The following is a 57,092-nucleotide window of genomic DNA, read 5'->3' as shown; positions in this document are numbered from 1 at the left end:
TAACAACTGAGTTTATGAAAACTGCGGATAAATTGGCTAAAAGTAACGGATGAACTTTATTTTGGACACAATTTGCGTTAGTTTGTTTGACCTTAAGGTATTTATCGGGCTCTTAAGCTTCTGAAAAGTTTAATGTGTAATACTCTCTTATCAACATCAACATCAACATCATGAGGTTAGAATTCTTGTCAACGTTAAGCACAAATATTGAAGTTGCCCATTTCGTGTTTGAGACCGTCATGCGCGTGCGCAATACCGAAATTGGATTAGGACAACACTTAACGGTTGAAAATTTGGTAGCATTGCTTACCGAAGCCCGTTTTCGTTTTTTATATTCAAAAGGCATTAAAGAGGTTAATACTGAGTACCAAGGCTTGGTCATTAATCATATCGAGACCCAAATACTTGATCGGGCACGAGCGCGTGAAGAACTGTTATTTGAGGTTGGCGTGCAGCATTTAACCGATTTGGGTGGGGATTTTGTGTTTAAAGTCTCGCGGATGTTTGATGACTCCTTGGTGGCGTATGCCAAAATGGGCTTTGTGGCGTATGACTATCGTCAAAGCCAAGAAATCGCGTTATCAGCTACCATCAAAGAAGCCTTAGATGTGAAACCCTTTGAGATTTAGGGCTTGATGAATTATGATAAATGCCCGCATCGTTTGATGGGTGCTTTTTTTTGGCTAAGGCTTGCATAGTATGATACAGGGCGTGAATATGGATTGGCTAGATACACTAAAATTTGATGACAATGGGCTCATGCCTGCAGTCGCTCAAGATTTTCATACAGGGCGCATTTTGATGATGGCATGGATGAATCGCGAGTCATTACGTCTGACTGCTGAAAAAATGCAAGCGGTGTATTGGTCACGCTCTCGCGGTAAATTATGGCACAAAGGCGAAAGCTCTGGGCATTTTCAGCAAGTCCATGAAATCCGCTTAGACTGCGATGCTGATGTGATTGTGTTGTCAGTCACCCAAGTGGGAGGGATTGCTTGCCACACGGGTCGGCAGTCCTGTTTTTATCGTCTGCTTGCCGATGACCGCGGACAGCTACAATGGCAAACTACTGATGCGGTCATCAAAGACCCTGATGCGATTTATGGTGACAACGCCAAACCGACTCATGAACACTCGCCGCTTGCAAGCAATTCGACACAAACAAGTAATCCAACCCAAACAAGCAATGCGACACAAACGCCTACGACGTCAGCGGATATTTTGACCGCGTTAGATGAAGTATTGATTGGGCGTAAAAATGCCAATCCTGATAGCTCATACGTGGCAAGCTTGTACCATAAAGGTATCAACAAAATCTTAGAAAAAGTCGGTGAAGAAGCCACCGAAGCCATTATCGCTGCCAAAGATATCAACATTGCCAACGATACTCCCTATGAAGCCGTCGCCGATGATACCGCGGTGAAAGATTTGGTGTATGAAATTGCTGATGTTTGGTTTCACACAATGGTCACATTGGCATGGTTTAATATACCGTCTTGGGCTGTCACCAATGAATTGGCAAGACGTTTTGGCTTATCGGGTATCGACGAAAAAGCCGCACGTCAAATCTCTTAAGTAATAGCCCTTAAGTGAGCGCTACTAAGTAAACGCCACTAAACAGTCGATAATTCCTGAGTATTGCTCGCTAAAAGTGCGAAAAATTTGCCGTGTTTCACACAGTTTTTTGCACAGTTATGTCAACGCAATGGTTATGTGTTACACTGCAAATGCATATTGTCCTCACCCCTATTGTCAAGGTTAATCAAAGGATATTCTCATGGGTAGTTTCTCAATCACACATTGGTTAATTTTACTGGTTGTTGTTGTGGTCATTTTTGGCACCTCAAAACTAAAAAATGCCGGTAAAGATTTGGGTGGTGCCGTTAAAGGCTTTAAAGATGCGGTCAAAGATGAAAACGAACAGCATCTGAACAAAAACCGTGTCCTTGAACACGAAAAAGCTGAACTCAATACCACACAGACCCAACAAGATAAACATAACGTTTAAACCCTAGTCGTTACTTTTTCTTTGGTTTCAATCTCTAGCTGCCACGGTTGTTATGTTTGATATAGGTTTCTCCGAACTCCTGTTATTTGGGGCGATTGCACTGATTGTGCTGGGCCCTGAAAAACTCCCCCAAGCGGCGCGTACTGCAGGTCAGTGGTATGCCAAATTCCGCCGTACGGTTGCAACGTTGCAATCAGAAATTGAAGCTGAGCTTGACCTTGCCGAAACGCGCAAGCAAATGCAGCTTGAGCTGGAAAAAATCCGCCAAGCTGAAGTTGATATGAAGCGCGAGATGGAAGCACTGCGCAGCAGTGTGAGCGAACTACAGCAACATGGCAAAGTGCCTTCGATGCAAGCTCACAATACCCAGTCGGCTGATACAACCCCTAATCTTGGTCATGATACTAACGCAGTTAGTCTGCCTACTGAACCACTCAGCCATGAATCTCCCAGTCATGAACCAACTAATCATTTAGCTGAGCCAACAACGGATACTACCGCGCTTTTACTAGACAAACCATCTGACGAATCTTATCTAGCAGAAACCAAAGCAGACGATTATTTGCTGAGTCTAGAGGCTGATGTCGAAGCCGATGCAGTGGCTAAAGACTTACATGAAGCGCTATTTGCTGCCACTGAGCCAATGTATTATCGTTGGTTTTTGCTGAGTGATTATGACCGTGTCAGACGTCTTCCCAATCCACCGTTTTTACCCAATTATCAAGCCGATCCGCTACTGCACCAATTGCCAAGTTTGGGTGGAGTTGCCCAGTGACCAAGCTTATCAAAACCAAAAAAACGCCCGAACAATTAGCCATTGAACAAGCTAAAGATGATAAACCATCGCAAGACAATACTTTGGTAGATATGCCCATCACTGAGCATTTGATTGAACTGCGCCGTCATTTGATTCACGGTTTTGCGGCAGTGTTGGTGATTTTTTTGGCATTGGCGGGCTTTTCTCGAGAAATCTACGATATTTTTTCCGCCCCATTAACAGCATTGTTACCAGTCAATTCTTCTATGATTGCAACTGATATCACCTCGTCATTTTTGGCACCGATTAAATTGACGCTGTATCTGGCTGTTATCTTGGCGATGCCGTATATTTTGTACCAGATTTGGTCGTTTATCGCACCAGGGCTATATAAGCATGAAAAACGTATCGCCCTACCCGTGCTATTGTCATCGGTGATTTTGTTTTATCTGGGGATTGCGTTTGCTTATTATGTCGTGCTCAAAAGCGTGCTGGCTTTTTTTATCAAATTCTCGCCCGACAATGTGCTACCGATGACCGATATCGAAAGCTATCTAAATTTTGTACTCAAGCTGTTTTTGGTGTTTGGGGCAACCTTTGAGATTCCTGTGTTGACGCTGCTACTGGTATTGGCTGGGGTGGTAACGGTGGATAGCTTGGCGCAAAAACGCCGTTACATCATCGTGGGTTGTTTTGGTATTGCCGCATTGGTGACACCGCCAGATGGCTTATCGATGGTGATGCTGGCTATCCCGATGTGGTTATTATTTGAACTCGGTCTAGTTATGGCACGGGTATTGGTTAAAGAAAAAGCGTTATTACAGAACAACAGCTAATCTGGCTGGATAAAGCTAAAATCGAATCAACCTCTCATTCATCCCCAGAGAGCAAATAAAGGTTTAGTAAATATAGGTTGAGTAAATAAAGGAAACTGAGCAAAACTTGCCAAATTTTGCTAAAATAGCTCACTTTTCTGTTAGCAATGGCCTTATGTCAAACCCCAGCGTTATCCCCACCCAACCCCTTGTCAACAGCCCGACCCAACGCCCAACGGGTGAGCAGCAGCAGGCTGTCGATATGGCACTCACACGCCAGTCGTTTAAGGTGGTAGCGTATGCAGGCGCTGGCAAAACCACCACGCTTAACCTGATTGGCAATCAGCTACGTGGTCGCGGGATTTATTTGGCATTTAACAAAGCAATTGCTGCAGAAGCCCAGCGCAAATTCCCCAACCATGTCGACTGTCGCACTTTTCACTCATTGGCATTTCGTCATACCGCTCGCGATATCACCGCAAAGCTGCAACTACCGCGTTTTTCTCCCAGTCGCCTTGCCTCAGATTTGGGGTTGACACCTGTGCAAGTCAAACGCCAAATTGAAGGCAAAAGCCAGTTTGTGACCTTAACGCCAGAGCGACAAGCACGATTTGTGTCCGATGCGGTGAGCACGTTTTGTAGTACCCATGCCAGTTACCCTGCGCCGCGCCATTTGCAGTTTCCTGACTGGTTGGTTGCCAGTGAAGCTGAGCAGCTGCGCGATACCTTATACCCGTATGTAGAGCGGCGCTGGCAGCAGTCGATTGACCCGCGCCACCCTGCGGGGATTGGGCATGATATTTATCTTAAACTCTGGGCACTATCTAAACCGGTGATTCCTGCGGATTTTATCTTATTTGATGAAGCGCAAGATGCCGACCCCTTGATGATGGGGATTTTGTCCAATCAGCCCAACCAAGTTATCTATGTGGGTGACGCGCATCAGCAAATTTATGAATGGCGCGGCGCTGTCAATGCCATGAAGCGCCTGCCACTACCACAAACCTTGCTTACCCAATCGTTTCGATTTGGTGACCAAATTGCCGATGTGGCGAATGGGTTCTTAAAAGCGCTACAAGAAGAAGTACCACTGCGCGGCAATCCTGCGATGGCGTCTACCTTAGGCAAAAGTATGGTGCATGGTCAAAAAGATGCCATTCTTTGCCGTACCAACGCCAGTGCGATGGTCAATCTGTTATCTGGGCTTAAAATGGGACATAAAGTTGCGCTACAAGCCGATACAGAGCGTTTGCTCAAATTTAGCCAATCTGCCGAACGGCTAAAAAAAGGACAAGCGGCGTATGGTGTGCCTGAGCTTGCCTATTTTAATAATTGGCGCGACGTGCAGGATTATAGCGAGACGAGCGAGGGTAGCGATTTAAAAACCCTGGTCAAATTGGTCGATGAACATGGCACCGAAACGCTAAACCAAGCGATCAACAGCTTGACGACACTGGATAAAGCCGACTACATCATCTCTACCGCGCATAAAGCCAAAGGGTTGGAATGGGGACGGGTGCAGATTGATGATGATTTTTATTATGATGTGACTTCTCAGGCGGTAAAAATCTCCCCTGAAGAGTTGCGGCTGCTGTATGTTGCCTGTACGCGCGCCAAGGTAAATTTGGATATTTTTAATATTCAAGATTTGATTCACGGACTCAAAGATAAAAAGGTGATTTATGGCTAGTCACTTATCGCAGTTTAGCCCCGATTTTACCCAGCCGCAAATTGTCCTTGCGCCGATGGAAGGATTGACCGACCCATTGATGCGGGATATTTTGACCAGTATCGGACATTACGACTGGACGGTCAGTGAGTTTATTCGCGTCACGCAGCACGTCCTACCCGCGCATGTGTTTTATAAATTTGTACCCGAACTTTTGCATGAGGATGGTTTAAAAGGCAAAACCCTTCACGGCACGCCAGTACATGTACAGTTACTGGGCAGTGAGCCCGAATTGATGGCAGGTAATGCCATCAAAGCGGTAGAGCTTGGTGCGTTAGCCATTGATATTAACTTTGGTTGCCCTGCTAAAACTGTCAATAGTCACCGCGGTGGCTCGGTGTTGCTCACCGAACCTGAAACCCTGTATCAAATCATCCATGCAGTACGCCAAGCCGTGCCATCGGATACGCCTGTATCAGCAAAAATCCGACTCGGCTATGAAGATACTTCACTAACCGAAGAAATCGGCGATGCGGTGCAATCAGCCAATGCCAGTTGGCTGACCATCCATGCCCGTACCAAAACCCAAGGCTATAAACCCCCAGCTTATTGGGAGTTAATCGCACCCCTGACGCAGCGGCTGGGCTTACCGATTATTGCCAATGGCGAAATTTGGCAGACTGAGCAAGCCATGCGTTGCCGCCAACAAGCCAACACCCCACATATCATGCTCGGACGTGGTGCGGTCACTCGTCCTGACTTAGTCAATCAAATCAAAGCGATGGATAAAGGTGACAGGGTAAAAAACATGGCTTGGCAAGCGCTGCTCAAGCTACAAATTGCGTTTTTGCAAGGACATGCTCGTAGCGACAATATGCTGGTGGGACGTTACAAACAGTGGCTTGGCATGTTGACCCAAGGCTATGAAGAAGCCAGCGAGCTTTGGCAAACGGTCAAAAAACAAAAACAGCTTGAGACCATTGTTGCGATGTTGCAAGCACAATCCCAAGCTGGCGATTGCTAATAGCAAATTAGCTCAACCGTATCGCCAAATAAAACAACATCAGCGGACAGGCTAGGCTAAGCGACCAAATAATTGAGCGAAAAGTTGCCCAATTGGCAATATATGCCAACCCATAAATAATTCGTAATATCACATACAACCACGCCAACTGCGTCACCACTGACAGCGGTACAAAAAATAGCAACGCCACAATCACCGCTGCCAAAAATACCGGCAAGGTTTCATAGCTATTTTGCTGCGCGGCATTGGCACGCGCTGCCGCGCCCGTTTGTTTACCCAAAAACTCGCGCGGATTGGCATTGTCTTTGCTTTTAAATCCGCCAAAAACCTTTGCCAATATCGCAAACACCAAGGGCAATAAACTGGCAACCATCATTGCCAGCACCACGCTGCTATTGTTGGTAGGAACAGCACTTAGATAGGGAAACATGCCGTTATTCCCTACCCTTTAACCGTTTCATCAGTCATTTCACTAGGTGTTTCATCAATGATTTCATAGTCATGGGTGATTCTGACACCGCCATTTTCTAGCATACGACTGGCTGAGCAGTATTTTTCTGCCGATAATTCGATGGCTTTTTTAACCTGCGCTTCTCTGATGGCGCTACCTTTGACTACAAAATGCAAATGAATGTCAGTAAACACCGCAGGAATCGTGTCGGCACGCTTAGCCGATAGCTGACACTCAACATCGCTCACCGCCTGACGAGCTTTTTGCAGGATACTGACCACATCATAACTGGCACAGCCGCCAAGCCCCATCAAAACCATTTCCATGGGTTTGGCACCCAATTTTTCCGTTGAATCCATGATAATTTTATTGCCGTTTTCGGTCACGGCTTCAAAATTAATGTCTTCGTTTTTTAACCAATTTACTGTTGCTTTCATACTATCCCCAGATGCTTATAATTTTTAAAAAAATATTTTGTATAAAATCAAGCGATATTATGCGCTTTTTATGTCCGTGAAACAATTTATAGCAAATAAACATTACACTTTTGACATAAAAACTGGTTTAATAGTGGGTAATAAAGGCAGTGATTACATTGTCCATGTTTTTTAGCAATAATAATAAAATAAGCGTCTGTTGGTAGAAATGGGTTTATGCCCAATGATTTGATTGACCAAAACTTTAATAATGGTCTGCAAGGATGTGTGTAAACCTTGCGACCCAAAAAACTTGATAATGTGATTACCTGCCGATTTTAACCATTAAATTGAAGGTAATCGTCATGATTGATGCAGACGGCTTTCGAGCCAACGTAGGTATCATCTTGGCAAATACACACGGACAAGTACTGTGGGCAAAACGCGTGGGTCACGATGCTTGGCAGTTTCCACAAGGCGGTATTGATTTTGGTGAAACGCCGCTTGATGCGATGTATCGGGAATTGTGGGAAGAAGTCGGACTGTATCCTCAGCATGTCAAAGTGTTGTCACAAACCCAAAATTGGCTTCGTTATCGGTTGCCAAAACGTTTTGTACGACAAGGACAATATCCTTTGTGTATTGGACAAAAACAAAAATGGTTTTTGCTCCAGCTAGATGAGAACAATGTAGAACATATCCGTTTTGATACGGCAAAACCTGAATTTGACCGCTGGGAATGGGTCAGTTACTGGTATCCACTTAACCAGGTGGTGGCATTTAAACGTAATGTATATCGCCGCGCCTTGTTTGAGTTATCACCGCAGTTGCCACTCAAAAAAGAATTGTTACTACCCAAAAACGTAAAAATTCATTCCTATTAAACCTAAACAAATAAATCCAAAAAAAGCTCACTTCGGTGAGCTTTTTTACGGCGTATTGTTAGGGATTAGCCAGTATTGCCCCATTCCAGCCAATAAAAAACCCTTCGCAATCGCAAAGGGTTTTTGACAATAAGCGATTAAACTTATTTTTTGTTACGACCTGCAAATGCGCCGAAACGTTTGTTGAAGCTTGCCACACGACCTTCGTTTTGGGTTTTACGTTGTTCGCCGGTATAGAATGGGTGTGAGGCACTTGAAATATCGAGTGCGACGTATGGGTATTCTTTACCTTCGTATTCGCGAGTTACTTTTGATTTGATAGTAGAGCGAGTTAAAAAGTAAACGTCAGCGTTGGTGTCGTGGAATAAAACTTCTTGATAAGCTGGATGGATATCTGCGCGCATGGTTAGGTCTCTAGTCATTATCCTGCCCTTTGGTCTGCAGTTAGTATGCGTGGCGTGAATGTTTATTTTGCTAAAAATTCACCCAAACACCCAACCGATTAAAGCCAACACAGGATGGATTGATAAAATTGGAAGCCGAATTTTACTAGATTTGCTTTATTTTTGCAAGTTATTTCCACTGCAGCCATTTGGTGAGGCTTGTATTTTCACCCGCTAACAGCGTCCATATTAGCGGTTGTTTAACATGCGAGTCGCTCACGGGTGGCACTTCAAGCACCAGCAGCTCATCACGGCGAAATACATGACACACGGCAGGGTCTTCACTAATTGTTTGGGTTTTAGCCGTAGATTTTAGCCATTTTTCGCTCGCCTTTAACCCATCAATTGCCACGATGACGTCATTAGCAGAAATCCCTGCAGCGGCGGCTTGGCTATTTCGCACAACACGTTGCACTTTTAACCCAGTAGGCTCGCTCATATATTTCATGCCCCAAGTAATATCATCGTCTTTTTGCTCAATACTCACACCCTGTTCTGACAACAGTTCAAATAGCGGTAATTCTGTGGTGCCGTCGATATAATTGGCTCTAAAATCTTGCCAAACCTCTTTGGGTAAACATTCATTCATGACGTCATCTAGATTGGCGTCCGTCATACCAAAACGGCGATTATCTTGGGCTTTGGCTTTATCATAAAAAACTTTTATCACATCAAAAATACGTTTGCCATGGTTTATCAAAGTCAAGTCTAAACATAATGCCACTAGCGCGCCTTTATTGTAGTAGCTAATCCCGGCGTTGGCGGTGTTCTCATCGCTACGATATAGCTTTATCCACGCATCAAAGCTTGATTCTGCCACGCTTTGCAAGGCGCGTCCGTGGGTTTGATAGTAACGATTGATTTGTTCAGCAAGCAGCTTTAGATAGCTATCTTGCGAAATAACCCCGCTTTTTTGTAGCATAAAATCATCCACATAACTGGTAAAGCCTTCAAACACCCATAGCAAGGTGGTGTAAGTCTCTTGGTTAAAATTGGCGGTTAAAAAAACTTCGGGACGCACAGTTTTAACCCACCAGGCATGAAAATATTCATGGCTACACAAACCCAAGAAGCGTTGATAACTCTCGCTTGGCTCAGCTTGTTCAAAAAATGTGGGTAGGTCATCTCGCGGGGTAATCAAGCTGGTACTGGCAAGGTGCTCAAGCCCGCCATAGTCGCTTGAAGTTGCCATGGTCATAAACAGATAATCATCAAATGGCGTATCACCGAGCCAATCGACATAGCTTTGACAAATTTTGCTAAGGTCAGTTTCTAGCCGTTCAAGATCGCTGTGCTGCACGCCAGAAATCACAAATCGGTGTGAAATGGTGTTTTCGCCACTTTTTACATCGAACCAAAATTCATCTTGCTCAGCAATTTCAAACGGACTGTCAGTAAGTTGCTCGTAGTTGTCGGCAGTTAGCTGATAGATGGTTTGTTTGGCTTGTTGGTGCATTTTTTCCGCTAAGGCAGTAGCTAGGCTGACTTCCACACCGTTTACCTCATAAAAGTCTTGCGGGCAAATGAGTTCGGCTTTAATCGCTTGATTTTCTTGCCCTTGTACCGCTAATGCTAGGGAGGTGAAGTTGCCGTACAGGCGAGTTTCATCGACATATGCCCCACGCACCGATAAGTCATAAGCATAGACTTCATAAGTGACGCTAATGCGGTCGCCTTGTTTGGCGTGGATTTGCCAGTGGTTTTTATCCAGTTTTTTAAGGCGTTGATTGTTATTGGCGTTAGTGTCATGAATGGTAGCGGTGACAGCCGTAATGTGTTTGCTAAATTCTCGAATCATGTAACTACCCGCAATCCAAGCAGGTAGCCAAACGATTGGGTCGTCATTGTCGGCGGTAAAGGTCAATGTGACATCGACAAGGTGTTCACGAAATTTTTTAAAATCGAATTGGTAATGAATTTGGGACATTTTTTATCAGCTTTTTAGTGATTATATTTAAATATTGAAATAGGGTTACATTTTAGCAGATTGATTTTAGGAATTTGCAACTTTTACGGCTAACACAACCCTATCTCATAGCGAGATGAATTTTTTTGTGGCTTTGATAATTACAGCTCGAATCGTTACGGCTTGAATCGTTACCGCTTGAATAATTACAGCTCGCCAAATTTTAATTGCTGATGCCACAGTTGATAATCTGGCATGACTCGTGCCACCTGCGCCCAAAATCGTGCTGAATGATTGGGCTCAATCAGATGACAAAGCTCATGCACCAACACATAATCCGCGCAGTCTGGCGGGAATTGCGCCAGCCAAACGGACAAGCGAATAGTTTTGGCTTGGGTGCTACAACTGCCCCAGCGGGTCTTCATGGTGTAGGGCGTGATTCTGTTGGCAGATTTACCGACTTTGTCTTGCCAAAACGTTTGGCGGTTTTGGATAAATTGAGTGAGCCAAAATTTATAAATATGAAGTAAGGTTTTGGCAATATCCAATCGCGCCAGCTCGCTTGGTTTTATGTGGTGTTTTAACAACAACTCTCTGACTACAACCTGTTGCCCTTCAAAATAAATGTTGCTTTCAAGGGTCAAATTTGCCAAGTCTTTAACATCATTGATATAAGCAGGTTTTTTGGGTTTAAGTTGTTTAAGTTTTCGTTGTTTTTGCTGACAGTCGATTGCCCATGCAAGGCGATGTTCAAGCGATTGTATCAGCAGGTATTGTGGCATACGCATGGGATAAGACACGCTGAGCAAGCTGGTAAACGGCGCTTCATCAATCGATTTGATACGAAAGTTGATATGTTTGACCCGTTTGCTTTCAATCGCAAGTTTGATACCTTGCTCAGCGTAGGCGGTAAGTACAGTTTGCATAAATTTTAGCAATTATTGACGTAAGTAATGCTCAAAAATCGCGCCAAAGTCATAGTTACGAATGGTCTTTAAACGCTCGCCATAGGCATTTTCTACTTGTGCGACAGTTTGGTTGATGACATCCGGCAAGTTAAGCACCACGTTTTCTGACAGTTCGCGTAAGCTAAACATATTGGTGACGGTATTAAAGGATTTTTCTAGCACCGTTTCTTCATGGGCAATGCGTTTGCATTGCTCGCTAATCGCAGTCAGCGCCTTATAGATATCACGGATTTGCTCGATTTGATTTTTATCGATATCAATCGAAAACGCCATACCGCCCAAGCTAAATTTTAGCTCAGCATCCATATCCATCGTGCCTGCCGTCTCAATCATGATATTGGCGGGCTGAAAATTGCGGTACGGATAGCGTTTTAGCAAGCGTTTTTTACTGGTCGCCGACTGACCGTCAAGGTGGATAAAGGCGACATTGGTAAAGCAATATTCGTCCATTTTTGACTTAATCACAAAATAAATCCGCTCGTTATCTTCATGAAAAATATAGTCATCAATATCGGTTTGGTTAAACTGGCTTGGTGGGATGATTTTACCGATGTCACTTAAACCCAATGCATCTGAGGCAAGATTTTTAAACATAGTCACTTCCTGTTTTATCCATAAAAATTGTTAAAAACGCTGTCTGTGCGAAAAACTGTTTTCGATAACATAACACAAATATCACATTGGCAACATAGATGTCATGCTGATTACTGGCTATGATAACGACATAACACTGATAATAAACAATAAATGAAAATGAAGGAACAAAAATGAAAGCCAAACCAACATCTAGCAATTTGACCGATATTGATTCCGATAGTTTTACTGTGCAATTGGATGATGAATCCTTGTCATCAAGCCATATTGAAGCGGGTGAAAGTGGGTTGACCGCGATTCATCGCCAAAATATTGATGAGCAGCGGATTGATGAATTACTGGTTGAAGATAGCTTTAGCGAGGAGCACTATCCGACTATTGGTGATATCGCTGACCCTGATGCCGCAGATGAAAGTTATAAAGACTGATTTTCTGTACTAAAATTTTTTGTATTTAAACCTCAAAAATAAACATCAAAAAGGTTGGTAAGTTACCAACCTTTTTTATTGGTCATCTGTTAATAAGGCTCGCTATTAATGCGCTTAATAATCCGCTTTAAGCCCAAGCTTTATAATAAGTGTTAATAATAAGTATTAATACCATCCTTGCAGATTTTGTTGCCACGCTTGCACGTGTGGCAATGCCAGTGATTCAAATAAGTCAATATGCGCAGCATCCACATTGAGTGCAGGGATATAATGATAGTCCCCACCGCCATTGGACTGGAATGTCTGTCGATTTTCGACTGCCAACTCTTCTAGCGTCTCTAGGCAATCTGCCGAAAATGCCGGACTCAGCACTTGCACTGACTTGATGCCTTGCTTGCCCCACTCGGTTAAGGTGACATCCGTATAAGGTTTGACCCATTCTTGCTTGCCAAAGCGTGATTGAAAACTACATTCCCACTCATGACGCTCAAGCCCCAACACTTGCGCCAAATGCGCTGCCGTACAGCGACAACGTCTGGCATACGGATCGCCTTTTTGCTCATACGGCTCGGGAATCCCGTGAAAACTCAATAGCAATTTTTCAGGTTTGCCATGTTCAGCTTGGAAGCGTTTGACGCTCTCAGCCAAGGCTTGGATGTATTGCGGATGGGCAAAATAATCTTTGACAAAGCTAATACTGGGTAAATTACGCTGCTTAAGCCCCCATTTAGCGACGACGTCAAACACCGCGCCAGTGGTTGAACCGGAAAACTGTGGATAAGCCGGCAACATCACGATTTGCTCTACTTTTTTGGCAGTTAATGCCGATAGCACGTCCGTTAACGCAGGTTTGCCATAGGTCATGGCAGCATGGACGCTCACTTTGCAAGGCAGTTGCTGTTGGTCAAAACGCTGCTGCAACAAGCCCACTTGGGCAAGCGTAATTTTACGCAGCGGAGAGTCGCCATCCCACACGCTAGCATAGGCATGGGCAACCCGTTTGGGGCGACTGCGTAGCACAAACAAGTTTAAGATGATTTGCCAAATAAACTGCGGAATCTCAATCACGCGCGGATCGGACAAAAATTGTTTGAGATAGCGACGCACCGCTGCTTCAGTTGGTGCATCAGGTGTTCCCAAATTCACAAGGACAACGGCAATTTCAGGTGGATTGCTTGGCTTCATAATTTGTCTTTAATCCAAAAAATCATAAAAAAAGTGGGGTTAAGATTAGCATATTTACTAGGACACGCGTACTGGATAATCACCTGAAATTGCGCAATTATTGCATTTTTAAGCTATATTTGAATCAATGACAACCCATCCCACCCATGACCAATAGCGCATCCACTAGGCGAGAATTTTGTTTAGATGATACTGGGCTTTTAACAGGACTTTTAACAGGTCTTCCAAAGATTGCGTTTTGTGATGGACTGCTAGATGATTCACCGTCTGCTTGGTGGCTATGCTGCTTGGGCTGTTGGTGCTGTTGGTTTCGATAGTGGTTTTGGTGGCTGTTTGGATGGCTGAGGGAGTGATTGCTTTGATGATGGCTAATCGTCGTGTCGCTTGTGGCTGTACTAGCATTGGCAGCCAAAACCGATGTTGGCTGATGAAACGCCAAATACGTCAATGCCAAAAACCCCGTGAGCGCCAATCCTGTGAGCGTCAATCCTTTGAGCAATAGGAGTGTATAGTGGGGTGATGATGCTAAATTTGGCATTTGAATTCCAAGTTGTGATAACCCATATAAACCCTTACAATAGCTATACTTTTAATGCGTTATCAATCAAAAATTAGTGAGAAAGCGGGTGAGTACACAGCAACACAAACCACATACCAAGATTTTACCTGAAGCTGAATTGACTGTCCCAAAAAATTTTGACGACGATCATCCGATTAGTTTTGCCAAATCTGATGGCAAATCTGTGGGTATCGTCACACCGCAAAAAATTCATTTTGATACCCCACTGACGTTAGAATGTAATCGCACGCTGCCATTTTTTGATTTAATGGTGGAAACTTATGGCGAACTCAACGCCGATAAATCCAATGCGATATTGATTTGTCATGCGCTATCGGGCAGTCATCATGCGGCTGGCTATCATAGTAGCGATGATAAAAAGGCAGGCTGGTGGGATACTTTTATCGGTCCTGGCAAAGCGATTGATACCACGCGTTTTTTTGTGGTATGTCTTAATAACATTGGCAGCTGCTACGGCTCGACGGGTCCAACCAGTACCAATCCAGAAACCGGCAAGCCTTATGGTCCTGATTTTCCCTTAGTCACCATCAAAGACTGGGTAAAAACCCAAGTCATGCTCTCTGACTATCTCGGCATTGACATCTGGCATGCGATTGTTGGTGGCTCAATGGGTGGCATGCAAGCCATGCAATGGTCAATTGACTATCCGAGTCGGCTAAAAAAATGCGTGGTCATTGCCAGCACGCCGAAGCTGTCTGCGCAAAATATTGCCTTTAACGAAGTGGCACGCCAATCGATTTTATCCGATCCTGATTTTTGCGAAGGACGCTATATCGAGCAAGGCAAAATTCCCAAACGCGGCTTGATTTTGGCGCGCATGGTCGGTCATATCACTTATCTCACCGATGAAGCGATGCGGGTAAAATTTGGACGCGATTTGAAAGCCGGCAAGCTGATGTTCAACTACGATGTAGAATTTCAAGTGGAAAGTTATTTACGCTATCAAGGTGAGCAGTTTAGTGAACGTTTTGATGCCAATACCTATTTGCTGATGACCAAAGCCTTAGATTATTTTGACCCAGCGCGTGGCGCGATTGAGGATGACAGTATCAATGATAGTTTGAGTGATACCGATGCGCTACGATTGGCATTGGCAAACACCCAATGTAAGTTTTTAATCATATCCTTTACCACCGATTGGCGGTTTAGCCCAGAGCGCTCACAAGAAATTGTGGATGCGCTAATTGCCAATGGTAAGCCCGTAAGCTATATCAATATAGATGCCGCCTATGGGCATGATTCGTTTTTGTTTGATATCCCGACCTATCGTCAATCGGTATTTAATTTTTTAACCGCTTAATTTAGATTTAATTTTGGATTTAACTTTAGATTTAACGAGAATTGAATGAAAATCGACCATCAACTTGCTGAACGCTGGATCAAACCCAATGCCAAAGTCTTGGATTTAGGCTGTGGTAACGGTGATTTACTCGCGCATTTACAAAACAAATTGGGCGTGTTTGGCTATGGTATCGAAATCGACCAAACTAAAATCAATGACTGTGTTACCAAAGGCGTTAACGTCATTGAGCAAGACTTAAATGATGGGTTGGCGCGGTTTGCCGACGCAAGCTTTGACACGGTGGTGATGGCGCGCGCCCTACAAGCGGTCAAAGAGCCCGACCAACTACTTCTCGATATGGTACGTGTTGGCAAAGAAGTGATTGTCACTTTCCCTAATTTTGCACATTGGCAAAACCGTATTCACTTGGGTATCAAAGGCATGATGCCAATGTCTGAAGCCCTGCCGTTTGCTTGGTACAACACGCCGAATATTCACTTGTGTACCTTTAAAGACTTTGAAAAGCTGTGTGATGACAATGACATCCGCATCGTCAATCGTTTTGCGGTACAAGAAAGTGAAAAGCCCTACCCTTGGCTACTTGCACAAATTATCCGTAAAAACCCCAACTTACTTGCCGATGTGGCAATCTATCGTGTTACCAAAAACTAAGCTATTTTATCGCTGATTCTATGCCTATGAAGATTTGGTGAGCCGATAAATTATCGTCTAATCTAACAATATCTCACAAAAGTAAAGCCCTATACGACACCAAGTGTCGCAAGGCTTTGTTTCCCCTGTGAAATATTGTAACAACTGTTTACATTTTCACTTAAATATTTGAAACGCAAAGCAAACAGTGTTAACCTAAAACAATCAAAAGATTGCGTTATCCTATTAAAATATAACGAATGGCTAAATCATTGTAAAATTTAAGATTTTCTGTTAATTCGTTTACCTATTTATTAAGTTTATTTTATCTAAACCTAGGCAAGCTTGCGATGGCTGCAGCTTGATACTCGGAGTTGGTTATGAAATTATTAAAAGTCACCGTATTAACTGCATTTTTAAGCTTATCAGGCGTTGCAAGCGCTGAACTGGTTGCCAATATTCCACTCAATGGCTCACGCTATGACAGCATGGAACCGATGGCATTACTAAGCCAAGCTAAATCTGGCAACCAACAAGCCCAATTCTTCCTAGCCAAACGCTACCAAAAAGGTCTCGGCATTCAGCAAAACTTCCAACAAGCCATCCAGTGGTACACCACCGCCGCCAAACAAGACATCGCACCCGCACAATTAAATCTTGCCATGATGTATATCCGTGGCGAAGGCGTGCAGCCCAATGCTGGGCAAGCGCGTTATTGGTTAGAAAAAGCGGCAAAACTGGGTGATAACCGTGCCAGCTATACCCTAGCCATGCTAGATGAAAAAGAAAAGAAATTGGTCGATGCCTACAAATGGTATGACCTAGCGGCTCGAGACGGCATGCTATCAGACCAAGTACGCACCCGCGCGCAAAGCAAAATCGGTCAATTGGCATTAAACTTGTCATCACAAGATATTGCCACTGCACGTAGCCGTGCGGATTCTTGGTTCCAAAGCAAGTAAATTTAATACAACGAATGTTTGGTTAAGTGTTAACCTAACCATTAAAATCCCTGAGACCCTAGTATTTACTAGGGTTTTTTGTTTTTATGGGTTAAATTAATCAAGATTGCTCGGCGCACATTGATTGTATGAAATCGCGCATTCATGGATTTTTTTGAACAGTTTTATGCGTCAGATACTAGCGCGTTAGCCAAGTAGTTGCCACCCCAGTTTTTGCTACCTTTTTTTGGATATGCCCTATGCCAAACCCTGCCCTACCGTCAAAAAATCAGCTTTGGCTGTTAGTTGCCGCCGCTGCGGTTATTTTATTGATTACGTCTGGGATTCGGCTATCACTTGGGTTATTTATCAAACCGATTGATGCTAGCGCGCATATTGGCATTGTGCCAATCAGTTTTGCCTTAGCGGTGACACAGCTGATGTGGGGCGTGTCACAGCCTGTGACAGGGGCGCTAGCGGATAAGTTTGGCGCATGGCGGGTACTATTGTTCGGCACCTTGCTACTGGCGATTGGCTGTTTTAGTGTACCCTATTTTGTCAGTGCCGGTGGTTTGGTGGTCACGCTTGGGATTTTGGTCGCATTTGGGACAGGTGCGGGTAGTTTTTCAGTGCTGATGGGGCAAGTAGCGAATCAGACCCCACCCCATATGCGCGGCACTGCATCGGGTATTATTAATGCAGGTAGCTCGTTTGGGCAATTTTTATTTGCGCCGATTTTACAAGGGTTAATTGCCCTGCCAGTGGTAGGTTGGACAGGGGCAATGTATTTTATGGCAGGGACAAGTTTGCTGTGTTTGCCGTTGGCCTATTATCTCACGCAGGGTAACAATGTAGGTAAACATGCGCCTGCCGCTTCGTCGGCGGTTGCCAATAACCAAGCCCACGAAACGCTATCACAATGCATTCGACGCGCGCTTAGCGATCGTAACTACTGGCTGCTGCATATCGGTTTTTTTACCTGTGGTTTTCATATTGCGTTTTTGGTCACTCATTTGCCGATGGAAGTGACGTTGGCGGGTCTTGGTAGCAATGTTGCCTCTTGGTCGCTCGCGTTGATTGGCTTATCGAATGTGGTTGGTAGTTTGTTTGTCGGCTGGTGTGTGGGTCATTTTCGCAGCAAATATATTTTGTTTTGGATGTATTTGAGCCGTACTATCTTGATTGCGATTTTCTTGATGGCACCCAAGACGGCAACGACTTTTTTTATATTTGCGGTTAGCTTAGGTCTAACTTGGCTTGCTACAGTACCTCCGACTGCGGCAACCGTCGGCAAGTTGTATGGGGTCAAATATTTGGCAACCTTGTTTGGATTGGTGTTATTTAGTCACCAAGTTGGCGGGTTTTTGGGCGCCTACTTGGGGGGAATTGTGGTCGATAAATTTGGTAATTATCAGTATATGTGGTATGCCGATATGGCACTGGCTGCCTTAGCTGCTGTGCTCAATCTACCGATTCAAGAGCCGAAAATAATGAAAGCTACAAGCTAATCTGTTGCTTTACTCTCTCTTTAAAATATTGGCGTGATTTTTCATCCAACCCAAGATAGCGATTTTTGCTTAAGGTTAAAAAATTACTATCTTGGTCAACTCCGATAAATTTTCTACCAAATAAATTGGCAGCAATACCTGTTGTCGATGAGCCTGTAAATGGGTCAAGCACGAGATCATTGGCTTTGGTAGACGCCAAAACAATCCTTGACAACAATCCTAACGGTTTTTGCGTAGGATGTTTGCCAAATTGCTTTTCCCAGCTTGATACCGCAGGCAGACGCCAAACATCTTTCATTTGTTTGTCACCATTGAGCGACTTCATTAATTCATAATCAAAGTAATGCGGAATTTTTGGGTTTTTTCTTGCCCAGATTATCCATTCAGTTGAATAGGTGAAATAGCGACAAGAAAAATTTGGCGGTGGATTGGGTTTTTCCCAAGTTATCATGTTTAAGATTTTAAAATTGAGTTGTGATAATACTCGCCCTAGCGTAAAAATATTGTGGTGGGTTCCACTCATCCAAATCGTGCCATTATCTGCCAACATTCGCTTTGCTTGGCTTAGCCAATCATAAGTAAAAATATAGACTTCATTATCATCACTAAATTTATCCCATTCGCCCTTATTAACAGATTGCACCATGCCATTTTTTACCGTTAATCCGTCATTGGATAAAAAATAAGGCGGATCGGCAAAAATCATATTGATAGATTTATCATCGATTGTCGGCAAAATGTGTAAGCAATCACCTTGCAGCAGCGTGAAATCTTGTAGTTCTGATTGATAAAAAATCATTCCATCATATCCGCAATAAAGTGCAACATTGACGCGATATCATAACTCCCTTCTAAAAACCCCATTTCTTCACAACCATCAGGAATGAAAACCGTCTGGTTTTCTAACCGACTATCCAAGCTAAGCATTCGCAAGGTATTCACAATTTTGCCTTTGATGCCTTCATCCGCTAGCCATTCACAATCATCATTGAACTTGTAAGCAACATGCATGTCAATAATTCCAAAATAACACTTATTGTGTGTAGTTAATTTTAATCAATCAGTGAGAATAACGCAATGGAAAATGACATTTTAATCAAGTTTGGGCAAAAAATTCGCCAACTGCGCAAAGCTAAAAATCTCAGTCAAGAGCAGTTAGCAGAACTGACAGGGTTTCATCGTAACTATATTGGCATGGTCGAACGTGGCGAGCGAAATCCTGCACTAATCAATATTGAGATTTTTGCTAACGCGTTTGATTTGTCGTTAAGTGAATTATTTGATTTTTAGGATAAATAATGGCAAGACAGCCTAATAGTTTTGGCGGTGGGGCACAAACCAATATTAATGGTCTAACCTTTGAAAGAAACATGGATCTTTTGACAGTGATTGATGCTCTACCTAATTTTCATACGGTAAATAATAAAATTTATTTGAAAAATATTTTGGTCGCTGAACATTTTTCTAAGTATGGCTTGTACAAAAATTACTTATTGCTTAATCAAATAAATTGGCAAGATTTTATTAGCTCTCAATTATTGCCTGATGATGTATTAATTACCCAAAAGTCATGTTATATCATAGAGAAAAAGTTTCAAAATACAGGCGGGTCAGTTGATGAGAAACTGACAACTTTTCCTTTTAAAACCCAGCAATATCAGAAAATGTTTACCCCTTTAGGAAAACAAGTTCATTTTTATTACTTACTAAGCGAATGGTTTGATAAGCCTAAATATAAAGACCCATTACAATATATTCGAGATAATCAATCGGACTACTTTTTTAATGTTGCTGACTTACTTAATAAGATTGTTTGGGAATAAAATTTTACCCAAATAATCATCTTTTAACATTTCAATATTGAGCAAAATATTGTTGCGTTCAAAATAGTCTTTTAATGGATTTTTAGTTTTCAGCCAACCTTTCCCATCAGTCACCCAAATAAAAGTAACCTCTTGAGCCTGCCAAAAGCGGCTCATTTCGATATATTCAGTTGCGGTGGATTTTAACTTTGAGCCACCACCGCCATAAAAATTGCACTCGATAAAAAATAACTGCGCATCTTTTTTGATTACAAAATCGATGATTCTCGAAGATTTATCAACAGCAATATCGATGCCCCAAACTTCTTTAATCTTTTTGGCGTTGGCTTGAGCCAAATAAGCTAAATTATGTTCATGACAAAATATGGCGACAAAGGATTCAACGAGTTTTTCCATCGATGTACCACCACGATTTTTTCGACCGTTGGAATCAAGTCCAACTTCTACACCAATACAATAGTCAGGGATACTTTTAATTTGCTTGGTTTTGATCAATTCCGCAAAACCACTCTCAATCAAGAGATTTACCACATCGTGAATTTTTTCATCTGTGACTTCTTTTAAATTGAAGTCAAAATTTTTATAAATAAAAGCCGTGCTATCAATCAAAACTTCAATTGATTTGTCTCGAATTGCCAAAAGAGTGGGTACTGTCTTAATTGTCTTCGGATAAGTCTTAAGAATATCGAACAATGCCGCTTCGATATCTTCTTTACCAATGGCAGTGTTTAACAAATTCAGCTCTTTTTCGATTGGCGTAATATTTTTAAACACCTTTCCCCAGTTCACAAAATAATCAAACTGAGTGATACCTTTTAAATTTAGTGTCTCAATGAACTTCTCAAAATGTTTATCTGCAAACAATTGACTATCCATAATTAATAATTCCGAATTAGTAATTCATTCACGGCTTGGCGACTGGTTGATTTTGCCCCAATAGCACGATTAGCCGTTACTCGCTCGATATTAAAATCTTGATAGAGTGTGTCAAAGAAATCATCATACTTGCTGTGCGTCTTTGGGTCGGAATTACTTAATAAAAACTGATGCCCCAACTTATCAATTTTCTGGCAAAACTCATGCAGCCGACGTTGCTCACTGTCATCAAAAACTTGATGAGAATACGCAGTAAAACTTGCTGTTTCGCTAATCGGGCGATAAGGTGGATCAAGATAAAACCAGCAAGGTAAGTTGTTTGGTAGCGCTTTAAGCGTTTGCTCGTAGTCACCCTGTAAAATCACGACTTTTTGCAACGCGTCAGAGACTGCAAGTAATAATGCTTTATCCAAAAAAACGGGTCTTTTATAACTACCTATTGGCACATTAAACTGATTTTTTTTATTAACTCGATATAGCCCATTAAAACTGGCTTTATTCAAAAATATAAATAAACTGGCTTGCTTCACTGGATCAAGATTTCTTTGATTGAAACTTGCACGTTTAGCATAAAAATAAGGCGTTTTTGCATCTTTATCTAACAACTTATCATAATCTTTTTGCAAGTTATCTAACTCAATCATTAACTGTTGAACATCTGCCTTGATAACCTGATAGACATTTATTAGATCTTCATTAAAGTCATTAATAATAAGTTTTTTTAGATACTTTAAGTTAGATAATGCCCAAAAACTGACCGCACCCCCACCTAGAAATGGCTCAATCATACAGAAATCTTGATTGGCTGTATAATTTGGCAAACGTGCTTGTATATCACCGATGAGTTGTGATTTACCGCCAGCCCATTTTAGAAAAGGTTTAAGTTGAGACATTTTTTAAATTTGAACATCGAATCAAAAAGGAAAGGCATTATAGCACAGCCGATTTTTATCCTTTCAATGAACTTCAATGCAAATTGATATGTTAGAATTTTAAGCAAACCTGTCACTCATTATAAAAATATGCCGACCATTACCCAACAATCCCCTGCCAAAATCAATCTATTTTTACATATTACCGGTAAACGCCCCGACGGCTATCACAATCTACAAACCGTATTTCGGCTGATAGATTTATACGATACGCTCACTTTTAGTCATACGGATACAACCATTGGCGACAACTTGCCCGTCACCCTGACCAATTCCGAGCACGTCACCGACAACCCTGCCGACAATCTGATTATTAAAGCGGCCATTGCCTTATTAGCCTTTGCCAAAAATCATCAAATCTTGAGTGACTCGCAAATCGCCCAATTACCAATTGTTGATATTCACCTCGATAAACACATTCCGATGGGGGCAGGCTTGGGCGGGGGTTCGTCTAATTGTGCGACAGCCCTGATGACGCTCAATAGCTTATGGCAACTGGGATTGAGCAATGAGCAGCTACGCCTTATTGGCGCAAAACTGGGCGCAGATGTACCGATATTTATTTTTGGCAAAGATGCCATTGCTGAAGGCATTGGCGATATTTTAACGCCGATTGACTTGCCTGCGCAGCAATTTTTATTGTTAAAACCCGATGCCCATATCAGCACGGCTGAACTTTTCGCCCATCCGCTGCTAAAACGTGACTGTGCAAGCCTTTCTCATGACTATTTGCAAAACCATTGTCATGCCTTTACCAATGAGCTAACCGATGGCTTCACCAATGTTTTTGAACCTGTGGTATGTGCCTTATCTGCAAACGTCAACACCGCGATGAATGTTTTAATGACGCTTGCCGCCAACACCCACACCACACCACGCATGACGGGCTCAGGCAGCTGTGTGTTTTTGCCAATACCTAGCGATTTTGATAAAAACACCATCAAACACTGGCTACAATCCTCACCGTTTCACGCGTATTGGGTGCATACGCTGTAATAAATTTTTGATAAATCAACAATTGCAAAAATTTTGGTGTTTATGTCCAAAAAAAGCTTGCAATTTTATGTTTTTTGGTTAAAATATCGCTTCCAATATAGGGGTATCGCCAAGTTGGTAAGGCACCAGGTTTTGATCCTGGCATCCGTTGGTTCGAGTCCAGCTACCCCTGCCATATTCAAAGATGTACAGATTTTCTTGTGCATCACGTAGTAAAAATTTTGTCATAAAATCTGCGCTGTTCAAGACATTTTACATTGACAAAATCGCCTAAAATCGGTATAGTTCGCACCGTCACAGGGGTATCGCCAAGTTGGTAAGGCACCAGGTTTTGATCCTGGCATTCGTTGGTTCGAGTCCAGCTACCCCTGCCATTTTCTTTACTAACCCATTTTTAGTAGTTGACGTAATGACGTTTTTCTCATCCTAATTGTAAAAGTTAGTTGATGAGTTTTTTTGTTTGATGAAACCGTCGTTGGTCTAGAAAAATAGGACTCGCATATGCCTTATTTGGCGATTTTTACCGGAAATGCCCATCCAGAATTGGCAAAAAATGTCACCAATCACTTACATATTCCGTTAGGACGTGCCGATGTGACGCGTTTTTCGGATGGTGAGGTCGCGGTTGAAATCCAAGAAAATGTACGTGGTAAAGACGTCTTTATCCTACAATCAACTTGCTCACCGACCAATGACAATTTGATGGAAATCATGGTAATGGCAGATGCCTTGCGCCGTGCCAGTGCAGGTCGCATTACGGCAGTGATGCCCTATTTTGGTTATGCGCGTCAAGACCGTCGTCCTCGCTCAGCGCGTGTCCCTATCTCAGCAAAAGTGGTGGCTGATATGCTCAATATCGTGAGCATTGACCGTGTCGTTACCGTGGATTTGCACTCAGACCAGATTCAAGGTTTCTTTGATATCCCTGTAGACAATATTTACGGTACGCCGGTTTTATTTAAAGATTTGCGTGAGCAAAAATACGATAACTTGATGGTGGTATCTCCTGACGTGGGCGGTGTGGTGCGTGCCCGTGCAATGGCAAAACAGTTAGGCGATGCCGACATGGCCATTATCGATAAACGCCGCGCCAAAGCCAATGAATCAGAAGTGATGCATATCATCGGTGATGTTAAAGACCGTGATTGCGTGATTATCGATGATATGGTGGATACCGCAGGTACCCTGTGCAAAGCCGCCGCCGCATTAAAAGACCGAGGCGCGCGCCGGGTGGTGGGTTACATCACTCACCCTGTATTGTCAGGTAAAGCAATCCAAACAATTGCAGCGTCAGTGCTTGATGAACTTGTTGTAACCGATACTATCCCACTGTCAGATGCCGCAAAAAACACGGGCAAAATTCGCCAAGTGACCATTGCCCCTATGCTGGCTGAAGCGCTACGTCGTATCAACAATGAAGAATCATTAAGTGCGATGTTTGATATTATGTAGGTGATTTTAGGCAATACTAGCCAACATGTAAGATGCGAGCTTATTGGTTCCGTCCATGTTGCTATTCTTAACTTGCTATTTGCAAAATAATTGTTAAAGTTTTGCCATTTTTTAAAAAAGTGGCGCATAACGCATAAATTGGTCGCAAATTTATGCTTTTTTTCACTCGCTAGTCACTTGCCAATCTTTTTAACTAAAGCTTTGTAAGTAAATTCAAACAGCCAAGTCATACTGACAAGGCACCCATGACTAGCCTAACCCAAGGAAACTCCCATGAGTAACCAAACTTTTGAATTAAACGCTGTCGTACGTGGCGACGAGTTACAAGGTAAAGGTGCGAGCCGCCGCCTTCGTAAACAAAACCTAGTACCAGCAATCGTATACGGTGCAGACAAAGAGCCAGCCTCTATTGCTATTCGTTACAATGAATTGATTAAATCACTTGAAACAGAAAGTTTCTTCTCTCACATTTTGACCATCAACGTAGAAGGTCAAGGTACGGAAGAAGTGGTGATTAAAGCATTACAACGTCATCCAGCCAAAAACACCCCAATGCACGCTGACTTCCAACGTATCGTCCGTGGTCAAGCGATGCACATCACTGTTCCTGTACACTATGTAGGCGCTGAAGATGCACCAGGTCATAAAGCAGGCGGTATCTTTGTATCAAATGCCACTGAACTTGAAATCACTGCCATTCCTTCAAAAATCCCAGAATACTTGACAGTAGATGTATCTGGCATGAACGTCGGTGATTCGATTCACTTGTTAGATATCCAGTTACCTGAAGGCGTTGCCATTCGTGAGCTTGAAGTGACTGAACCGTTTAACCGTACTGTGGCTACTATGCAAGCGCCAACAGTAGAAGTTGAAGAGCCAATCGAGCCAGAAGCAAATGAAGAAGCTGCCGGTACTCGTGATCCTGAAGGTGACGAAGAAGCACGTAAGCTTCAAGCACAAGATGACACCCATGATGCCCCAAAATCTGATGATGAATAATCATTTGTCATTTGCCGCTTAAGTTGGAATAATCAGCGTGTCAAAACTTAAACTGATTGTCGGACTTGGCAACCCAGGTCAGCAGTATGCCCAAACACGGCATAATGCTGGCTTTTGGTTTGTGGAGCGTATGAGCGAGACGTTTAACATCACCATGACGTTGGATAAAAAATTTCATGGTTTGGTTGGACGTGGCGTAGTGTATGGCATGGATATACGCTTATTGTTACCGCATACTTTTATGAATAAATCAGGGGAAGCAGTGGTGCCGATGGTGAATTTTTATGGCATCCACAATGACGAACTGCTGATTGTTCATGATGAGCTTGACCTTGATGTGGGTCGTATGCGCTTAAAAACAGGCGGTGGTCATGGCGGTCATAATGGACTGCGTGATATCGTGCCACATATCGGCGCGGATTTTCACCGTTTACGTTTGGGGATTGGTCATCCAGGACATAAGTCCAAAGTATCGGGTTATGTGCTTGGCAAACCGACCGCTGATGAGCAAATCGCATTTAACAGTATGCTAGATGCTGCCATGCGTACCCTGCCCGATTTGGTGACAGGTGACTTATCCAAAGCCCAGCAAGCCATCAATAGTTTTAAACTACCTAATGCCTAACGTTAACCAAAGGACAAGATTGATAAATCTTAGGGTCTATCCTTGAACTTTTATTTTCCTTCCATATATTGATTGCAAGATGGATGAATTTCTCACCTGATATTTCAATCATGTTTAACTTTTATCGAGTTGGTTAACAGCCTCTCATGACTAGCCTGCTCACTTTTACCACAATGACGCGCATCGCGTTAACCTGACAAGGTAAGGAACGATCATGTTATTAACCCTATTAAAAGCCAAACTTCACCGCGCGCGTGTGACCCATTGTGAACTTCACTACGAAGGCTCATGTGGCATTGATAGCGAGTTACTCGACTTGGCGGGTATCCGTGAGAACGAATCAATCGACATTTACAATGTCAACAATGGTAAACGCTTTCGCACCTATGCGATTCGTGCAGAAGCAGGCTCAAAAATGATTTCGCTCAACGGGGCAGCCGCTCACATGGCAGATTTAGGCGATGTGGTGATTATCGCTGCTTACGCGCAAATGGATGAGAAAGAAGCCGACAACCATCATCCACGCTTGGTTTACCTTGATGAAGGTAATATCGTTAAAGACACTGCCAACGTGATTCCTGTGCAAGTTTCTTAACACAGCTTTATCGCCACCAAAAATTTGCGAATAAATTAGGCGAGGCATTGAATACTCGCCTTTTTGTTGTCTACATTTTTTATCTTTAGACAATGCGTTTGGCTGATAGGTAGATTGATGGGTTTAAGCGTAGATTTTACCTTACCCGTTTGCTTGCGATAGGTCAGGTAGCATCCGTGGCCAGGTAGCGGAAAGCCGAATAAAGAATTAACAAAATTTTACTTTTAGTGTCTGTTAATAAAAAAAAGCCGAAATTGATTCGGCTTTTTTTAAACGACTAAAGGGCTTAAAGAAGCCAAGATAGGCGATTATTTTTCTACGCCAGCTGGTTGACCTTTGTATTTGGCGTTTGCGTAATCCCAGTTGACAAGTTTATCTAGGAAGGTGTCAACGTAGTCTGGACGACGATTACGGTAGTCGATGTAGTAAGCATGCTCCCACACGTCACAAGTCAATACCGCAACTTGGTTATGGGCTAATGGGGTGTCTGCGTTTGCCGTTTTGGTGATTGATAATTGACCACCCACGCTGTCAGCCACTAACCATGCCCAACCTGAACCAAATTGGCTTACAGCCGCGTTTTTGAATTCTTCACGGAATTTTGCATACGAACCAAATGCTTCTTCGATTTTGGCTTTTAGGTCGCCTGTTGGCTCACCACCACCATTAGCAGTTAGGCAGTTCCAGTAGAAAGTATGATTCCAAACCTGCGCCGCTTGGTTAAAGATGGTCGCTTTGCTGCTATCACCTGCGGTGGCTTTGATGATTTCATCCAGCTCTTTACCTTCAAGACCTGAACCTGGTAGTAGCTCATTTAGTTTGTTGACATACGCTGCATGATGTTTGTCATGGTGAAATTCTAGGGTTTCTGCGCTGATATGTGGCTCAAGCGCGTTTTTGGCGTATGGTAAATCTGGTAATGTAATGTGTGACATGTTATTTTCCTTTTTCCTTCGCTATTGTTGTGATGACTTTATGATAAAAGTAACCACATGCCATTTGTGTGATAAAAGCTTTGTATTAAAAGCGCATATATCAAAACCATATCCAAAATGGCAAGTTGGCTGGGTTGATGTTATTTAGTTTATGTTATTTATCTATGCTTCATCAAGCTTTATCAAGGGTTAAAAACGCTCACCAATTTTACTATCGTTAGCTTTGTTTATTAACCTTGCTATCATTAGCCTTGATAATATCCTCATAACACATGGGTTATTTTGCCATAAAAATTGGCAGAATTTAACCGTTTCTATAGTGGGGATTTATTATCTTGTGGGGTAAAAATCAATGAGTGCATGCTAATAAGCTGATTTTTAACCCGTTACTTGCTATTTGATGATAGCAAATTATTCAAAAAAAACTGTAGTGGTTTGGTATAAGGCTTTTGCAATGTGAGTATTTGCAGCGCGAGCCACTGTTAACTATGCTATGATAAGGTCAAGTTTTTTATGCAAAATACACACAGTGGGTCTGTATGTCAGTTTCTATCCTTAATCAACTATTTCCTACCCGCCAGTTAGTCCTCGCCAGTAATAACCAAGGCAAACTCGCGGAATTCAAGCAATTATTTGAACAAGCCAATCTTGAAATAACAGTCATCCCACAAGGGCAATTGGGCATCGAGGACGCGGTCGAAGATGGACTTAGTTTTATTGAGAACGCGCTGATTAAAGCCCGCCATGCCAGCCATATTAGCGGACTGCCTGCGATTGCTGATGATTCGGGTTTATGTGTACCTATCTTGGGCGGTCAACCCGGAATTTATTCTGCGCGTTTTGCCCAAGATGAAGCCAGCTTTAGCCAGCATAAAGACTTAGCCAATAACCAAAAATTATTGCGGCTGCTTGAACCCCACAGACATACGAATGAGCCGATTATCGGGCAGTTTGTTTGCGTGTTGGCACTCGTGCACCATGCCGATGACCCGCTACCCATCATTGCCCAAGGGATTTGGCAAGGTGAAATCTTGCCCGCCCCGCAAGGTGAGCTTGGTTTTGGTTATGACCCGCTATTTTGGCTACCTAGCTTACAAAAAAGCGCTGCCGAGATGCACAAGGCCGATAAAAACCGCATCAGTCATCGCGGGCAAGCGATGCAGCAACTGCTAATGCAATTGATGAAGTAAAGGTTTTCAACTCACGCTCTTGCAGATAGACAGGGTGTGACTGCTAAGGTAGTCAATACAGAGATTTTACAGCAACAATTTTTTTACTTTACTAGATGATTAATTTATACTATACCACTTTCGGTTAATTTTTGCCTTTTAGCATGCGTTAACCAACAGATTTTGGATTGCGTATTTTATAGGCTTTTTTCAATCACCTTAAAAGCCTGATAACTTATCGCTATTTACCTTTATGAGTGGCACCCACGCTGCTCTTTTTTGATATTTTATGGAAGGTTTTGTTATGTCAAATTCAAATGTGTCAGATTCAACAGTTACTAACTTAGAAGTAACTACCAACAAAAAATCAAACCTTGAAACCCAACTCACGGTTAAAGTACCTGTGTCAACCATTCAAGGTCGTGTGGAAAAACGCATCAACCAAGTGGCAAAAACCGCTAAAATCGACGGTTTCCGTAAAGGTAAAGTGCCTGTATCACACATTCGCGCCCAATATGGCGCAGGTATCCAACAGGAAGTGATCAATGATGTGATTCGCGATACCGTATTTGATGCGATTCGTCAAGAAAACATCCGCGCCGTGGGTATGCCAAACATTGATGACGTGAAACTTGAAAACGACTTTTTGGTTTATCAAGCAACGGTTGAAGTATTCCCAGAAGTAGAAGTTCAAGGGTTATCAGACATTGAAGTTGAGCGTCAAGTTGCCAACGTGGGCGACGCAGATGTTGACACCATGATTGAAAACCTACAAAAACAACGCCAAACTTACGTTGCCAAAGACGATGCCGCAGATGAAGGCGACCAAGTCAAGTTTGACTTTGAAGGTTCAATCGACGGTGAAAAATTTGAAGGTGGTAGCGCACAAGACTTTAGCCTAGTCTTAGGTAGTGGTCGTATGATTCCAGGCTTTGAAGATGGTATCAAAGGCATGAAAGCAGGCGAAGAAAAAACCATCGACGTGACATTCCCAGAAGATTACCAAGCTGAAAACCTACAAGGCAAACAAGCACAGTTCAAAATCAACGTCAAATCAGTTGAGCAATCACAATTACCAGAATTAAACGATGAGTTCCTTGAAGCATTTGGGGTAACAGAAGGCGGCTTAGACAAACTTAAAGCAGACGTGCGTAAGAACATGGAGCGCGAAGTAAAAAGCGCTGCCCGTAACCAAGTGAAAGAAGCGGCATTTAACGCCCTACTTGAAAAAAATGAAATCGACGTACCTGCATCGATGCTTGAGCAAGAAATCGATCGCCAACGTAGTATGATGTTAAACCGTTTTGCCCAGCAATTTGGTGCCGATCCTAAAACTTTTAACAAAGACATGCTACCAAACGAATTATTTGAAGAGCAAGCCCTGCGCGCTGCCCGCCTTGGTATCATTGTATCGAGTCTGATTGAGTCAAATAAACTTGAAGTTGACCAAGAACGTGTGACCACATATATCAATGAAATGGCAGAAAACTACGAAGATCCAAACGAAGTTATCGACTATTACACCAACAATGCGCAGGAACGTGCCAACATCGAAGCGGTGGTGTTAGAAGATCAAGTGGTCGATCATATCTTGTCTCAAGGTAAAGTGACTGATACTGAAGTATCTTACCAAGACTTACTAGCTAGCCAACAACAAGCGATGATGTAATAATTGGCTTAATCCATTCTTAGGCATTTAAGCTTAGGCGTTTAAGAATGTATTTTTAGTCAGCTTAGTAACTTGTTTTTATGCCAATTGCCCTTATAAACGATAAGGGCTTTTGCATATTTAAAAAGGACAATAACATGTTAGAAAAATTCTTGGACTCGCCTTTCGCGACGAGTCAAATCCAAAATACCGTAACCCGTGACGTGTTGTCACCACAAAGTGCTTTAATACCTATGGTGGTCGAGCAATCGGCTCGCGGTGAGCGCTCATTTGACATCTATTCACGCCTATTACGTGAGCGTGTGGTGTTCTTAGCCGGTCAAGTTGAAGACCACATGGCGAATTTAATTGTCGCCCAGTTGTTGTTCCTAGAAGCGGAAAATCCAGAAAAAGACATTCACTTATACATCAATTCACCAGGTGGCTCTGTGAGCGCGGGTCTTGCCGTGTTTGACACCATGAACTTTATCCAGCCACAAGTGTCAACGATCTGTATGGGCGGTGCTTATAGCATGGGTTCATTCTTACTGGCAGCGGGTGAAAAAGGTAAACGCTACGCCTTAGCCAATGCGCGTGTGATGATTCACCAACCGTCAGGTGGGGCACAAGGTCAAGCGACTGATATTGAAATCAATGCGCGTGAAATCCTAAAAATCCGTGAACGCTTAAATAAAATCTTGGCAGAACGTACCGGTCAGCCACTTGAGAAAATCGCCCGTGATGTCGAGCGTGACTATTGGTTAGATGCCCAAGAAGCCAAAGAATACGGTCTGATTGATGAAGTATTAGAAAAACGTCCAAGCATTGCTTAATAGGTTACACACTTACAAAGCAATTAAGACAAGCATAATTTTAGGAGCGTTTTTTTATGTCAAAAAATGACATTGAGCCACACTGCTCGTTTTGTGGTAAAGCCAAACACGAAGTCAAAAAGCTAATTGCAGGTCAAGACGCCAATATCTGTAATGAGTGTATTGAACTGTGCGATGATTTAATCGCCGAATCCAAGTCTTTAGGCAGCGACGGTAGTGATACCAATGAGCGTGAAAACTGGGCAGCACGCAAATTGCCAACCCCCAAAGAAATTCGCAGCCACTTAGATGAGTATGTCATCGGTCAAGATAAAGCCAAAAAAACTTTGGCGGTAGCGGTTTATAACCACTATAAACGCTTAAAGGTCAGTGAAAAACTGAGTGAAGATAAAGCGTTGACGACACTTGGCGCCGATGATGCCATGGTTGAGCTATCAAAAAGCAATATTTTGCTGATTGGTCCAACTGGGTCTGGCAAAACCTTACTGGCGCAGACCCTGGCACGCCTACTTGATGTCCCATTTGCGCTCGCCGATGCCACTACCTTGACCGAAGCAGGTTATGTCGGTGAAGACGTGGAAAACATCGTACAAAAACTGTTACAAGCGGCAGAGTTTGATGTCGAGAGAGCGCAAAAAGGCATTATTTATATCGATGAAATTGATAAAATCAGCCGTAAAAGCGAAAACCCTTCGATTACCCGTGATGTGTCGGGTGAAGGCGTACAGCAAGCGCTGTTGAAACTGATTGAAGGTACGGTTGCCAATATTCCACCGCAAGGCGGTCGTAAGCACCCAAACCAAGAGATGATTCAAGTCGACACCAGTAATATCTTGGTGATTTGTGGCGGTGCTTTTGCCGGTCTCGACAATGTCATTCAACAGCGTACCGAAAAAACCGGTATCGGTTTTAACGCTGAGGTAAAAGCCAAAGACAGCGGTAAAAAAACCGGTGAATTGTTCAAGCAAGTGGAGCCAGAAGATTTGATTAAATTTGGTCTGATTCCAGAGTTAATTGGTCGTCTGCCTGTGGTCGCGACACTGGAAGAATTGGACGAAGAAGCATTGGTACAAATCTTAACCGAGCCAAAAAATGCGCTAGTCAAACAATACGAATACTTGTTTGAAATGGAAAATGCGACGTTATCGTTTACCGATGATGCGCTGGTGGCGATTGCCAAACAAGCGCTAAAGCGTCGTACCGGCGCGCGTGGTCTACGCTCCATTGTTGAAAACGCCCTGCTCGATACCATGTATGAACTGCCTTCAATGACACCCGGCAAAACCGTGACAGTCAATGAGGCAGTGATTGATAATAACCAATCGCCAGAGATTGTTTAACTGTTAGTGATTTTAAAAATAGTGAGTTAAAAAAACGTGCCTATGTCGCACGTTTTTTATTTGGCTTAATCGGTACGAAAATCATTGTGGTTGTAATGCGTGCAAATCTCGAAGGACTTATTCTCTAATTGTAAACACGCCAACCTGTCTGTCATTTGATTAGGCAATAATTGAGTATGATTGCCCCAAAATTCTTCCCAATTCATCACACGGTAATTTTTTAGCCAGCGGTTTTGACGAATTGCAGGTTGATTGTTAATGGTGGCAATGCTAATTTGGTCATCGCCCCTGTCTAGCTCTGAAGTAAAAGGCATCAAAATTTTATCGGTTTTGGACAGGTATTTACGCTGGGTGTCTTTTGCAAATGTTTTGATAGTTTTGCCATTGTTTAGCTTAAAATTTCGCTTCGTTCACCAAACTTTGCCCGTGGCAGCGGTGGCTGTCATATTGCAAGCAAGTTTTTGCTGTAATTTATCGTGCCTAAAAAGATAGCATTGGGTTGATTTTGGGTCTAGCTTGTAAACTTCTGCATGGGTAATACTCATAAGACCTAAAGCCAACCCTAAAGCAATCGCTAATTTTTTAATCATATGACCCCCTGCAGCATTTAATCTTCAATCAACCAACCCTGTTGTACCGCAATGGCAATTTGCTCGGTTATCCAGTCGTGAATCTCGGGAAAATCCTGTCTGATAAATGCTTGGGCGGCTTGGACTTGGGAGCGCTTGACCTGATGATCTGTCCACGCACCGCCATCTGTCACCATATTGAGCATAAAGGGCAATAGCCTATCCACTACTTTAAGCAGTTTGCTTTCAGCACTATGACCTGTTTCTTGCTCATCCCACAGTGTTAACAATTCTGAAACGGGGTTGCCCATCATCGCTGCCAATTTTTCAACGCCTATTCGCTCATCAATATGCGCCTGCGAGCGTTTATCAGCGTATAAGAACGTGTCACCCGCCTCAATTTCGCCCAAGTCATGAACCAGTGCCAGTTTGAGCAGTTTTTCATGATTGACCTCTAGGTTGAAATGCTGCGCGACTGCCCAACACGCCATCGCCAAATGCCATGAATGCTCGGCAGAATTTTCAAGACGTCGTGGCGTGTCTTCAGACAGTTGGGTGGTATAGTTGCGGCGGTTGACTGATTTTAAGGCATCCAATGCCAACAGATAATCAATAAGCGGTTGCATCAAATACCTCTTAATCCTGCATGGTCTGAGTTGTGTTCACTTGACTAGCGCTGAAATCGTTTTAAACGCGGGATCTTCTGAGCTACGACACAGCTCAAATAAAATTGCTTCAGTGGTGGTGACGACTGCACCGGCACGGCGCATACGACGAATCGCAATTTTACGGTCATACAGGTCTCGCGAGCCCACCGCATCGGTGATAATGATAGGCTGCATACCGTTGTCGAGTAAATCTAACGCCGTCTGCATGACACAGACATGGGTTTCTGTGCCAAATAAAATCACATTGTTGCGATTTTGCTGGGCGATATGATGCCAAGAAGTTGGCGTATCACAGGCGCTAAAGGTTGTTTTTTCAAAGACTGGCGTATTTTTTTCAGATAGTAACTGCGTCAACTCTGGCAAAGTATGCCCCAGTCCTTTGGGATATTGCTCATTAACCATAATGGGAATATTGAGCGTTTGTAGACCTTGAATCAAAATCGCTGTTTTCTTGAGTAATTTTTGATGGTCGGCAATATGGGGCGCAAGTTTTTCTTGTATATCAATCAGCATGGCTTGGCAGTCATTGCGCTCGATACGATAGGGTTTTGGGATAAATTTTGTTGTCATCTTCAGCTCCTTTGATGATGGTTCAACTTGGGTGGTTATAATCATTCGTATGTCACGAATGCTATACTATACTCTATTAAAAAAATGCCATTAAAAATTCATCGCATCATCTGCGGTGTCCACCACGGTTAACTGGTAGTCCAAATGTCCTAAATAACCATAATGTCCTTTTTCACTGAGTTCCGCAACAATAGTGACGTCATCACAATGCACCTGATCCATGAGCTTGGTTTGATGACTGGCTTGATTGTCAGTAGGTGTTTTATTGGACTGATACAGTGATTGGATACGCAATAATGGGTCATTGAGCGCATAGGTAGCGCCATCGGTGACAAAGGTTAAATACTCACCGACCTTGTGCACCTTACCTTTAAAATGCTGATTGGTGACAACCCCGCTAAATGCAGGGGTATATAAACGGCGCGCTTTATATTGCTGCTTGGCATATTGCCATGCGCCATAACTGCCTAGGACAGCAGTTACGCCCGTTGCTGCTGTGGCTGTCACACCAACGCCAATGAGTTTCGCGACAACGTGACGCTTTTTAGCTTTGTTTTTTTGTTTGCGAGGCTGTGCTGAGCGCTTCGATTGTTGTGCTTGAGGGTCAGTCGCTTTGTTATTTTTTTTAACCATGAATGTCACTTTGAATGTTGTTTTTGATAAAAAATGCCAGTAATCACTTCAAAAAAAATTGATTAACTTATAGTAAAATGTTTTGGCAACATTTACCGCAACTTTTTGTTAGTATTATTTTTGCCAAATTTGCTTATATTTTGCAAGTAGCTGTTCGGGCGATTCGGGGCGCTCATCGTCTTTGATGATGCAATCAATCGGACAGACTTTGTCACAGGTTGGCTCATCATAGAACCCAATGCATTCGGTGCACAAGTCAGGATTGATGACGTAGGTTTTTTGTACTTTATTGTCATAGCTAATGGCTTCATTTGGGCATTCAGGCTCACAAATGTCGCAATTGATACAGTCGGAAGTGATTTTTAGTGCCATGTCTTGTAGTCTGTTTTTACCTTTAGCAATTAACACCTTGAGCAATTAATGAGGGACACCGCACTCAAATGCCATACCTCATATGCCATACATTGTCATCTTGCATCCATAACTCCTGCCTGACATCTGCCATCGGTTAATGCTTATAATACAAAGTGATCATACATTCGGTGAGTGAGAAAAAGTGATAGCGAACATGCTCAGGCAATAGCGGTTGAGACTGCCAGTCTCGAGATTGCCATAAGTTATGTAAAATCTCATGGCAGCTGTCGCGAGTGTGAATTGCTTTACCGTTAACAAACCGAAAATTGTCCGCTAAATTCCCGCCAAAGTCGTCTCAATGGCTTTAAAATCCCGCCTGATACCGCGACAACACTACCTAGTTAGGTAAAAATTGGTTCACTGACGCTTTTCATGATTAATGCAAATTGCAACACATCATCTTGCATCTCTTTAAACGGATTGGCGATTTGACACACCCAGCCAGAGCCTAAAGCGCCATCAATCGGCTCACCTTGTTTATTCCACATTTCTTTGAGGGGATAGCTCAAATTACCCTGTGGCGTCATGATTTCGATGGTATCACCCACCATCAATTTATTCTTAATTATTAAGGTTAAGCGTGTTGGGGTAATGTCGCTAATCTCGGCAACAAACTGTTGATGATCGGTTTTTGATGACCCATATTCATAGTTTTGGTAATCACTATGCACGTGGCGACGTAAAAAGCCTTCGGTATAGCCGCGATTGGCGAGCCCATCGAGTGCGGTGATTAAGCCTGTATCAAATGGCTTACCAGCGGCGGCATCATCAATCGCTTGGCGGTACACTTGCGCGGTGCGCGCCACATAATAATGCGACTTGGTACGGCCTTCGATTTTAAGTGAGTGTACGCCCATGTGGGTCAGCTCAGGGACTAGCTCGACGGCACGTAAGTCTTTAGAATTCATAATATAAGTGCCATGTTCATCTTCAAACATCGCCATCAATTCGCCTGGGCGACCTTGTTCTTCAATCAGTACCACTTCATCCGATGGTTGCTGTACATAGTCATCGCCCATCACCACATCACCATTTAGATTGATAGTTTGAATGGCATCTTCTTGCGTAGCTTGAGTAGGCACAAAAACTTCGGGGCTATTGATAGGTTGGCTGATAGGCTGCGCGGTAGGCTGTGTTGGCACGATATCGCCCGTTTCGTTTTCTTCTGCTTTATAGGTGTTGTATGACCAGCGACAGGCATTGGTACAAGTGCCTTGGTTGGCATCACGTTTATTGATATACCCAGAGAGCAAGCAACGACCCGAATAGGCCATACAAAGTGCCCCATGGACAAATACCTCAATTTCCATATCGGGCACTTCAGCGATGATTTGTTCGATTTCTTTGAGTGATAACTCGCGACTCAAAATCACGCGGCTGACGCCCATTTGTTTCCAAAACTTGACCGTTGCCCAGTTCACCGCGTTCGCCTGCACCGATAGGTGAATTACCTGTTCTGGAAAGGCCTCACGCACCATCATAATCATCCCAGCATCTGACATAATCAGCGCATCGGGTTTCATCTCAATCACAGGGCGGATGTCTTCGATAAAGGTTTTAAGCTTGGCATTATGCGCTTGGATATTGACCACGACATAAAACTGCTTGCCCAGTGAATGGGCGTAGGCAATCCCTTTGGCAAGATTTTCCTCATCAAAATCATTATTGCGCACCCGCAAGCTATAGCGTGCTTGTCCCGCATATACGGCATCTGCGCCATAGGCAAACGCATATTGCATATTACGAAAAGTGCCAGCAGGGCATAAAAGTTCAGGCTTACGGGTCATAACTATCCTTACAGCGTGTCATACAATGTGAAATTATTGATATTATAACAAATTTGATAATCACGCGGAAAAAAACTTGAGTAATTTACTCGGAAATCATGATAAAGCGGTTATAAAATATTCAATGATAAACCCGCACAGACTGCCATGGTAAGCTCAGCGACTTGCTCATCAAATGTACTTGACCATTCACCTTTTAATACCAAGGGCGGTTGTATCCAGCGCCAACGCAACCCCGTGACGATACTCTCTACCGCGCGTTTGCTACCTGTACCGTCAAGCCCCCCACGGATATAACACGCCACAGGCAGTCCTTGTTTTTGCTCTAGCACAGGGTAATAAATTCGCTCAAAAAAATCCTTGGTTAACCCCGCCATATAACCAAAATTTTCGGTCGTGCCAATGATAATGGCATCCGCTTTTAACACATCTTCCACTTGGGTTTGTAACGGTGTTTTAACAATCACAGTGACGTTATCAATATCCGCTAGCTGTGTGGCGGATTTTGCAACTTCTGCTAATCGCTGGGTATTATCTGATGGCGTATGTAATACCAATAGTAAATTTTTCATTTTACGCATATTTTACATCCTAAAATGTCATGATTACCCAATTTTGGCGAATAAAAAACCGCAAGGTGATGCGGTTTCAGTCAGCGTTTTAAGTTAGCGTTTTGATGAGCAGGTGAGTGATGCCAAATTTAAGGACGGTGGATTTTATCGCCCACTTCCCCCATCATACCGCGTACTGTGTTTAAGATATCAGCAGGCAGTACCACGGTTTTGGCATTCGGTGATTTTGACATATCAGTCATGGCTTTGATGTACTGCTCACCTAGTAGATATAGCAGCGGAATTTCGCGCTCGCCCACCGCTTCACTAATCAAGCGAATTGATTGCTCACTGCCTCGTGCCAGTACTACTTGCGCTTCGGCATCACGCCGTGACGCCTCAAGACGTCCATCAGCTTCTGCAATCGCCGCTTGGCGCTGGCCATCTGCTTTGGTCACTGTAGCACGGCGTTGACGCTCCGCAGCTGCCTGTTCTTCCATCGCCATTTGCATGGTGGGTGATGGGCTAATATCTTGGATTTCCACGGTTTTTAGGGTAATTCCCCAATCGGCAATATCATCAGAAATTGACATTTTTAGCGCGGCTTTGATTTGGTCACGCGATGATAGCGCACTGTCAAAATCCATGTCACCAATGATAGAACGCAGTGAGGTTTGTACCAAATTACGAATGCCCTGCTCATAATTCTCAATACCATACACGGCGCGCTCTGGATGCACGATATTGATATACGCCACCGCATTGGCGATAATCACGACGTTATCACGGGTGATTACCTCTTGCGATGGAATATCTAGCACTATGTCTTTGGTGGTTACTTTATACGCCACGTTATCGACATAAGGAATGATAAAATTCAACCCAGGCTCTAAGGTCTGATGGTACTTACCCAAACGCTGTACAATCCATTTAAACCCTTGTGGTACGATTTTTACCCCTTTATAAAGGGTAAATAGCACAAAGGCGACCAAAAAAATACCAATACCGCTCAACGCTTCCATGACAATTCCTTTATTGATGCTTGGTGGATTCTACAAGCAACTCATTTCCAATGACATCCACGACAATGGCTCTATCGCCAACTGCCAGCGGTGCGCTTTGGTAGCTACGACACACCCATTCATCCGCCCCAAAAATTGGTACACTAAAACGAATCTTGCCCAATTTATCTGCTTGCGGACTTTGAACAATCATGCCTGTTTCCCCAATGATAACCCCCGAACCCAATCCTGCTGTGGTACGATTTTGCATATACGGCTTGATAAATTTAAAACCAATGATAGTAAAAATCACCGACAGCATCAGCCATACCATCAGCCAAAAAAACCAGCTAAACGGTAATAACCATGACAAAGCGGCCACCACAATCGCCGCCACACCAATCGATAAACTCACAAAACTGGTCAAGAATAGTTCAAGAATAATCAGCACTAACCCCAAAATCAGCCAGTGCCAAGGCTCAATTAGCATATCCCCACCTTGATTTTTAGTATACCAAACCCATTATGCAAGATTATGAATTTAAAAACAAATGCCGTTATTTACCCGCCATCTTTGTCAGATTATGCACTCTCATCGGCTATTAACTGCTTGACCTCGCAGACCGCTAACTGTGGTTAATGATTGCACAAAGATGCGTTTTTTCCTATAGTGGTCAATGACCCTTTCATCTCTAGAGTCCCAAAAAATACGATGAGCCTTGATGCCCTCAAACTGAGTAACCAATTATGTTTTCCTATTTATTCACTGTCAAAAAGTATCATTAACCACTATCGTCCCCTGCTAAAAGCCTTGGATTTGACCTATCCACAGTACCTTGTCATGTTGGTGCTATGGGAAAAAAGTCCACAAACTGTCGGCTCATTGGGCGATTTCTTAGACCTTGATACTGGCACCCTGACGCCTTTATTAAAGCGTCTTGAAGCCAAAGGCTTTGTGCATCGTGAGCGTGCCACCCAAGACGAACGGGTGGTACAAATATCGCTCACTGCCAAAGGGGATGCCCTAAAAGTTCAAGCTGCGTCCATTCCTAGTGCTATGTTAGCTGCCATGCAGTTAGATGACGAAGCAATAGATCTGCTACAACGAGTAGCACAGAAACTCTGCTCGACTCATACAGAGGTGTGTACCTACAATCTATCACCCAAAAACCATTAAACAAATTTTTAGCCTTAAGCGCTATCTGCTTAAGTCTTATCTATTATCATGCGTCTTGTTAGGGTATCGTTAGATTTAGCATTTTTAGTCATTTGTTATTAGTTTGTATACAGCGTGTGAGAATTTGATTACATTGTCTAGGCACTGAAAATTATATTGTGTAAAATATAATTTTTTAAAACCTAAATACTGTGGCGAATGTTATAACGCTTATCGCCGATTTTTTTCATTCACGCAAGTTAATTATTCAAAAAAAGGTACTCTTATGAAAATTTTTTATAAAACCCCAACTGCTACCTCAACAGGCGGCCGCTCAGGTCACGTTGCACTAGAAGATGGTTCACTGGGCTTTGATTTACAATCCCCTGAGCAAAATAGCACAGGCGTCAACCCAGAAAAATTATTTGCCATGGGTTATGCGGCTTGTTTTGACAATGCGTTGACTCATGTAGCACAGCGTATGAAGCTAGAAGGCGTCAGCTCAAAAACCTCAGCAGTGGTTGGGCTTGGCATGAATACCCAAGGCGGTTATGCGCTTGACATCGATTTGTATATTGAACTTAGTGGCGTCAGCGAAGAACAAGCGAAAGACTTGGTTGAAACGACGGACAAAGTCTGCCCGTATTCTAATGCCGTGCGTGGCAATGTTGACGTACGCCTTCATACCAAGGTCGTGGCATAATCAATTTAACATAATTTCCATTGCAAGCAGCGTGCTCAAATGTCAAAGACCAATTTGGGCACATTCACCGTTTTGTTGAGCAAGTTGAAAGCCTTTCAAGCGTTCTAACAGCCAATGACAAAATTGGTAACAACGAGCTTTCTATAGCTTTGTTTAAAGGCTCGGACAATAACTTTTATCGCTCTACTATTATCGTTATAGTTTTATCACTAGATTAGGAATATTTCATGTCACTGATTGAAAATTTACAATGGCGCCATGCCGTCAAAGCCTTTGACCCAAACCAAAGCGTGAGTCAAGAAAATATCGACAAAATCATCGAAGCCGCCCGACTGGCGCCCACCTCATCAGGATTGCAGCCCTTTAAAGTTATCGTGGTCAAAAACCAAGCTATCAAAGAACAGCTAGTGGCGGGTGCGCTCAATCCTGACTGCATGAAAGAATGTTCTCACGTGCTTGTTTTTGCAGGTTGGCAGGATTATAGCGCCGAAAAAATTGATAACGTATATGACATGACCACAGATGAGCGTGGCTTGCCTAGAGGGCGTTTTGATAGCTATACTTCCATGCTCAAAGCAAGTGTGGCCAAAAAAAGCGCAGACGAAAACTTTGAACATATCGCTCGCCAAGCTTACATTGGCTTGGGACTTGCATTGGCACAAGCAGCAGAGCTTAAAGTAGACAGTTGCCCTGCCGAAGGCTTTGACCCTAAGCTGATTGACGAAGTATTAGGTTTAGAGAAATTGGGGCTAAAAAGTATCGTAATCATGTACGTGGGTGTTTCAGATCCAGCACGTGATTGGATTGCGCCTATGGCAAAAGTACGCGTAGCCACTGAAGATTTTGTGATTGAATACAATTAATTCATTAGCTAGCAAAAAAACCGCTAAGAAAAACCCTCTAAATCGCTTATTTAGAGGGTTTTTTATATCTACAATGGGCAAGTGATATTGGTTAAAGCAATTTGTACGGGGATAAGCTTTATGAAGAACGGATTTTTTAACAATCATAGTTATTGACAGCGAACCGGTAGATTGACAATACCCACCACCGGTACACCATTTTTGGTAAAGGGGTTAAATTTGCCGCTCTTAGCCTGCATAGACAGTTGTCTATCGACTCTGACATTGCCGGTCGATTTGGCTAAGGTGACGCTGGTTGGATTGCCTTGTTTGTCCACCGTATAGCGAATAATCGCTGTTAATGCGCCGTTTTCCAGATCTTCACTATGACAGCTAAAACTAGGTTGCCGTCGCCAACTTGCTTGCCCTGCCGAAAAGCTCACAGGTGAATTATTTTGCGCTTGCTGGGCTTCTTTATCCTTATCGGCTTGTTGTTGTTTTGCCTTTTCGGCTTTCGCCCTAGCTTCATCCGCTTGTCTGGCTTTGGCATCAGCTAGCGCTTTTTGACGATCTATTTCTGCTTGTTTGCGCTCACGCTCTTGTTGTTCAATTAATTGGTTGTCCAACGCTTTTTGCCGTGCAAGCGCTTGTTGGCGTTCCAATTCTTGTTGCCGTTCCAATTCTTGTTGTTGTTTTAAGTCTTGCTGTCTGGCAAGTGCTTGTTGGCGCTCAAATTGTTGTTTTTGCGCTTTTTCGGCTCGCTCATTGGCGAGGGCTAGTTGCCTTGCCATGACAATGTCTTGGTCAACTTGTGGCGGCTTGACGATAGTTTTTTCAGCTGGTTTCGACGGTTCGGGTAATGGTTTAATCGGTTGTTCTACAGGTTTCTTAGCCATCGGTTTTTCGACTGTTTTCTCGATAGGCTTGCTGATGGGTTTTTCTATCGGCTTTTCTTTTGGTTTTTCTGCTATTTTTTCTATGGGCTTTTCTGTTGGCTTTTCGACGGGTTTAGGTAGTTGTTTTATCGGTTTTGGCTCGGCTGTTACCGTCATCTCTTCAGCCTTGTCTGCCGCAGGTGGTGGCGCGATAAAGCTAATTTCTAACGGTGGCGTGACGTTGGGCGGTTTGATATCAGGCGTTGCCATATTTGCCAAGCTAATCGCTACGATACCATGTAAGCTCAATACACCAATCAGTGCCAACGTGCCCGACTTTTTATCGACTATGCTGCTAATATCGTTTGAGAAATGGGCTGGACTAAAGTTAGCGTGACGTTGGATAGACATAGTTATAGCGCTGTATGTTTAGGGAAACTTTTGAAATCGCTGTATTATAGTGTGAATGATAATCGTTATCAATATCTTAAATGATATTAATTCTTATTTATAAAAATTAATGATAATTATTATCATCAGTGCTATGATTTGCTATTTTAAAACTTTGACCCGGGTCAACTCATGCTAATCACCCAATCGCTTACCGTCATGCGCCAACAAAAAACCCTTTTACACAACATCAATGTCACCATTGAGAGGGGAAAAATCTATGCCTTAATTGGGCATAACGGTTCGGGCAAATCGACATTGATTAAAGCTTTGGCAGGGGAAACCACCCCCACTAGCGGACAGATTTTATTACAGGATTTGCCTGACAAATCAATCTTTGATTTACCGCCAAAAACCCTCGCCCAACAAGTCGCCTATTTACCGCAAAAATTGCCTGATGCCAGTCAATTTACCGTTGCCGAACTGGTGATGTTAGGGCGATACCCTTACCAAAAATGGCTACAAAAGCCTACGCCACAAGACCATACTAAGGTGCGTGAAGCAATGGCGCTGACCCAAGTCACGCCGTTTGCCGAGCAATCAGTGGCAACGCTATCCGGAGGGGAGCGCGCCAGGGCATGGCTTGCCATGTGTATCGCCCAAGATACGCCCTATTTGCTACTTGATGAACCACTTGCCCCGCTCGATATCGTCTATCAAGTTGAAATACTGCGTCTCATCCGTGATTTGGCACGGCAGAAAAACAAGGCGATTGTGATTATTATTCACGATATTAATCTTGCGGCACAGTTTTGTGATGAGTTTATTGCGTTAAAAAATGGCAAGCTTTGTCATGTGGGTGATATCGCCAGTACTATGCAACCGCAAGTGCTTGACCAGATTTTTGGTATCAATTTGCATTTATTAAGTCACCCAGTCACCGGAAATAAAGTGGCGGTGGTGTGATGAGAGCTTTTTGCTTGCTGATTGTTTTGTTTTTTTTGACAGCTTGCCAGCCTCAGGGGGCTTTAAAGCTTGAAGCACCGCCCGCAGAGGCTCACAGCGTCAAAGTCATCACCCCTGATTGGGCGGTGGCTTCGACACTCACCGCCCTAGGCTATCCACCGATTGCCACAGGCGATACCAAAAGCTACCGTGAATGGGTGGGTACACCCTCGCTGCCAAGTGATATTATCGATATTGGGGAACGATTCACCCCAAACTTTGAACGGCTTGCCCAACTCACCTCACCTTCTAACAATATTGTGATTATTGATAATGATTTTTATGCCCACCTAAGACCTGCTTACGGCAACACACCCCATCAGTCGGTAAGTTTTATGTCAAAAAACGCGATAGCAACTTGGGAGGACTATGCTGAACCGACTCTTCAGCTGGGTGAAATTATTCATCAGCCGCAACGCGCTCAGCAATTTTTAATGCAGTCAAAAAAACAGCTTGGCGAGCTTGGTGCGACATTTCGCCAAAAGCATCCCCACATCAAAAAAATTGCGGTGGTGCAGTTTGCCGATAGCAATAATTTGCGGATTTATACCAACAATAGCCTGTTTCGACCGACATTTGAGGTGATGGGGTTAAATTTGATTACCCTTGAAGATCAGATGGGTAAAGGCAATCTTTGGGGATTTAATTCGCTGGCATTGGGTGATTTGGCAAAACTTGATGACGATACCTGTTTGGTAGTGGTTGAGCCGTTTAGTCCTATGCTACGTCAAGAATTAGCCAAAAATTTGCTGTGGCAACGGCTAGGCTATGGCGCAAGTGCTAACAGTAACCGCTGTATGGCAGTATTACCGCCGATTTGGCTGTATGGCGGCGTGTCTTCTATGGTGGTATTTGGCGAGCGATTAAATCAGGCTCATTGGTTAGGGGGCAAGGCGAATGGGTAATAAAACTAGGCTACAACATAACCAGCGAGATAATCAGCGAATTATCAAACCCTTTAATTCCCCTGCCCTTTGGCTTTTTAGTGGCTTATTGTCGCTGGTTTTAATGACCACGGCTTTAGTCCTTAAAACCACTTGGCATGATGCCTTGGGGTTATTATTTGCCCGTTCACAGTCGCTAACCTTAGCGCAAATGGTGGCGCAGTTACAAATTTTGCCGACTATGTTAGTGGCGATATTTGCCGGGGGATTACTGGGCGTAGTCAGTGTCTTGCTACAGCAATTGGTCAAAAATACCCTTGCTTCAGATAGTACGCTTGCGGTAGGGACAGGGGCACAATTGGCTTTATTAATTGTGACGCTGTTTTTTCCCAGTTTTGGCTTGTATGGTAGCTTTTGGGTGGCATTTGTTGGCGCATTGCTGAGTATGGGCTTGGTGTTTGCAATTGCTGCCAACAGTCGTATGAATCCTGTGGTGCTCATTTTGGGTGGTTTGGTGGTCAATATTTTGTTTTCTGCTATATCCTCACTGTTGATGATTTTTTTCTCAGAAAGGGTAATGGGCGTTATGGCATGGGAAAGCGGTAACTTAACCCAAACCAGTTGGCAAAACAGCCAGTTTTTTGTGCTAATAAGCCTAATCTTGCCCGTTATCTTGTTGTTTTTGGTCAAACCTTTAACCATCATGAGCCTTGATGAACGCCAAGCCAAAGCCTTGGGCGTGCCTGTGGCTGCCGTGCGTATGCTGGTAGTAACCCTTGTTGCGGTCGTCACGGCAAGCGTGGTAAGCCGCGTGGGCGTTTTAAGTTTTATCGGTTTGGCTGCGGCAAGTGTCGTTAATGTAGTAGCGATTCGCCCGATTGGGCAACGCTTAATGGCAGGATTTGCCTTTGGGGCGATGTTGTTATGGCTGACCAATAACATTGTGACGCTGCTGTCACCCTGGTTCAAACCATTACTTAATATAACGCTGCCTGTGGGGTCGGTCACAGGGATATTAGGTGCCGGGTTGATTATTTGGTTGGTCATTCGACAAAGTAAACAACCCATGATTGCCGAACAAAGCCCTAGCCTATTGGTCGTCAAACGCCGATATTTTGGTGGCGGTTTTTGGGCGGTTTCGGTAGGGTTGTTGCTGCTTGTGACGGTAGGTGTATTACATATTTCCCCTAATGCAATGGGCAGTTTTGGGTGGCATACCGAGGCAAGTTTTATCGAGAATTTTCGTCTGCCGCGTACCTTATCGGCAATGGCAACAGGTGTCATGCTGGCTACGGCAGGGGTGCTATTACAAAACTTGACGCGCAATCCGATGGCAAGTCCTGAAGTGATGGGCATCAGTTCAGGTGCGGCATTGGGAGTGGTATTGGTGTTCGTGTTCAGTCCAGTGATATTAGGCACACTGGGACTGGCAACCGATTCTTTTTGGGCATTGGGATTGCCGTTATTGGGTGGGCTGTTAGGTGCGGGTTTGGTGTTACTGTTGGTTTTGTGGCTTGCTCGTCGGCTATCCTCCAGTTATTTGTTACTCGTGGGTGTGGCGATTTCTGCATTGATGGGTGGCATTTTAACTTTAATCAAACTGTCAGGCGACCCTCGCTTACAAGCGATGCTCAATTGGCTATCAGGTACAACATACCATGCTTATCCTGTGACGGCGTGGGCATTAATGGTCATTGGTATTGTGTTATTTTTGCTCAGTTTTTTGCTACTAAAGCCGCTTAGGGTGATTAGCCTAGATGAAACGATGGCTCGCAGTTTGGGCGTATCAGTAAAACGTAGCGAAATACTGATTTTTAGTCTTGTAGCAGTGTTAAGCACTGTTTCGACACTGGCGGTTGGACCGCTAAGTTTTATTGGGTTAATGACGCCGCATTTAGCCAAGACACTTGGGGCTGTGCAGTTACCCCACCAATTAGCCTTATCAGCGCTACTGGGCGCAGGACTGATGTTGATTGCTGATTGGGTGGGACGTTATGCGATTTTTCCCTATGAAATACCTGCTGGCACAATCGCTTCCATCATAGGCGGCTTATATTTTTTATGGTTGATGAAAGGTATGAAAAATTAAAAACATAACTTCTTTGGTTACGCTATCATTACTTATTGTAAATAGAAATAATAATTGTTATCATTCGCAAAAATGTTTTATCTATTGTCTTTTGAGTGATTGAATATGCGTTTATCCCTATTATCTTTAGCCGTGCGTTCGTCTTTGGCAGCGAGTACGATTGGCTTATTATCAACCGCGGCGATGGCAGAAGAATCCAATACCACGGATGCTGCCACAGAAACCCTACTCGATGAAATCGTGGTCACTGCAAGTGCGGATGCGTCAAAAACTGGTTTGCCGCCCGCCTATCAAGGTGGGCAAGTCGCCACCGGTAGCCGTATCGGTATTTTGGGTAATAAATCGACCATGGAAACGCCTTTTTCGACCACAGCCTATACCAATGACTTTATTTTAAATAAACAAGCGGATTCTGTTGGCGATATCCTAAAAAAAGATTCAACGGTGCGTGTGGCTCGTGGCTTTGGTAACTTTCAAGAAGCCTATCTGATTCGCGGATTTGTCACCAACTCTGACGATACCATGATGAATGGCTTATACGGCATTATGCCCCGCCAATCTATCGCAAGCGAGCTATTTGAGCGGGTCGAAGTACAACGTGGCGCGAGTACCTTCCTAAATGGCATGGCACCCGGGGGAAGTAATAAAGGGGGCACAGTGAATTTGCTGCCAAAGCGAGCCACTCAAACGCCGATTCGTAAAGTCACTATCAGCAGCGAAAATGCCGAAAACGGTAAAATTGCCCTAGACGTGGGACAACGGTTTGGCGCAAATCAAGCGTACGGTGTGCGTGCCAATGTCGCCTATCAAGACGGCGGTACAGCAGTCGATGATGAAAAAGCCAAATTGGGTTTGGTCGGTTTGGGCTTAGATTATCGCCAAGATAACATGCGGTTATCGGCAGATTTGGGCTATCAAAATAACGAACTGCAAAAAACACGCACCAATGTCACCTTGTCAGGTTTGACCCGTGTACCCAATGCCGCTGATGCCAAAAGCAACTGGTCGCAACCGTGGAGTTATTCAAATGAAAAAGATGTGTTTGGCACATTACGGGCTGAATATGACCTTAGCCCAAATTTGACTGCGTATGGCGCGTATGGCTTTCGTCATGGCGAAGAAGAGAACTCGCTCGCTAACTTGACGGTCACCAATTTAAATGGCGATGGCACCACCTACCGCTTTGACAATGCCCGTGAGGATGACATTAACACAGGCGAAATCGGTATCCGTGGCAAACTGACCTCAGGCAAAATCAACCATAACTGGGTAGTGTCTGGCAATATCTATAAAGCACAGATAAAAGCACCTTATCAATTTGATTGGCAAAACACGCTGACGACCAATTTATATCACCCAACCTCGTACGCCAAACCCAGCTGGTCAGCGGCGGCGTTGGCAGGTGGCGATATCGACCATCCTACCAAGACAGGCGAAACCACGCTCACCAGTGTGGCATTGGCAGACACCCTAGCCTTCATGGATGATAAACTTCAAGTGACCTTGGGGGCAAGACACCAAACCATTGAAGATGAAAGTTTTGACCCCACCACCCAAGCCAGTAATGGCAAATATAAAGAAAGTAAAACCACGCCTGCGTTTGCCCTATTATATCGCCCAACCGATGAATGGTCAGTCTTTGCTAACTATATGCAAAGCCTCAGCAAAGGCGAAACTGCCCCACTCACTACCACCCTCGATGGCGTAACAACTGAGCTGACCAATGCAGGTCAAGCCATGTCACCGTACGTCACCAAACAAAGCGAAATCGGCGTGAAATACGACCGCGGCGTTATCGGTGCAGGTCTCACCGCTTTTCAAACCAACAAGCCGCGTTATACTACCGTTGATACTACCTTTGAAGCGCACGGCAAAAACCAACATAAAGGCGTTGAGCTCAATGTATATGGACAACCCACCGCCAATATGCGAGTGCTAGGCGGCGTGACCTTCCTTGATACCCAACAAAAAGACACCGGTAGCGATGCCACTGAAGGGAAGCAAGTTATCGGTGCAGCAAAACACCTGTTGAACCTAGGGCTAGAGTATGACTTACCCCAAGTAGACGGCTTAACCTTAACAGGCGATGTCATCCATACCGGCAAACGTTACGCCAATGATGCCAACACCCTAAAAGTCGATGGCTACACCACTGTGGATTTGGGCGCAAGATATAAAACCCAACTTGCTGGTAAAGCAGTCACGCTCAAAGGGGTGATTGCTAACGTCACCGACAAAGACTACTGGTCATCGGTGGGCGGTTATGAAAATACGGCAGGTGACAACGGTGCAGGCTATCTTACCTTAGGTGAGCCACGCACATTGAAGCTGTCAGCGACCTTTGATTTTTAATTTTACCCATTGTTAACGTTTGCCATCGGATGAAGCTTGCTTTGTCCGATTTTTATTTGAGACTGGCTAAAAAATAAAAGCTAAACAGGAAATACATGTTCCCTACTACCATGCCCCTTATGACCCTTATCTGGCAACAGCATCGTATTGCCTTTATCAAAGTCATCTTGCTCAATCTGCTTAATGCCTTGGTGAATGTCGCCATTATCGCCTTTATTAACCGTTTTTTAATCACAGCAGTCGGCACTGATAATCCCCTCTTAGGCAGTTGGCAGATATTAGCGGTATTTTTGGTAGCGATTATGGGTTTATTAGCGACAACGTTTATGTCACAGCTTGCCTTGACTAAGTTAGGGCATCGCTTTGTGTTTGAATTACGTTCGCAACTGATAAAACGTATCTTAGACACTTCAATTGCCCAAGTTGAAAAAATCGGTAGTGCCAAGCTGTTAGCCAGCTTAACTACCGATGTGCAGTCGATTACCGTGGCATTTGTACGCTTGCCTGAGCTGGTGCAAGGGGTGATTATCTGCACAGCGACCGCGGTTTATTTGGGGTTTTTATCCGTGCCAATGCTGCTTGTGGTCATGGGGTGTATTACGCTGACCATTTTTATCAGCAGTAAACTCGTTGGCCATGTGTATGCCCATTTAGCCACATTACGAGAAATCAATGATGCACTGTATCAAGATTATCAAGCGGTGATTGATGGACGAAAAGAACTTGCCTTAAATCGTGAACGTGCCAAACGTCTATTTACCAATGATTATCAACGCCACGCAAGCGACTATTTCAACCATATTGTCAAAGCAGATACTTTTCATTTATCAGCCGTAAGCTGGTCAAATATTATGATGTTTGCCGTAATTGGGGTGATTTATGCCCTAGCCAATATTTATCACTGGGTAGATACCGCCACCGCTACTACGTTTGCCCTCACCGTATTATTTATCCAGTCGCCTTTACTGATGGCGATTGGGGCATTTCCCACCGTGCAAACGGCTAAAGTTGCCTTGGAAAAAATACAGTCATTACAGCTTGCCGACTATAGCCCAGATTTTGATACCCAAATTTTAACCCCAAATTGGCAAGTCATTACTTTTAAAAATATAAATTATCACTATGACAATAGCGCAAATTTTGGCTTAAAGCATATCAACTTTACGTTAAAACGCGGCGAAGTGGTGTTCTTAATTGGCGCCAATGGTAGCGGAAAATCCACACTTGCCAAGCTCATCACAGGGTTATATCAGCCTAAATTTGCGGAAAACACCGGTATTTTTATCGATAACCAGCCTGTCGCCTCAGAACATTACCCCCATTATCGCCAGTTATTTTCAGCGATTTATAGCGATTTTTATCTGTTTAAAACTGTGATGGGAAGCGCGCAAAATACGCCCAATGCCGAGTTAATCGATAATTGGCTAGATATTTTAGCCATCAAAGAAAAAGTCAGCGTCACCGATAACCAACTTAGCGCCACCGAACTTTCGCAGGGGCAGCGCAAACGCCTTGCCATGCTGCTTGCTGTCGCCGAAGAAAAGTCTATTTTACTGCTTGATGAATGGGCTGCCGACCAAGACCCTGCCTATCGCCGTGTGTTTTATCACACTATTATTCCCATGTTGCAAAAAATGGGCAAAACGCTGTTTATTATCAGTCATGATGACAGCTATTTTGAAAAGGCGGATAGATTGTTGATGATGAAAAATGGCGAACTCAGCGAGCTGACCGGTTTGCAACGCGAAAAAGCCAGTCTAGATGCCATTACAGTGATTGGTGAGCATTAAGAATCTATACGACCTGCCCTAAAACCTCGTAAAAGCGGATTAAATATAATTGCAAATGAGAATAATTATTGTTATTATTTTCATTACTTTTAACATACTGTAAATTTCTGTAATTATTTATTAGGGCGGGGTCACTTATGCGTTTATCTTTTTTATCAGTAGCAATACGGGCTAGTTTGGCGGTGGGTATTAGTCATATTTTTACCAGTCAAGTGCTGGCAGACGTTGCGACCAATAGCGAAGATGCACCAGAAACCACATTAGATACCTTGGTCATTCGTAGTGATGCTTACCGCACTACCGCTACCAAGACCGCCCTTGACCCCGAAAAAACCCCCATGAGTTATTCTCGTATCGAGCAAGAGACATTGCAGCAACGCCAAGCAGACAGTGTGGCGAGTGCACTGCGTTATGAGCCAGGTGTCAGTAGCGAAAGTCGTGGGACGGTTGGCATCTTTGACGAATATACCCTGCGTGGTTTTAAGAATTATTCCAACTTTTATGACGGGATGCGGCTGCCGTATGATGGAACTTGGAATTTAATGCCCCAAGTCGATGCCTATGCTACCGAAGCCGTGGAAGTACTCAAGGGACCTGCTTCGTCACTGTACGGCTATAATGAACCGGGCGGCATGGTCAATCAAATCGCCAAAACCCCAAAAAACACCCCCGAAAACGAAATTAGACTACGGGCGGGCACCAATAATCTTAAAGAAATCGCCATTGACAGCACAGGTCCTATTAACGATACCACCAATTATCGCATGGTGGCATTAGCCCGTGAAAAAGACGGACAAATGCAAACGACCGAAGAAAAACGGGTGCTGCTCAATCCCTCTATCGAATACAAACCGAGCAACAATATCTCGGTGCTTGCCAATTTGTATTATCAAGATGACCCTCATCAAGTCCCTTCTACCCCACTACCAAGCGTTGGCACAGTGTATAAAGCCAGTTATGGTAAGTTAGACTCGGATGCCTACGCCGGCGATAAATGGAATGATTTTAGTAAAAAAGTCTTTATGCCAAGCGAGACCATCAACTGGAAAATCAATGATTTATTAACCTTTAAACATACCTTGCGTTATACCGATGCCGACGCCCAACAAAAAAACACCTACCATCAAGGCTTTAGCGAAGGCTCAGACAGCAAGCTTATACGCACCGCCTACACGACCGATGAGAAAATGACCAACTGGGCAACCGATAACCAATTGGCTTATAATCTGATTACCGATAATACCTCGCACAATTTGCTATTGGGTGTGGACTATCAAAAAACTGATAGCACCGCTAAGTACGCAGATGCCATGTACAATGGCATACCCATCATCGATTTAAGCGATCCTGATTATGATTTATTTAGCAAAACTGCCCTTAGTTTGACAGGCTATCAACAAACTGATGATATTGAGCAAAGTCAATTCGGCGTTTATCTACAAGATGAAATGCAATGGAACAAGCTCACTGTGGTCGCAGGGTTACGCCATGATGACTATAAAAGCACCACCAAAACCACTGCCACAGGTAGCGATACAAAAACCACCGTCAACGAAGCCAACCAAACATCTGGGCGATTGTCAGCCCTGTATCAACTTGACAATGGGTTTGCTCCCTATGTCAGCTACGCTCAGTCATTTCAACCCGTGTTAGGCGTCAACTATATTACAGGTGAAGCATTTAAGCCCACCACCGCCAATCAAGTTGAAGTCGGCATAAAATACAGCTCAGCGGATAAAGCCACCAAAGCCACGCTGTCTGCCTACGATATCACGCGCAAAAATGACAAGGTCACTGCCATCGACTGGACCAAACAAACCCAAACAGGTGAAACCACATCAAAAGGTTTTGAAATTTCTGCCGATCATCGTTTCAATGATTGGTTAAATGTGGGTGTCGGCTATGGTTATGTCGATGCCGAAATCACCAAGGATGAGTTTAATCCGCAACTGGTCGGCAATACCCCGCAACAAATTGCCAAGCACAACGCCACACTGTGGGCAAGTATGAAACCCAACGCCAAAACCGCGGTGCAAGTGGGTGTGCGCCACATCGCTGGGATGCAGATTGATAGAGAAAACTCAGATACTTTGCCAAGCGTCACCTTGGTGGATTTGGCTGGTAATTATCAAATTAACCCCACGTTCGATGTGGGCTTAACGGTCAGTAACTTGTTTGACAAAACCTACGTGGGTAGTTGTTATGACCGCAACAATTGCTGGATGGGCGCAGAGCGACAAGCCAGTGTTAGCTTAACAGCGAAGTTTTAATCAGGTTCATAAATCTAAACAAAGGACTTGTTACCCCAAGTCCTTTCCTTATCGCCCTTTAACAAAAATTACATTCTATGCACCCAGAAAATCTGACTTTATTTGATGACCCCGAAATTGCCGACATCATCGATCACATCAACGAAGACCACAGTGATGATATGAAGCACATGGCGTTAGGCTTGCTAAACTTAACCAAGTTTCAGCAAAAAACCTTAAAAAATGCGACCTTGCGCCAAATCTATCAACAAGGCTTACTGTTGGATTTGCAATTTGCGCAAAACGAGCCGCACTTAGACAATCAGCTTTTGGCATTTAATGAGCCGACCCAAACCCTTGAAAAATTCAACGACCAATATGTCGCCTTATTGCAGCGCAGTGACCGCAAACAAGGTAAAAAAACCATTGACATCAAGCAGCGTCAATTTTGTCTGCAAACCGTTGAAGCGGTCAGTCACCATATGTATCGTTTGACAGTGCAAACAGATAGCGATTTATCCGATTTACCGGCAGGTTATGCGTTTTTGTTTGATGTCAAACTGCCCGACACCGACCTAAAAAAACACCCCCGCCCCTACCGCTATTATACGCTTCGTAAGGCATGGCAAACTGTGAATGAAAACGGTGAAACGCAAAACCTTGCTTGGATAGATATCTATTGTCATGGAGAAAAAAACGGCGAAATCAGTCTTGGCGAAACCTGGGTAAAATCGTTAAAAACAGGCGATGTTTTTACCAGTGAGCGAGAATTCCCCGAAAAGATCGACCATCTCGATGTTAATCAGCCACAGGGACAAAGTCTATTAATCGCTGATGAAACCTCACTGCCGACCGTAGCCAGACTGTTAGAGCGGTGGCAAATGAGCGAGCAGACAACACCGCCGATTGTACTGACCTTTTTGCAAAGCCCGCTAGATTTGGCTTATTTAGAAGACGTTTTAGCCCAGTATCCTGCAACGGTGTTGCCAATTGTGGCGAATGATAACCAACTGCCTCATACGCAGATTTTTACGATACTACAAGATTTTTTACAACAACATCCTCACAAAATTGACCACATCTGGGGTGGGCTTGAAGCGACAACAACGAAAAAACTGCGTTTGTTATTGGATGAGTTATTACAGTTAAGTCGAGATAATAGCGTACTTAAGGTGTATTGGCGAGCAAGCTAAGGGTTACCTTGGAATTGGGCAGACTATCAAATGCGTCTTTGGGTGCTTAGTCTTAACAATTGGTTGTTTGCAGGGTCGCTTCAGATTAAGCAGCGGGCGGCGAATTTTATTAGCCCATAGCTATTCATCATTTTGTCACGCAACCTTTCTATGATATTTCACAAATTTATCAATGCTCTTATTTGAGCCTAATTTAGTGAGCGATCATGAACTATAAAAACCATCGTTATAACAACCATCATTATAAGAATACGCAAATCAAGCGCATTTGCCTTACCACATCCATGATTGTAGCAAGCATGTCACTTGTTGCTTGTAATAACAATGATAATGAAAGTAATGACCCTAAACCCCAGCAAATCGCTACCAATACGAACCTTAACTTTACCATTCTTGAAACATCAGATTTGCATAATAATGTCATGAGTTATGATTATTATAAGTTGACAGAAGACAAAAGTTTTGGGCTTGAGCGAACCGCAACGCTTATCGATAACGCTCGTAGTGAATCTGCCAATAATATCTTGCTAGATAACGGTGATACCATTCAAGGTAGTGCTTTAGGCGACTATCAAGCAACAGTGAACCCTGTCAAATGCGACGAAACACTGGGCATTTATAAGGTTATGAATGACCTAAAATATGATGCAGGTACGATTGGTAACCATGAATTTAACTATGGGTTGAACTATCTTAATCAAATTACAGGCAGTCAGTTTAATGTTGATGGCATAACCGCAAGTGCCAGTGCTTGTAAAGGACCTGACTTCCCCTTGGTTTTATCCAATGTCATTAGTTCTCGCAATAATCAGCCGCTGTTTAAGCCGTATAAAATCATTACCAAAACCTTTACGGCAACCACACCAGATGGTAAGACGGTTACCGTACCGCTAAAAATTGGTATCATTGGCTTTACCACACCCGGTATTATGCAATGGGACAAAAAATGGCTAGACGGCAAAGTCACCACCGCCGGTGCGAAAGAAATGGCAGAAAAATACGTGCCACAAATGAAGAATGAAGGTGCAGATGTCATTGTCGCCTTGTCGCATGGTGGTATTGATACCTCACCATACAGCCCAACGATGGAAAACGCCAGTTGGCATCTATCGCAAGTGGCAGGTATTGATGCGATTTTGATGGGACACACACACCAAGTGTTTCCCGATGCTAATAGCAAAGACACCCGCCTAGACCAGGCAGGTATTGATAAAGTTAATGGCTTATTAAACAACGTACCTGCGGTCATGCCAAGTTTTTGGGGCAAAGGGTTAGGGGTCATCAAATTGAATCTAACCTTTGATGGCAAAAAATGGGTCGTCAATAAAAACAATACCAAAGTGGAAGTGCGTACTATCCAAAATGCTGATAAAACTTTTGTAGCAGCCAACCCGCGAGTGGCTCAATTAATTCAAGCAGAACATAATGCCACTATTAATTATGTCAAAACCCCAATCGGTACATCCGATTTCTCAATGACTTCTTACTTTGCTGATGTAGGTGATGTGTCAGCGATTCAAGTGGTCAACCAAGCCCAAGCCAATTATATCAGCGATTATATTAACGCCAATTTGCCACAATATAAAGATATCCCTGTCTTATCAGTAAGTGCCCCATTTAAAAGCGGATTTGCAGGGGGTTCAGATTATACGGATGTTGCTCAAGGCAATATCGCCATTAACAATGCGGCTGATTTGTACCTGTATCCAAATACCGTGTTTGCAGTAAAAATACAAGGCAGTGAGATCAAAAAATGGCTAGAGAATTCCGCCAAACGCTTTAATCAAATAAACCCAAGTCTTACCACACCACAATCGTTAATCAGCACTTTTCCTGGGTATAACTTTGATATGTTTACCTCACCCGATGTGCAATATGAAATTGATGTGACTAAACCTATCGGTAGCCGTATCCAAAACTTAACCTACAAAGGCAAGCCGATTGAAGACAACGCACCATTTATCATCGCAACCAATAACTATCGTGCCTCAGGTCTAAAGGAATACTACAGCATCAATAGTACCAATGTAGTTGAATCCCCTGATGCCAATCGTGATGTCCTGATTAACTACATCAAAGCGGCTAAGAATTTATCATTAACCAATAATGGTAGCAGTCGTAGCTGGCGGTTTGCCAAAGTAAAAACAGCGGGTCCTGTAACCTTTAAATCGAGTGCAAACAAAATTGACTTTGCCCAAAAAGCAGGATTAACCAATATTAGCGTCGTAAATAATGACGACGGTTCAAATAAAGGCTTGGCAGATTATGCGATAGATTTATCAAACTAATCGCCAAAAAACTTGTATTTTATTTATCGTTAAAAAAAGTGTGGTAGTTGCCACACTTTTTCTTTTTCTATTTTATTAAGCTTTAATTTAAAAGGTACAGCAAAAGGTACAGCGGACAAGCTTTGACATGCCACCCTCCTTACGTTTATACCGGATTTTACGACACTTGTGTTTTGTTGTTCGTTTTTCATAAGGGTAGTGTCTCAGGCTTTTCTGTCTCCGACAATACGAAATATAAAACATCTTGAGAAACTACAAAGCAAAAAACACCCCCCTTACTGATGTAAGGGGGGTGTTTTGGAATAGGGAGCTGACGATGACCTACTCTCACATGGGCGAACCACACTACC

At 43.5% G+C, this 57,092-nt stretch carries 59 protein-coding genes and 2 tRNA genes; 37 read left to right on the top strand and 24 right to left on the bottom strand.

Annotated features, from left to right (window positions below; translation table 11 throughout):
* The first annotated feature begins 185 nt into the window (after positions 1-185).
* From RT422_RS04400 to RT422_RS04370, 7 genes are all read left to right on the top strand, one after another.
* On the top strand, positions 186-629 hold the full coding sequence (locus RT422_RS04400) for a thioesterase family protein (RefSeq protein ID WP_313421454.1): 444 nt from the start codon (positions 186-188) through the stop codon (positions 627-629).
* Between the two features lie 88 nt (positions 630-717).
* Positions 718-1,575, top strand: a complete 858-nt coding sequence (gene hisIE / locus RT422_RS04395) for a bifunctional phosphoribosyl-AMP cyclohydrolase/phosphoribosyl-ATP diphosphatase HisIE (RefSeq protein ID WP_313421452.1) — start codon at positions 718-720, stop codon at positions 1,573-1,575.
* A 202-nt stretch (positions 1,576-1,777) separates the two neighbouring features.
* Positions 1,778-2,008, top strand: a complete 231-nt coding sequence (tatA, locus tag RT422_RS04390) for a Sec-independent protein translocase subunit TatA (protein ID WP_007117213.1) — start codon at positions 1,778-1,780, stop codon at positions 2,006-2,008.
* 52 nt (positions 2,009-2,060) lie between these two features.
* On the top strand, positions 2,061-2,783 hold the full coding sequence (tatB, locus tag RT422_RS04385) for a Sec-independent protein translocase protein TatB (protein ID WP_284034528.1): 723 nt from the start codon (positions 2,061-2,063) through the stop codon (positions 2,781-2,783).
* A 92-nt stretch (positions 2,784-2,875) separates the two neighbouring features.
* Positions 2,876-3,601, top strand: a complete 726-nt coding sequence (gene tatC / locus RT422_RS04380; RefSeq protein WP_228274288.1) for a twin-arginine translocase subunit TatC — start codon at positions 2,876-2,878, stop codon at positions 3,599-3,601.
* 154 nt (positions 3,602-3,755) lie between these two features.
* Positions 3,756-5,270, top strand: coding sequence for a UvrD-helicase domain-containing protein (locus RT422_RS04375; RefSeq protein WP_313421451.1), 1,515 nt, complete (start codon positions 3,756-3,758; stop codon positions 5,268-5,270).
* Positions 5,263-6,273, top strand: a complete 1,011-nt coding sequence (locus RT422_RS04370) for a tRNA-dihydrouridine synthase (protein ID WP_313421450.1) — start codon at positions 5,263-5,265, stop codon at positions 6,271-6,273. The genes RT422_RS04375 and RT422_RS04370 overlap by 8 nt, the downstream gene beginning before the upstream one ends.
* Before the next feature lie 7 nt (positions 6,274-6,280).
* On the opposite strand, the gene RT422_RS04365 is transcribed toward RT422_RS04370, so the two are convergent.
* Entirely contained in the window at positions 6,281-6,703 is a 423-nt protein-coding gene (locus RT422_RS04365; protein ID WP_313421449.1) for an MAPEG family protein, read from the bottom strand.
* Positions 6,704-6,714: 11 nt separating this feature from the next.
* A complete protein-coding gene (locus RT422_RS04360; RefSeq protein ID WP_313421448.1) occupies positions 6,715-7,161 on the bottom strand; it encodes an OsmC family protein in 447 nt (148 codons plus the stop codon).
* A 344-nt stretch (positions 7,162-7,505) separates the two neighbouring features.
* Here RT422_RS04360 and RT422_RS04355 point away from each other — a divergent pair, with 344 nt between their 5' ends.
* The gene (locus RT422_RS04355) at positions 7,506-8,024 is read left to right on the top strand and encodes an RNA pyrophosphohydrolase (protein WP_036596083.1); all 519 of its coding nucleotides are present in this window, start codon (positions 7,506-7,508) and stop codon (positions 8,022-8,024) included.
* A gap of 143 nt (positions 8,025-8,167) precedes the next feature.
* On the opposite strand, the gene RT422_RS04350 is transcribed toward RT422_RS04355, so the two are convergent.
* The 4 genes from RT422_RS04350 to RT422_RS04335 all read right to left on the bottom strand — a co-directional run bounded on the left by RT422_RS04350 (position 8,168) and on the right by RT422_RS04335 (position 11,935).
* Positions 8,168-8,428, bottom strand: a complete 261-nt coding sequence (locus RT422_RS04350; protein WP_007117222.1) for a type B 50S ribosomal protein L31 — start codon at positions 8,426-8,428, stop codon at positions 8,168-8,170.
* A gap of 169 nt (positions 8,429-8,597) precedes the next feature.
* The gene (locus RT422_RS04345; RefSeq protein WP_313421447.1) at positions 8,598-10,394 is read right to left on the bottom strand and encodes a PDZ domain-containing protein; all 1,797 of its coding nucleotides are present in this window, start codon (positions 10,392-10,394) and stop codon (positions 8,598-8,600) included.
* A 185-nt stretch (positions 10,395-10,579) separates the two neighbouring features.
* Positions 10,580-11,299, bottom strand: a complete 720-nt coding sequence (locus tag RT422_RS04340; RefSeq protein ID WP_284034522.1) for a M48 family metallopeptidase — start codon at positions 11,297-11,299, stop codon at positions 10,580-10,582.
* A gap of 12 nt (positions 11,300-11,311) precedes the next feature.
* Positions 11,312-11,935: a PH domain-containing protein gene (locus tag RT422_RS04335; protein ID WP_036596088.1), complete on the bottom strand. Its 624-nt coding sequence runs from the start codon at positions 11,933-11,935 to the stop codon at positions 11,312-11,314.
* A gap of 173 nt (positions 11,936-12,108) precedes the next feature.
* Between RT422_RS04335 and RT422_RS04330 the strand changes: the two genes are divergently transcribed.
* On the top strand, positions 12,109-12,363 hold the full coding sequence (locus RT422_RS04330) for a hypothetical protein (RefSeq protein WP_095356739.1): 255 nt from the start codon (positions 12,109-12,111) through the stop codon (positions 12,361-12,363).
* A 165-nt stretch (positions 12,364-12,528) separates the two neighbouring features.
* Here the strand turns inward: RT422_RS04330 and hemH are convergent, their stop codons facing one another.
* Positions 12,529-13,548 (bottom strand): ferrochelatase, encoded by a 1,020-nt coding sequence (gene hemH / locus RT422_RS04325; protein ID WP_313421446.1) that lies wholly within the window; start codon positions 13,546-13,548, stop codon positions 12,529-12,531.
* A gap of 124 nt (positions 13,549-13,672) precedes the next feature.
* Positions 13,673-14,086 carry a hypothetical protein gene (locus tag RT422_RS04320; RefSeq protein ID WP_313421445.1) on the bottom strand — a complete coding sequence of 138 codons (414 nt, stop codon included), beginning with the start codon at positions 14,084-14,086 and terminating at the stop codon, positions 13,673-13,675.
* A gap of 175 nt (positions 14,087-14,261) precedes the next feature.
* On the opposite strand from RT422_RS04320, the gene RT422_RS04315 reads away from it, so the two are divergent.
* The 4 genes from RT422_RS04315 to RT422_RS04300 all read left to right on the top strand — a co-directional run bounded on the left by RT422_RS04315 (position 14,262) and on the right by RT422_RS04300 (position 18,510).
* A complete protein-coding gene (locus RT422_RS04315; protein ID WP_313421586.1) occupies positions 14,262-15,428 on the top strand; it encodes a homoserine O-acetyltransferase in 1,167 nt (388 codons plus the stop codon).
* Between the two features lie 45 nt (positions 15,429-15,473).
* Positions 15,474-16,082: a methionine biosynthesis protein MetW gene (gene metW / locus RT422_RS04310; RefSeq protein WP_313421444.1), complete on the top strand. Its 609-nt coding sequence runs from the start codon at positions 15,474-15,476 to the stop codon at positions 16,080-16,082.
* Between the two features lie 359 nt (positions 16,083-16,441).
* Positions 16,442-17,023 carry a tetratricopeptide repeat protein gene (locus RT422_RS04305; protein ID WP_062332625.1) on the top strand — a complete coding sequence of 194 codons (582 nt, stop codon included), beginning with the start codon at positions 16,442-16,444 and terminating at the stop codon, positions 17,021-17,023.
* Between the two features lie 239 nt (positions 17,024-17,262).
* The gene (locus tag RT422_RS04300) at positions 17,263-18,510 is read left to right on the top strand and encodes an MFS transporter (RefSeq protein WP_050324938.1); all 1,248 of its coding nucleotides are present in this window, start codon (positions 17,263-17,265) and stop codon (positions 18,508-18,510) included.
* On the opposite strand, the gene RT422_RS04295 is transcribed toward RT422_RS04300, so the two are convergent.
* Positions 18,500-19,309, bottom strand: coding sequence for a DNA-methyltransferase (locus tag RT422_RS04295; protein ID WP_007117236.1), 810 nt, complete (start codon positions 19,307-19,309; stop codon positions 18,500-18,502). The two genes, RT422_RS04300 and RT422_RS04295, sit on opposite strands and share 11 nt — an antisense overlap.
* Positions 19,306-19,521: a hypothetical protein gene (locus RT422_RS04290; protein ID WP_007117237.1), complete on the bottom strand. Its 216-nt coding sequence runs from the start codon at positions 19,519-19,521 to the stop codon at positions 19,306-19,308. Before RT422_RS04290 ends, RT422_RS04295 begins: the two co-directional genes overlap by 4 nt.
* Before the next feature lie 66 nt (positions 19,522-19,587).
* On the opposite strand from RT422_RS04290, the gene RT422_RS04285 reads away from it, so the two are divergent.
* Positions 19,588-19,800: a helix-turn-helix transcriptional regulator gene (locus RT422_RS04285; RefSeq protein WP_312524145.1), complete on the top strand. Its 213-nt coding sequence runs from the start codon at positions 19,588-19,590 to the stop codon at positions 19,798-19,800.
* Positions 19,801-19,808: 8 nt separating this feature from the next.
* Positions 19,809-20,333: a hypothetical protein gene (locus tag RT422_RS04280; protein ID WP_282850437.1), complete on the top strand. Its 525-nt coding sequence runs from the start codon at positions 19,809-19,811 to the stop codon at positions 20,331-20,333.
* Here the strand turns inward: RT422_RS04280 and RT422_RS04275 are convergent.
* Positions 20,307-21,209, bottom strand: a complete 903-nt coding sequence (locus RT422_RS04275; RefSeq protein ID WP_313421442.1) for a type II restriction endonuclease — start codon at positions 21,207-21,209, stop codon at positions 20,307-20,309. The two genes, RT422_RS04280 and RT422_RS04275, sit on opposite strands and share 27 nt — an antisense overlap.
* Positions 21,210-21,211: 2 nt before the next feature.
* A complete protein-coding gene (locus tag RT422_RS04270; RefSeq protein WP_065254104.1) occupies positions 21,212-22,102 on the bottom strand; it encodes a DNA adenine methylase in 891 nt (296 codons plus the stop codon).
* A 129-nt stretch (positions 22,103-22,231) separates the two neighbouring features.
* Here RT422_RS04270 and ispE point away from each other — a divergent pair, with 129 nt between their 5' ends.
* The 7 genes from ispE to panD all read left to right on the top strand — a co-directional run bounded on the left by ispE (position 22,232) and on the right by panD (position 26,808).
* A complete protein-coding gene (ispE, locus tag RT422_RS04265; protein ID WP_313421440.1) occupies positions 22,232-23,137 on the top strand; it encodes a 4-(cytidine 5'-diphospho)-2-C-methyl-D-erythritol kinase in 906 nt (301 codons plus the stop codon).
* 99 nt (positions 23,138-23,236) lie between these two features.
* Positions 23,237-23,312, top strand: a tRNA-Gln gene (locus tag RT422_RS04260).
* Between the two features lie 123 nt (positions 23,313-23,435).
* A tRNA-Gln gene (locus RT422_RS04255) sits at positions 23,436-23,511 on the top strand.
* 127 nt (positions 23,512-23,638) lie between these two features.
* Positions 23,639-24,589: a ribose-phosphate pyrophosphokinase gene (locus tag RT422_RS04250; protein ID WP_099833397.1), complete on the top strand. Its 951-nt coding sequence runs from the start codon at positions 23,639-23,641 to the stop codon at positions 24,587-24,589.
* 273 nt (positions 24,590-24,862) lie between these two features.
* Positions 24,863-25,588 carry a 50S ribosomal protein L25/general stress protein Ctc gene (locus RT422_RS04245; RefSeq protein WP_007117245.1) on the top strand — a complete coding sequence of 242 codons (726 nt, stop codon included), beginning with the start codon at positions 24,863-24,865 and terminating at the stop codon, positions 25,586-25,588.
* Positions 25,589-25,625: 37 nt separating this feature from the next.
* The gene (gene pth, locus RT422_RS04240; protein ID WP_007117246.1) at positions 25,626-26,213 is read left to right on the top strand and encodes an aminoacyl-tRNA hydrolase; all 588 of its coding nucleotides are present in this window, start codon (positions 25,626-25,628) and stop codon (positions 26,211-26,213) included.
* Between the two features lie 214 nt (positions 26,214-26,427).
* Positions 26,428-26,808 (top strand): aspartate 1-decarboxylase, encoded by a 381-nt coding sequence (panD, locus tag RT422_RS04235; protein ID WP_036589204.1) that lies wholly within the window; start codon positions 26,428-26,430, stop codon positions 26,806-26,808.
* 308 nt (positions 26,809-27,116) lie between these two features.
* On the opposite strand, the gene RT422_RS04230 is transcribed toward panD, so the two are convergent.
* A complete protein-coding gene (locus tag RT422_RS04230) occupies positions 27,117-27,743 on the bottom strand; it encodes a superoxide dismutase (RefSeq protein ID WP_076775005.1) in 627 nt (208 codons plus the stop codon).
* Positions 27,744-28,282: 539 nt separating this feature from the next.
* Here RT422_RS04230 and rdgB point away from each other — a divergent pair.
* From rdgB to clpX, 4 genes are all read left to right on the top strand, one after another.
* A complete protein-coding gene (gene rdgB / locus RT422_RS04225) occupies positions 28,283-28,933 on the top strand; it encodes an RdgB/HAM1 family non-canonical purine NTP pyrophosphatase (protein WP_099833395.1) in 651 nt (216 codons plus the stop codon).
* A gap of 283 nt (positions 28,934-29,216) precedes the next feature.
* Positions 29,217-30,581: a trigger factor gene (gene tig / locus RT422_RS04220; protein ID WP_007117250.1), complete on the top strand. Its 1,365-nt coding sequence runs from the start codon at positions 29,217-29,219 to the stop codon at positions 30,579-30,581.
* A gap of 137 nt (positions 30,582-30,718) precedes the next feature.
* Positions 30,719-31,393: an ATP-dependent Clp endopeptidase proteolytic subunit ClpP gene (gene clpP / locus RT422_RS04215; RefSeq protein WP_313421439.1), complete on the top strand. Its 675-nt coding sequence runs from the start codon at positions 30,719-30,721 to the stop codon at positions 31,391-31,393.
* A 56-nt stretch (positions 31,394-31,449) separates the two neighbouring features.
* Positions 31,450-32,733 (top strand): ATP-dependent protease ATP-binding subunit ClpX, encoded by a 1,284-nt coding sequence (clpX, locus tag RT422_RS04210; protein WP_313421437.1) that lies wholly within the window; start codon positions 31,450-31,452, stop codon positions 32,731-32,733.
* Between the two features lie 65 nt (positions 32,734-32,798).
* Here clpX and RT422_RS04205 read toward each other — a convergent pair whose 3' ends face one another.
* The 10 genes from RT422_RS04205 to RT422_RS04160 all read right to left on the bottom strand — a co-directional run bounded on the left by RT422_RS04205 (position 32,799) and on the right by RT422_RS04160 (position 39,416).
* Positions 32,799-33,047 carry a hypothetical protein gene (locus RT422_RS04205; protein WP_313421436.1) on the bottom strand — a complete coding sequence of 83 codons (249 nt, stop codon included), beginning with the start codon at positions 33,045-33,047 and terminating at the stop codon, positions 32,799-32,801.
* A gap of 96 nt (positions 33,048-33,143) precedes the next feature.
* Positions 33,144-33,323, bottom strand: a complete 180-nt coding sequence (locus tag RT422_RS04200; protein WP_313421435.1) for a hypothetical protein — start codon at positions 33,321-33,323, stop codon at positions 33,144-33,146.
* A 17-nt stretch (positions 33,324-33,340) separates the two neighbouring features.
* A complete protein-coding gene (locus RT422_RS04195; protein ID WP_144918220.1) occupies positions 33,341-33,928 on the bottom strand; it encodes an HD domain-containing protein in 588 nt (195 codons plus the stop codon).
* A gap of 36 nt (positions 33,929-33,964) precedes the next feature.
* Positions 33,965-34,540, bottom strand: a complete 576-nt coding sequence (locus tag RT422_RS04190; RefSeq protein ID WP_060994443.1) for a hydrolase — start codon at positions 34,538-34,540, stop codon at positions 33,965-33,967.
* A 90-nt stretch (positions 34,541-34,630) separates the two neighbouring features.
* The gene (locus tag RT422_RS04185) at positions 34,631-35,173 is read right to left on the bottom strand and encodes a hypothetical protein (RefSeq protein ID WP_313421434.1); all 543 of its coding nucleotides are present in this window, start codon (positions 35,171-35,173) and stop codon (positions 34,631-34,633) included.
* Positions 35,174-35,287: 114 nt separating this feature from the next.
* Positions 35,288-35,545 carry a YfhL family 4Fe-4S dicluster ferredoxin gene (locus tag RT422_RS04180; protein WP_007117256.1) on the bottom strand — a complete coding sequence of 86 codons (258 nt, stop codon included), beginning with the start codon at positions 35,543-35,545 and terminating at the stop codon, positions 35,288-35,290.
* A gap of 383 nt (positions 35,546-35,928) precedes the next feature.
* Positions 35,929-37,374 (bottom strand): tRNA 5-hydroxyuridine modification protein YegQ, encoded by a 1,446-nt coding sequence (yegQ, locus tag RT422_RS04175; protein ID WP_313421433.1) that lies wholly within the window; start codon positions 37,372-37,374, stop codon positions 35,929-35,931.
* A 110-nt stretch (positions 37,375-37,484) separates the two neighbouring features.
* Positions 37,485-37,955 (bottom strand): NAD(P)H-dependent oxidoreductase, encoded by a 471-nt coding sequence (locus tag RT422_RS04170; protein ID WP_313421432.1) that lies wholly within the window; start codon positions 37,953-37,955, stop codon positions 37,485-37,487.
* A 119-nt stretch (positions 37,956-38,074) separates the two neighbouring features.
* Positions 38,075-38,947 carry an SPFH domain-containing protein gene (locus tag RT422_RS04165; protein WP_036603224.1) on the bottom strand — a complete coding sequence of 291 codons (873 nt, stop codon included), beginning with the start codon at positions 38,945-38,947 and terminating at the stop codon, positions 38,075-38,077.
* A gap of 10 nt (positions 38,948-38,957) precedes the next feature.
* Positions 38,958-39,416, bottom strand: coding sequence for an NfeD family protein (locus RT422_RS04160; protein WP_096488386.1), 459 nt, complete (start codon positions 39,414-39,416; stop codon positions 38,958-38,960).
* A gap of 222 nt (positions 39,417-39,638) precedes the next feature.
* Between RT422_RS04160 and RT422_RS04155 the strand changes: the two genes are divergently transcribed.
* The 3 genes from RT422_RS04155 to RT422_RS04145 all read left to right on the top strand — a co-directional run bounded on the left by RT422_RS04155 (position 39,639) and on the right by RT422_RS04145 (position 41,648).
* Entirely contained in the window at positions 39,639-40,103 is a 465-nt protein-coding gene (locus RT422_RS04155; RefSeq protein WP_313421431.1) for a MarR family transcriptional regulator, read from the top strand.
* 265 nt (positions 40,104-40,368) lie between these two features.
* Positions 40,369-40,785, top strand: coding sequence for an Ohr family peroxiredoxin (locus RT422_RS04150; protein ID WP_159675786.1), 417 nt, complete (start codon positions 40,369-40,371; stop codon positions 40,783-40,785).
* A gap of 227 nt (positions 40,786-41,012) precedes the next feature.
* Positions 41,013-41,648, top strand: coding sequence for a nitroreductase family protein (locus tag RT422_RS04145; protein WP_313421430.1), 636 nt, complete (start codon positions 41,013-41,015; stop codon positions 41,646-41,648).
* A gap of 149 nt (positions 41,649-41,797) precedes the next feature.
* On the opposite strand, the gene RT422_RS04140 is transcribed toward RT422_RS04145, so the two are convergent.
* Positions 41,798-42,913, bottom strand: coding sequence for a TonB family protein (locus RT422_RS04140; protein ID WP_313421429.1), 1,116 nt, complete (start codon positions 42,911-42,913; stop codon positions 41,798-41,800).
* A gap of 171 nt (positions 42,914-43,084) precedes the next feature.
* Between RT422_RS04140 and RT422_RS04135 the strand changes: the two genes are divergently transcribed.
* The 8 genes from RT422_RS04135 to RT422_RS04100 all read left to right on the top strand — a co-directional run bounded on the left by RT422_RS04135 (position 43,085) and on the right by RT422_RS04100 (position 56,742).
* Positions 43,085-43,858, top strand: coding sequence for an ABC transporter ATP-binding protein (locus RT422_RS04135; protein WP_313421428.1), 774 nt, complete (start codon positions 43,085-43,087; stop codon positions 43,856-43,858).
* Entirely contained in the window at positions 43,858-44,802 is a 945-nt protein-coding gene (locus tag RT422_RS04130) for an ABC transporter substrate-binding protein (RefSeq protein WP_313421427.1), read from the top strand. Before RT422_RS04135 ends, RT422_RS04130 begins: the two co-directional genes overlap by 1 nt.
* Entirely contained in the window at positions 44,795-46,870 is a 2,076-nt protein-coding gene (gene fhuB / locus RT422_RS04125) for a Fe(3+)-hydroxamate ABC transporter permease FhuB (RefSeq protein ID WP_313421426.1), read from the top strand. Before RT422_RS04130 ends, fhuB begins: the two co-directional genes overlap by 8 nt.
* Before the next feature lie 105 nt (positions 46,871-46,975).
* Positions 46,976-49,222: a TonB-dependent receptor gene (locus RT422_RS04120; protein ID WP_313421425.1), complete on the top strand. Its 2,247-nt coding sequence runs from the start codon at positions 46,976-46,978 to the stop codon at positions 49,220-49,222.
* Positions 49,223-49,317: 95 nt separating this feature from the next.
* The gene (locus RT422_RS04115; RefSeq protein ID WP_313421424.1) at positions 49,318-51,012 is read left to right on the top strand and encodes a multidrug ABC transporter permease/ATP-binding protein; all 1,695 of its coding nucleotides are present in this window, start codon (positions 49,318-49,320) and stop codon (positions 51,010-51,012) included.
* Between the two features lie 137 nt (positions 51,013-51,149).
* On the top strand, positions 51,150-53,282 hold the full coding sequence (locus RT422_RS04110) for a TonB-dependent siderophore receptor (protein ID WP_313421423.1): 2,133 nt from the start codon (positions 51,150-51,152) through the stop codon (positions 53,280-53,282).
* Between the two features lie 77 nt (positions 53,283-53,359).
* The gene (locus RT422_RS04105; RefSeq protein WP_284034504.1) at positions 53,360-54,454 is read left to right on the top strand and encodes an SIP domain-containing protein; all 1,095 of its coding nucleotides are present in this window, start codon (positions 53,360-53,362) and stop codon (positions 54,452-54,454) included.
* A 206-nt stretch (positions 54,455-54,660) separates the two neighbouring features.
* Positions 54,661-56,742 carry a bifunctional 2',3'-cyclic-nucleotide 2'-phosphodiesterase/3'-nucleotidase gene (locus tag RT422_RS04100; protein ID WP_284034503.1) on the top strand — a complete coding sequence of 694 codons (2,082 nt, stop codon included), beginning with the start codon at positions 54,661-54,663 and terminating at the stop codon, positions 56,740-56,742.
* Positions 56,743-57,092: the final 350 nt, after the last annotated feature.

The sequence above is a fragment of the Moraxella sp. CTOTU49803 genome (assembly GCF_032097965.1).
GTDB lineage: Bacteria > Pseudomonadota > Gammaproteobacteria > Pseudomonadales > Moraxellaceae > Faucicola > Faucicola tetraodonis.
Note: the sequence above shows the minus strand (reverse complement) of the source record. Positions and strands in the feature narration are given on the sequence as shown.

What these genes read in the sequence shown, in the direction of transcription:
- hisIE (WP_313421452.1), top strand. Translation starts at nt 718, where the DNA reads ATGGATTGGCTAGATACACTAAAATTTGATGACAATGGGCTCATGCCT.
- tatA (WP_007117213.1), top strand. Translation starts at nt 1,778, where the DNA reads ATGGGTAGTTTCTCAATCACACATTGGTTAATTTTACTGGTTGTTGTT.
- tatB (WP_284034528.1), top strand. Translation starts at nt 2,061, where the DNA reads ATGTTTGATATAGGTTTCTCCGAACTCCTGTTATTTGGGGCGATTGCA.
- tatC (WP_228274288.1), top strand. Translation starts at nt 2,876, where the DNA reads ATGCCCATCACTGAGCATTTGATTGAACTGCGCCGTCATTTGATTCAC.
- RT422_RS04375 (WP_313421451.1), top strand. Translation starts at nt 3,756, where the DNA reads ATGTCAAACCCCAGCGTTATCCCCACCCAACCCCTTGTCAACAGCCCG.
- RT422_RS04370 (WP_313421450.1), top strand. Translation starts at nt 5,263, where the DNA reads ATGGCTAGTCACTTATCGCAGTTTAGCCCCGATTTTACCCAGCCGCAA.
- RT422_RS04365 (WP_313421449.1), bottom strand. Translation starts at nt 6,703, where the DNA reads ATGTTTCCCTATCTAAGTGCTGTTCCTACCAACAATAGCAGCGTGGTG.
- RT422_RS04360 (WP_313421448.1), bottom strand. Translation starts at nt 7,161, where the DNA reads ATGAAAGCAACAGTAAATTGGTTAAAAAACGAAGACATTAATTTTGAA.
- RT422_RS04355 (WP_036596083.1), top strand. Translation starts at nt 7,506, where the DNA reads ATGATTGATGCAGACGGCTTTCGAGCCAACGTAGGTATCATCTTGGCA.
- RT422_RS04350 (WP_007117222.1), bottom strand. Translation starts at nt 8,428, where the DNA reads ATGCGCGCAGATATCCATCCAGCTTATCAAGAAGTTTTATTCCACGAC.
- RT422_RS04345 (WP_313421447.1), bottom strand. Translation starts at nt 10,394, where the DNA reads ATGTCCCAAATTCATTACCAATTCGATTTTAAAAAATTTCGTGAACAC.
- RT422_RS04340 (WP_284034522.1), bottom strand. Translation starts at nt 11,299, where the DNA reads ATGCAAACTGTACTTACCGCCTACGCTGAGCAAGGTATCAAACTTGCG.
- RT422_RS04335 (WP_036596088.1), bottom strand. Translation starts at nt 11,935, where the DNA reads ATGTTTAAAAATCTTGCCTCAGATGCATTGGGTTTAAGTGACATCGGT.
- RT422_RS04330 (WP_095356739.1), top strand. Translation starts at nt 12,109, where the DNA reads ATGAAAGCCAAACCAACATCTAGCAATTTGACCGATATTGATTCCGAT.
- hemH (WP_313421446.1), bottom strand. Translation starts at nt 13,548, where the DNA reads ATGAAGCCAAGCAATCCACCTGAAATTGCCGTTGTCCTTGTGAATTTG.
- RT422_RS04320 (WP_313421445.1), bottom strand. Translation starts at nt 14,086, where the DNA reads ATGCCAAATTTAGCATCATCACCCCACTATACACTCCTATTGCTCAAA.
- metW (WP_313421444.1), top strand. Translation starts at nt 15,474, where the DNA reads ATGAAAATCGACCATCAACTTGCTGAACGCTGGATCAAACCCAATGCC.
- RT422_RS04305 (WP_062332625.1), top strand. Translation starts at nt 16,442, where the DNA reads ATGAAATTATTAAAAGTCACCGTATTAACTGCATTTTTAAGCTTATCA.
- RT422_RS04300 (WP_050324938.1), top strand. Translation starts at nt 17,263, where the DNA reads ATGCCAAACCCTGCCCTACCGTCAAAAAATCAGCTTTGGCTGTTAGTT.
- RT422_RS04295 (WP_007117236.1), bottom strand. Translation starts at nt 19,309, where the DNA reads ATGATTTTTTATCAATCAGAACTACAAGATTTCACGCTGCTGCAAGGT.
- RT422_RS04290 (WP_007117237.1), bottom strand. Translation starts at nt 19,521, where the DNA reads ATGCATGTTGCTTACAAGTTCAATGATGATTGTGAATGGCTAGCGGAT.
- RT422_RS04285 (WP_312524145.1), top strand. Translation starts at nt 19,588, where the DNA reads ATGGAAAATGACATTTTAATCAAGTTTGGGCAAAAAATTCGCCAACTG.
- RT422_RS04280 (WP_282850437.1), top strand. Translation starts at nt 19,809, where the DNA reads ATGGCAAGACAGCCTAATAGTTTTGGCGGTGGGGCACAAACCAATATT.
- RT422_RS04275 (WP_313421442.1), bottom strand. Translation starts at nt 21,209, where the DNA reads ATGGATAGTCAATTGTTTGCAGATAAACATTTTGAGAAGTTCATTGAG.
- RT422_RS04270 (WP_065254104.1), bottom strand. Translation starts at nt 22,102, where the DNA reads ATGTCTCAACTTAAACCTTTTCTAAAATGGGCTGGCGGTAAATCACAA.
- ispE (WP_313421440.1), top strand. Translation starts at nt 22,232, where the DNA reads ATGCCGACCATTACCCAACAATCCCCTGCCAAAATCAATCTATTTTTA.
- RT422_RS04250 (WP_099833397.1), top strand. Translation starts at nt 23,639, where the DNA reads ATGCCTTATTTGGCGATTTTTACCGGAAATGCCCATCCAGAATTGGCA.
- RT422_RS04245 (WP_007117245.1), top strand. Translation starts at nt 24,863, where the DNA reads ATGAGTAACCAAACTTTTGAATTAAACGCTGTCGTACGTGGCGACGAG.
- panD (WP_036589204.1), top strand. Translation starts at nt 26,428, where the DNA reads ATGTTATTAACCCTATTAAAAGCCAAACTTCACCGCGCGCGTGTGACC.
- RT422_RS04230 (WP_076775005.1), bottom strand. Translation starts at nt 27,743, where the DNA reads ATGTCACACATTACATTACCAGATTTACCATACGCCAAAAACGCGCTT.
- rdgB (WP_099833395.1), top strand. Translation starts at nt 28,283, where the DNA reads ATGTCAGTTTCTATCCTTAATCAACTATTTCCTACCCGCCAGTTAGTC.
- tig (WP_007117250.1), top strand. Translation starts at nt 29,217, where the DNA reads ATGTCAAATTCAAATGTGTCAGATTCAACAGTTACTAACTTAGAAGTA.
- clpP (WP_313421439.1), top strand. Translation starts at nt 30,719, where the DNA reads ATGTTAGAAAAATTCTTGGACTCGCCTTTCGCGACGAGTCAAATCCAA.
- clpX (WP_313421437.1), top strand. Translation starts at nt 31,450, where the DNA reads ATGTCAAAAAATGACATTGAGCCACACTGCTCGTTTTGTGGTAAAGCC.
- RT422_RS04205 (WP_313421436.1), bottom strand. Translation starts at nt 33,047, where the DNA reads ATGCCTTTTACTTCAGAGCTAGACAGGGGCGATGACCAAATTAGCATT.
- RT422_RS04200 (WP_313421435.1), bottom strand. Translation starts at nt 33,323, where the DNA reads ATGATTAAAAAATTAGCGATTGCTTTAGGGTTGGCTTTAGGTCTTATG.
- RT422_RS04195 (WP_144918220.1), bottom strand. Translation starts at nt 33,928, where the DNA reads ATGCAACCGCTTATTGATTATCTGTTGGCATTGGATGCCTTAAAATCA.
- RT422_RS04190 (WP_060994443.1), bottom strand. Translation starts at nt 34,540, where the DNA reads ATGACAACAAAATTTATCCCAAAACCCTATCGTATCGAGCGCAATGAC.
- RT422_RS04185 (WP_313421434.1), bottom strand. Translation starts at nt 35,173, where the DNA reads ATGGTTAAAAAAAATAACAAAGCGACTGACCCTCAAGCACAACAATCG.
- RT422_RS04180 (WP_007117256.1), bottom strand. Translation starts at nt 35,545, where the DNA reads ATGGCACTAAAAATCACTTCCGACTGTATCAATTGCGACATTTGTGAG.
- yegQ (WP_313421433.1), bottom strand. Translation starts at nt 37,374, where the DNA reads ATGACCCGTAAGCCTGAACTTTTATGCCCTGCTGGCACTTTTCGTAAT.
- RT422_RS04170 (WP_313421432.1), bottom strand. Translation starts at nt 37,955, where the DNA reads ATGCGTAAAATGAAAAATTTACTATTGGTATTACATACGCCATCAGAT.
- RT422_RS04165 (WP_036603224.1), bottom strand. Translation starts at nt 38,947, where the DNA reads ATGGAAGCGTTGAGCGGTATTGGTATTTTTTTGGTCGCCTTTGTGCTA.
- RT422_RS04160 (WP_096488386.1), bottom strand. Translation starts at nt 39,416, where the DNA reads ATGCTAATTGAGCCTTGGCACTGGCTGATTTTGGGGTTAGTGCTGATT.
- RT422_RS04155 (WP_313421431.1), top strand. Translation starts at nt 39,639, where the DNA reads ATGAGCCTTGATGCCCTCAAACTGAGTAACCAATTATGTTTTCCTATT.
- RT422_RS04150 (WP_159675786.1), top strand. Translation starts at nt 40,369, where the DNA reads ATGAAAATTTTTTATAAAACCCCAACTGCTACCTCAACAGGCGGCCGC.
- RT422_RS04145 (WP_313421430.1), top strand. Translation starts at nt 41,013, where the DNA reads ATGTCACTGATTGAAAATTTACAATGGCGCCATGCCGTCAAAGCCTTT.
- RT422_RS04140 (WP_313421429.1), bottom strand. Translation starts at nt 42,913, where the DNA reads ATGTCTATCCAACGTCACGCTAACTTTAGTCCAGCCCATTTCTCAAAC.
- RT422_RS04135 (WP_313421428.1), top strand. Translation starts at nt 43,085, where the DNA reads ATGCTAATCACCCAATCGCTTACCGTCATGCGCCAACAAAAAACCCTT.
- RT422_RS04130 (WP_313421427.1), top strand. Translation starts at nt 43,858, where the DNA reads ATGAGAGCTTTTTGCTTGCTGATTGTTTTGTTTTTTTTGACAGCTTGC.
- fhuB (WP_313421426.1), top strand. Translation starts at nt 44,795, where the DNA reads ATGGGTAATAAAACTAGGCTACAACATAACCAGCGAGATAATCAGCGA.
- RT422_RS04120 (WP_313421425.1), top strand. Translation starts at nt 46,976, where the DNA reads ATGCGTTTATCCCTATTATCTTTAGCCGTGCGTTCGTCTTTGGCAGCG.
- RT422_RS04115 (WP_313421424.1), top strand. Translation starts at nt 49,318, where the DNA reads ATGTTCCCTACTACCATGCCCCTTATGACCCTTATCTGGCAACAGCAT.
- RT422_RS04110 (WP_313421423.1), top strand. Translation starts at nt 51,150, where the DNA reads ATGCGTTTATCTTTTTTATCAGTAGCAATACGGGCTAGTTTGGCGGTG.
- RT422_RS04105 (WP_284034504.1), top strand. Translation starts at nt 53,360, where the DNA reads ATGCACCCAGAAAATCTGACTTTATTTGATGACCCCGAAATTGCCGAC.
- RT422_RS04100 (WP_284034503.1), top strand. Translation starts at nt 54,661, where the DNA reads ATGAACTATAAAAACCATCGTTATAACAACCATCATTATAAGAATACG.